Annotated in this window: 35 protein-coding genes (2 of these 35 only partly in view); 26 read left to right on the top strand and 9 right to left on the bottom strand. The window is 42.0% G+C overall.

Features of this window, described 5'->3' with window-relative positions; translation table 11 throughout:
- Positions 1 to 1283 carry the 3' portion of an acyl-CoA dehydrogenase family protein gene (locus KDU71_RS01045; RefSeq protein WP_212188036.1) on the top strand. 244 nt of this gene lie to the left of the window's left edge, so the window shows 1283 of its 1527 coding nt (coding positions 245-1527); the start codon falls outside the window, past its left edge; the stop codon is at positions 1281 to 1283.
- A 74-nt stretch (positions 1284 to 1357) separates the two neighbouring features.
- On the opposite strand, the gene KDU71_RS01040 is transcribed toward KDU71_RS01045, so the two are convergent.
- Both KDU71_RS01040 and KDU71_RS01035 read right to left on the bottom strand, forming a co-directional pair.
- Positions 1358 to 1981, bottom strand: a complete 624-nt coding sequence (locus KDU71_RS01040; RefSeq protein ID WP_212188035.1) for a hypothetical protein — start codon at positions 1979 to 1981, stop codon at positions 1358 to 1360.
- A 152-nt stretch (positions 1982 to 2133) separates the two neighbouring features.
- A complete protein-coding gene (locus KDU71_RS01035; protein ID WP_244828035.1) occupies positions 2134 to 2958 on the bottom strand; it encodes a CvfB family protein in 825 nt (274 codons plus the stop codon).
- Positions 2959 to 3252: 294 nt separating this feature from the next.
- Here KDU71_RS01035 and KDU71_RS01030 point away from each other — a divergent pair, with 294 nt between their 5' ends.
- The 5 genes from KDU71_RS01030 to KDU71_RS23380 all read left to right on the top strand — a co-directional run bounded on the left by KDU71_RS01030 (position 3253) and on the right by KDU71_RS23380 (position 9587).
- Positions 3253 to 4590 (top strand): TolC family protein, encoded by a 1338-nt coding sequence (locus tag KDU71_RS01030; protein ID WP_212188034.1) that lies wholly within the window; start codon positions 3253 to 3255, stop codon positions 4588 to 4590.
- A gap of 38 nt (positions 4591 to 4628) precedes the next feature.
- Complete coding sequence (locus tag KDU71_RS01025; RefSeq protein ID WP_212188033.1) at positions 4629 to 5705, top strand: efflux RND transporter periplasmic adaptor subunit; 1077 nt, start codon at positions 4629 to 4631, stop codon at positions 5703 to 5705.
- A gap of 27 nt (positions 5706 to 5732) precedes the next feature.
- A complete protein-coding gene (locus tag KDU71_RS01020; RefSeq protein WP_212188032.1) occupies positions 5733 to 9002 on the top strand; it encodes an efflux RND transporter permease subunit in 3270 nt (1089 codons plus the stop codon).
- Positions 9003 to 9077: 75 nt separating this feature from the next.
- Positions 9078 to 9380 (top strand): hypothetical protein, encoded by a 303-nt coding sequence (locus KDU71_RS01015; protein WP_212188031.1) that lies wholly within the window; start codon positions 9078 to 9080, stop codon positions 9378 to 9380.
- A 21-nt stretch (positions 9381 to 9401) separates the two neighbouring features.
- A complete protein-coding gene (locus KDU71_RS23380; RefSeq protein WP_212188030.1) occupies positions 9402 to 9587 on the top strand; it encodes a YgaP family membrane protein in 186 nt (61 codons plus the stop codon).
- A gap of 116 nt (positions 9588 to 9703) precedes the next feature.
- Here the strand turns inward: KDU71_RS23380 and KDU71_RS01005 are convergent, their stop codons facing one another.
- Entirely contained in the window at positions 9704 to 11488 is a 1785-nt protein-coding gene (locus tag KDU71_RS01005; protein ID WP_212188029.1) for a HAMP domain-containing methyl-accepting chemotaxis protein, read from the bottom strand.
- Between the two features lie 421 nt (positions 11489 to 11909).
- Here KDU71_RS01005 and KDU71_RS01000 point away from each other — a divergent pair, with 421 nt between their 5' ends.
- The 8 genes from KDU71_RS01000 (at position 11910) to bglX (ending at position 26008) form a co-directional block, all read left to right on the top strand.
- On the top strand, positions 11910 to 12647 hold the full coding sequence (locus tag KDU71_RS01000; RefSeq protein WP_212188028.1) for an NUDIX hydrolase: 738 nt from the start codon (positions 11910 to 11912) through the stop codon (positions 12645 to 12647).
- 9 nt (positions 12648 to 12656) lie between these two features.
- Positions 12657 to 14273, top strand: coding sequence for an MFS transporter (locus tag KDU71_RS00995; RefSeq protein WP_212188027.1), 1617 nt, complete (start codon positions 12657 to 12659; stop codon positions 14271 to 14273).
- A 110-nt stretch (positions 14274 to 14383) separates the two neighbouring features.
- Positions 14384 to 16819, top strand: a complete 2436-nt coding sequence (locus KDU71_RS00990) for a GH36-type glycosyl hydrolase domain-containing protein (protein ID WP_212188026.1) — start codon at positions 14384 to 14386, stop codon at positions 16817 to 16819.
- 108 nt (positions 16820 to 16927) lie between these two features.
- Positions 16928 to 17494 (top strand): RNA polymerase sigma factor, encoded by a 567-nt coding sequence (locus KDU71_RS00985; RefSeq protein ID WP_212188025.1) that lies wholly within the window; start codon positions 16928 to 16930, stop codon positions 17492 to 17494.
- Positions 17495 to 17642: 148 nt separating this feature from the next.
- Positions 17643 to 18659 (top strand): FecR family protein, encoded by a 1017-nt coding sequence (locus tag KDU71_RS00980; RefSeq protein WP_212188024.1) that lies wholly within the window; start codon positions 17643 to 17645, stop codon positions 18657 to 18659.
- Positions 18660 to 18741: 82 nt separating this feature from the next.
- On the top strand, positions 18742 to 22068 hold the full coding sequence (locus KDU71_RS00975; protein WP_212188023.1) for a TonB-dependent receptor: 3327 nt from the start codon (positions 18742 to 18744) through the stop codon (positions 22066 to 22068).
- A gap of 17 nt (positions 22069 to 22085) precedes the next feature.
- Complete coding sequence (locus KDU71_RS00970; RefSeq protein ID WP_212188022.1) at positions 22086 to 23639, top strand: RagB/SusD family nutrient uptake outer membrane protein; 1554 nt, start codon at positions 22086 to 22088, stop codon at positions 23637 to 23639.
- Between the two features lie 89 nt (positions 23640 to 23728).
- Positions 23729 to 26008, top strand: coding sequence for a beta-glucosidase BglX (gene bglX, locus KDU71_RS00965; RefSeq protein WP_212188021.1), 2280 nt, complete (start codon positions 23729 to 23731; stop codon positions 26006 to 26008).
- A 96-nt stretch (positions 26009 to 26104) separates the two neighbouring features.
- Here bglX and KDU71_RS00960 read toward each other — a convergent pair whose 3' ends face one another.
- The 3 genes from KDU71_RS00960 to KDU71_RS00950 form a co-directional block, all read right to left on the bottom strand.
- Positions 26105 to 27229 (bottom strand): Sb-PDE family phosphodiesterase, encoded by a 1125-nt coding sequence (locus tag KDU71_RS00960; RefSeq protein WP_212188020.1) that lies wholly within the window; start codon positions 27227 to 27229, stop codon positions 26105 to 26107.
- A gap of 134 nt (positions 27230 to 27363) precedes the next feature.
- Complete coding sequence (gene nudC, locus KDU71_RS00955; protein ID WP_212188019.1) at positions 27364 to 28197, bottom strand: NAD(+) diphosphatase; 834 nt, start codon at positions 28195 to 28197, stop codon at positions 27364 to 27366.
- Positions 28198 to 28283: 86 nt separating this feature from the next.
- Positions 28284 to 29912, bottom strand: a complete 1629-nt coding sequence (locus KDU71_RS00950; RefSeq protein WP_212188018.1) for a tetratricopeptide repeat protein — start codon at positions 29910 to 29912, stop codon at positions 28284 to 28286.
- 377 nt (positions 29913 to 30289) lie between these two features.
- Here KDU71_RS00950 and KDU71_RS00945 point away from each other — a divergent pair, with 377 nt between their 5' ends.
- The 10 genes from KDU71_RS00945 (at position 30290) to KDU71_RS00900 (ending at position 49372) form a co-directional block, all read left to right on the top strand.
- Positions 30290 to 38044, top strand: coding sequence for a S8 family serine peptidase (locus KDU71_RS00945; RefSeq protein ID WP_212188017.1), 7755 nt, complete (start codon positions 30290 to 30292; stop codon positions 38042 to 38044).
- 145 nt (positions 38045 to 38189) lie between these two features.
- Complete coding sequence (locus KDU71_RS00940; protein WP_212188016.1) at positions 38190 to 41306, top strand: SusC/RagA family TonB-linked outer membrane protein; 3117 nt, start codon at positions 38190 to 38192, stop codon at positions 41304 to 41306.
- 9 nt (positions 41307 to 41315) lie between these two features.
- Positions 41316 to 42845: a RagB/SusD family nutrient uptake outer membrane protein gene (locus tag KDU71_RS00935; RefSeq protein ID WP_212188015.1), complete on the top strand. Its 1530-nt coding sequence runs from the start codon at positions 41316 to 41318 to the stop codon at positions 42843 to 42845.
- Positions 42846 to 42863: 18 nt separating this feature from the next.
- Entirely contained in the window at positions 42864 to 43724 is an 861-nt protein-coding gene (locus tag KDU71_RS00930) for a hypothetical protein (RefSeq protein ID WP_212188014.1), read from the top strand.
- Positions 43724 to 44164 (top strand): DUF4625 domain-containing protein, encoded by a 441-nt coding sequence (locus KDU71_RS00925; RefSeq protein ID WP_212188013.1) that lies wholly within the window; start codon positions 43724 to 43726, stop codon positions 44162 to 44164. The genes KDU71_RS00930 and KDU71_RS00925 overlap by 1 nt, the downstream gene beginning before the upstream one ends.
- Positions 44165 to 44398: 234 nt before the next feature.
- Complete coding sequence (locus tag KDU71_RS00920) at positions 44399 to 45001, top strand: MarC family protein (protein WP_212188012.1); 603 nt, start codon at positions 44399 to 44401, stop codon at positions 44999 to 45001.
- Position 45002: 1 nt separating this feature from the next.
- Entirely contained in the window at positions 45003 to 46133 is a 1131-nt protein-coding gene (locus tag KDU71_RS00915; protein ID WP_212188011.1) for a M14 family metallopeptidase, read from the top strand.
- Between the two features lie 248 nt (positions 46134 to 46381).
- A complete protein-coding gene (locus tag KDU71_RS00910) occupies positions 46382 to 47350 on the top strand; it encodes a TRM11 family SAM-dependent methyltransferase (RefSeq protein WP_212188010.1) in 969 nt (322 codons plus the stop codon).
- Between the two features lie 148 nt (positions 47351 to 47498).
- Positions 47499 to 48773 carry a DEAD/DEAH box helicase gene (locus tag KDU71_RS00905; protein ID WP_212188009.1) on the top strand — a complete coding sequence of 425 codons (1275 nt, stop codon included), beginning with the start codon at positions 47499 to 47501 and terminating at the stop codon, positions 48771 to 48773.
- Between the two features lie 95 nt (positions 48774 to 48868).
- Positions 48869 to 49372, top strand: a complete 504-nt coding sequence (locus KDU71_RS00900) for a DUF6252 family protein (RefSeq protein ID WP_212188008.1) — start codon at positions 48869 to 48871, stop codon at positions 49370 to 49372.
- Between the two features lie 373 nt (positions 49373 to 49745).
- Here the strand turns inward: KDU71_RS00900 and KDU71_RS00895 are convergent, their stop codons facing one another.
- From KDU71_RS00895 to KDU71_RS00885, 3 genes are all read right to left on the bottom strand, one after another.
- The gene (locus KDU71_RS00895; protein ID WP_212188007.1) at positions 49746 to 51026 is read right to left on the bottom strand and encodes an L-cysteine desulfidase family protein; all 1281 of its coding nucleotides are present in this window, start codon (positions 51024 to 51026) and stop codon (positions 49746 to 49748) included.
- Between the two features lie 183 nt (positions 51027 to 51209).
- A complete protein-coding gene (locus KDU71_RS00890; protein WP_212188006.1) occupies positions 51210 to 54482 on the bottom strand; it encodes a S41 family peptidase in 3273 nt (1090 codons plus the stop codon).
- A gap of 189 nt (positions 54483 to 54671) precedes the next feature.
- A complete protein-coding gene (locus KDU71_RS00885; protein WP_212188005.1) occupies positions 54672 to 55889 on the bottom strand; it encodes an IS4 family transposase in 1218 nt (405 codons plus the stop codon).
- 209 nt (positions 55890 to 56098) lie between these two features.
- Between KDU71_RS00885 and KDU71_RS00880 the strand changes: the two genes are divergently transcribed.
- Together KDU71_RS00880 and KDU71_RS00875 are read left to right on the top strand one after the other, a co-directional pair.
- Complete coding sequence (locus tag KDU71_RS00880; RefSeq protein WP_212188004.1) at positions 56099 to 56884, top strand: ABC transporter ATP-binding protein; 786 nt, start codon at positions 56099 to 56101, stop codon at positions 56882 to 56884.
- 3 nt (positions 56885 to 56887) lie between these two features.
- Positions 56888 to 57671: the beginning of a hypothetical protein gene (locus tag KDU71_RS00875; protein ID WP_212188003.1), read on the top strand. 866 nt of this gene lie beyond the right edge of the window; the window shows 784 of its 1650 coding nt (coding positions 1-784); the start codon lies at positions 56888 to 56890; its stop codon lies beyond the right edge, outside the window.

Below are 57671 nucleotides of genomic sequence, written 5' to 3'. Positions count from 1 at the left end.
TAATGGCGGCTGCCTCCTACGAATCATTGGCTTTGTCCCTAACCTTTGGTATTAATATGGCTCTATTTCTGCAGCCCGTCATAAAAGCAGGTCAACCAGAGGCCAAAGTGGAAGTGCTGAAGCGTTTTATAGAGCAACAAAATATGGGTGGATTAATGATTACGGAGCCTGACTTTGGTAGTGATGCATTAAATATGCAGACATCTTATACTGAGTCTGGCAATTCAGCCAAACTTAAAGGTACAAAGCATTGGGCTGGCTTAACGGGTTGGGCCGATTTCTGGCTGTTAACCGCTCGTAAAGATATGGGTGGTAAAAGCCTGGCACGTGATCTTGATTTCTTTATTTGTGATGTAACACAACCTAAGCAGGGCATTGTTGTTGAAGAACGTTTTAATAACCTGGGTTTGTATCAAATACCATACGGACGTAATCGTATTGATGTGGAGATTCCTGGTGTACAGAAGTTAGTGCCGGAAAAATCAGGTGTTAAACTCATGCTAGACTTATTGCACCGAAGCCGAATGTCATTTCCGGGTATGGCCATCGGATTTATTCAACGTATGCTTGATGAGGCTATACAGCATTGTCAGCAGCGCTTTGTTGGCGGTAAAAGTCTTTTGTCCTATGATCAGGTGCAGCAGCGCATTAGTCAGCTGCAGGCTTACTTCACTACAGTATCAGCTTTTTGTGTCAATAGTAGTGCAAAGGCAGGACTGAAAAATGACTTATCTACTATAGGAATAGAAGCCAATGCAGTTAAAAGCATTGCTACAGATATGATGCAGGCCGCTTCGCAAACATTATTGCAGTTGGTAGGTGCCAAAGGCTATAAACTCAATCATATTGCCGGGCGCTCAACGGTTGATAGTCGTCCCTTTCAGATTTTTGAAGGCTCTAACGATATGCTATATTCGCAGGTGGCAGAAAGTATTATTAAGCTGATGCGTAAAGCCAGGCATACCAATGTGCTTGATTTCATTAATGGTTTTGAGCTAACGGCAAATGCAGGAAATGTTGTGAAGGATTTATTCAATTTTAAATTGAAAGACTCTATTCCGCAGCGTAAATTGGTTGAATTTGGTCAGATTTTCAGTCGTCTAATCTCCCTGGAAAAAGTATTAAAGCTGGGTGACAAAGGCTTTGCAGCAGAGTTGATTGATGGGGCGGTTGTTCATTTGCGCCAGGATATTCAGCAACTGTTGGCAGCTTATAATGCAGATAACCAAACGCAGGTAATCGAGGATTATCGTTCTCAATCTAATTGGCTCTCTTTTGTTTAAAAGGTTGTGACTTCCATATAATACAACAAAACCGGATTTTACGTCCGGTTTTGTTGTATTATATTTGTACTGAATTATTTTCTTCGCCACAGTGTTTTCTGAAAGATAATACCATAATAGGCATCTCCAGTATCACTCATGATGCAATATTCAGCTCCTATCTGAATTCCACCAAAAGCTTTGATGTTATAATAGGCATCTACCCAAAATGAGTTGTTTGTGTAACCATCTTTATTGAAGTTGGTGGTAGTACCAACAGCAAAGTCAAAACGTCCACCATAGGAGTAGTACAAGCCATTTACCAATGCTCGGTTTTTCCAGGTCTCTACATCCTGATTATAGGTAGTGTAAGGTAAAAAGAGGTGGTTGTCAGCATATAATTCATATCCATAACCAATACCAACGCTGAAATATTCGCCTTCAAAGCGGTTATGACTAAGGCGTAAGTTGACGTTGTGCTTCGAGTTTTTGCTGACTGATGCCCAAAAACTCGCTTCCAGATCAGAATAACCCGCTGTATTAAATAATTGTATACCTAACGAATTGAATACATGTGCAGACTTTTCGTCTGATTTTTCATTATAAAACTGATTGTCTTCCACTGCAACACTCTCAAAACCTGAGTTACTGTTAAAATCTTGCGCATTGATATTGGCAAGGCAACACACCCCAACAATCACTGAGAAAATAAACTTCATATTTAATCCTTTACATTTTACTGAGCCTTAATACAGGCTTTGGTGGTAATTAATGCGGGTAACCAGCAATAACTTTACCAATCTTGTTTTGCAAGTTTAGAATTAGGAATATTTAAGACTTAGGATAGAACCTGTTTAATAACGTTAAGCCATTAAAGTAAGGAAATGCCATTATTGTCTATTTTTATAAGACGTTGCTTATACAATGCACCAATGGCTTTTTTAAAGTTTTTCTTACTGGTTCCAAATACTTTGTAGATTAGTTCAGCGGGGCTCTTGTCAGAGATGTCCATGTGACCATCTTTTGCTTTAAGCTTTTCAATGATGTCAGCAGCCAGACCATCAATCTTTTCGTAACCTGGTTTTTCCAGGCTAATATCCAGCTTGTCGTCTTCCCTTACTTTTTTGATATACCCTTTACAGCTGTCCCCAATTTTTATGGGTTTAAACAACTCATTATGATAGAGCATGCCTGAGTGTGTGTTATTCACAGCCACCTTATAACCTAAATCGGTTTTACCTATCACCATGATGTCCACTTCTTCACCTTCCTCATATTCTGGCATCAGGTTATCTAAAACTGAATTGAGTTTTGATGTAGCGACAATACGCCTGCTTTCATCGTCAAGGTATACATACACTACATACCGCTCACCTTCTTTCATGCGTTCGGCCTGCTCACGATAAGGAACCAATAGATCTTTCATCAGACCCCAATCAAGAAAAGCGCCTGTTTTGTTGACAGAAACAACTTTCAAATATGCAAACTCACCTACTATAGCATGTGGTTCTTCTGTTGTAGCTATAATGCGGTCTTCAGAGTCCAGGTAAATAAATACTTCGATGTCATCGTCGACTTTTAGTCCGGGTGGTACATACCTAATTGGTAACAGTATTTCGCCCAATTCGCCCCCATCCAGATAAACGCCAAAGTCAACAGTCTTAATAACTTTTAATGTATTGTATTTCCCTATCATCCTGATATTTTTAACAAGGTGCAAAGATAAGTAAATGTATGGCATTATTTGCTATTCATTATTTAAGAACTTCATTTATTTCTTGCGATGATTTTGGGTAGTGTTATAGGCATTTTGAGGCGTATTGAAATTAAAAGATAAATTGGTACTAATTTTAAGTATCAGCAAATCAGTGCCATAAAATAAAGTTTACATATACAAACATCTAGAAAGTTGTATATGTAGAAAAATAGATATATGTTTGTCCCTGAAATTTTACTTCGGTAAATGAATATGGAAAAACAAACAAAACATATGAACAGAAATTTTTTAAATGGGATTCTAATAGCCTGCATATCATTGGCAGGCTTGGCATCTCAGGCTCAGGAAAACATGGGCAATGAGATGTTTTCGTTGGATGAGGCATTGCAGTTGGCGTCAGAAAATAACAGAGAAATTCAGAAGGCGCTGGCTGATGTTAATGCTGCAAAGGGGGCAAATCAGCAGGCTAATGCTGCATTTCTGCCTTCAGTTGAGTTGTCAAGTGGCTATATGACTTCAAATGATCCACTTTATGCTTTTGGATTTAAGCTGCAGCAGCAGGGAGTGACTATGGCTGATTTTGATCCGTCAGTGATTAATGCGCCAGGACAAACCAATCATTTTGCTACACAGGTAATGGTTGAACAGCCATTGATTAATGTGGATGCCTGGATGGGGAAAGGAGCTGCCGGCAAGCAAGTAAAAGCCATGGAGCATCAGACAGAGTACACACGCGAGTATGTGCAGTTTTTGGTGAAGCAAACATATTATGCTTTGCAATTAGCACAAAATCGTGTAGAAGTCATGAAAAAGGCTCAGGCCACCACCAACTCCTACTTGAAAATGGCTGAGGATAATTTGCAACAAGGATACCTGAAAGAAGCAGACGTGATGGCTATTAAAGTGCGTCAGTATGAGCAGGTGGCTATGGTGCAGGAGGCCGAAAACCAGGTAAAGAGTGTGAGCGAAACATTAAACTTTCTAATGGGTCGGGCAATTCATCTGCCTGTGCAGGTGACCGATTCAATTTCGCAGGTGACCTTTTCATTTAATAATGCTACTTCTATTTTCAATCGTTCTGATGTGGTGGCCATGCAATATGGCCTGGAGGCACAAAAGAAGATGGAGAAGAGCGATCTAATGAAGTTTGCTCCACGCATCAACGCTTTTGGTTCTTATAATCTTTATGATGCTGATTTTGGTGGTTTTGGTGCCGATAGTTACATGGTAGGTATTAAGCTGCAGTGGCGCATTTTCAATGGCGGACGAAATATAGGAAAGTACAACCAGACCAAGGCTAATTATCAAAAAGCACAGGTGTCTTACCAAGATTATGTGGAGAAAGAAAATATGGAACTGTCTAAAGCTACCAGAGCTATAGCAGTTGCTGAGAGTCAATTGGCAACTTACAACCTGGCTGCTGAGGAGGCAAACGAATCATTGCGTATCAGAACCAATCGCTATAATCAGGGTATGGAGAGTACCTCAGATTTGCTGATGGCCGAAACCAAGGCAGAAGAGAGTGTTCTCAAAAAGCTGAATGCCATCTACAACTACAATGTGGCTGTGTTCAAATATCAAATGCTGGCATCGGAAACTAACCAGCAATAATTCATTACATCATTCGAAAAACAAAAAATAGTATAAATATGAAATCTGTAAACTTATTAATGGCTGCAGCTGCTTTTGCCTTTTTAACGCAAGCATGCGGCAGTAGTAACGAGGATAATGCAAAAGCTAAACCAGCTGTAAAAGCGAAAGTTGAGACGGTTGAATTAACTACAGTACCAAAGAAGTTTCATTATACAGGAACAGTCTCTTCGGTGAACCAATCAACGCTAAGCACCCGCATAATGGGGCAGATAAGCCAAGTGTTAGTACGCGAAGGCGATATGGTTAAGAAAGGCCAGTTGTTGGTGTCAATCCGCAGTAACGATATTCAGGCCAAAGAGCAGCAGGTTGAAGCTAATATTATACAGGCCAAAGCTGCCTACAAGCACGCCAAAGATGATTATGAACGTATTCAGGCCTTATTCAACAGTAAAAGTGCCACGCAAAAAGAGTTGGATGATATTACAGTACATCTGAAGATGACTAAAGCTCAGCTTGCTGCTGCGCAAAAGGCTAAGGATGAGGTCGTAGAAATGCTCTCATACGCTGATATTCGTGCGCCTTACGATGGCGTTATTACCCAAAAATTTGTGGATGGTGGTGATATGGCCAATCCAGGCATGCCTTTGCTGGCCATTGAAGCACCAGGCCTGTTTGAGGTGATAGCTAAAATTCCGGAATCTGAAATATACAAGGTGGAAAAGGGAGATGTGGTTGAAGTGCATATTGATGCTTGTAAAGAGATGATTAGTGGCAGTATTGCACATGTTAGTCCGTCCAGTCGTTTTTCAGGTTCGCAGTTTGATGCACGCATCAGTCTCTTGCCTACAGAGGAACAGAAGCAAGCCATTAGAAGTGGCGTCTTTGCTCATGTAAACCATCTGAAAGGAGAGGAACAGAAGCTGTTAGTGCCTGCGGATATGATTGTTGAGCGCGGCCAGCTTAAAGGTGTCTGGACAGTCAGTCAGGCTAACAAAGCATTACTCCGTTGGGTACGACTGGGTAAGCTATATGGCGACAAAATAGAAGTGCTGTCTGGCTTAAGCGACGGCAGCCAGTTAGTCGTTGCTTCTGAAGGCCGCCTGTTTGATGGAGCCGAATTGCAATTAAACTAATGTTCCTAACCTTTAATTTTTAGAAGAATGAAAACAGGATTTGCCGGGACATTAGCCCGCATGTTTATAAAATCAAAACTGACACCGCTATTGATGGTCGCTTTCATGATTATCGGCGTGTACAGTTCATACCTTACACCTCGTGAAGAGGAACCGCAGATTGATGTTCCCATAGCCGATATTTTCATCGGCTACCCGGGAGCCAGCCCTAAGGAGATTGAGTCGAAGATAGTAACGCCAATTGAGAAGATTGTATCTAATGTAAAAGGCGTTGAATATGTTTACTCACAGTCATTATCAGAGCAAGCTATGCTGATTGTGCAGTTTTATGTTGGCGAAGATATCGAACGAAGCCTCGTGAAATTGTACAACGAGATAATGAAGAACATGGATAAGATGCCTGCTGGTGTCACCATGCCTTTAGTTAAAACCCGCTCGATTGACGATGTGCCCGTTATGGGGTTAACGCTGTGGAGCGAAAACTACGATGATTACCAGTTGAGGCGCGTGGCCCAGGAGCTTTCTTCGGAGATTGAGAAGATTACTGATATCTCTGAAACCAAAGTTATAGGCGGGCGTAACCGTGAAATTCAAGTGGTCTTAGATCGCGATAAAATGGCAGCTTTTCAGGTGGATCCATTGATTATTACCCAGCAGTTGCAGGCCGCTAATCAGCAGGTGTCGGCTGGTAGTTTTAGCAGCAATAACACTGAGTATGCCGTCAGGACTGGCGAGTTTTTTACGAATGCAGATGAAGTGGCCAATGTAGTGGTGGGGATTTATCAAAACTCGCCTGTGTACCTGCATCAGGTTGCGCATGTTGAAGATGGAGCAGCTTTGCCTAGTTCATATGTGGCTTTTGGCTATGGTCAGGCCAGCGAAAGCAAGCAGGTTTACCAGAGTGAATATCCGGCCGTAACTATTTCGGTGGCTAAGCGCCGCGGAGCTGATGCCATGCGCTTAGCTGATCGTATTACTGAAAAAATTGAAGTATTGCGCGAAGAGCTCATACCAGCTGATATAAATGTGGAGGTGACTCGTAATTATGGCGAGACCGCTTCTGATAAAGTAGGAGAGCTGCTGATGCACCTGCTGGGAGCAATTATTGCCGTTACTTTGGTGGTGATGCTGGCCATGGGATGGCGCGGTGGTTTGGTGGTGTTTATCTCGGTACCCATCACCTTTGCTCTAACGATGTTTAGTTATTACTTCCTAGATTATACGCTTAACCGTATCACTCTGTTTGCTCTGGTATTTGTAACAGGTATTGTGGTAGATGACTCCATTATTATTGCCGAGAATATGCATCGCCATTTCAAGATGAAGCAATTGCCTTTCTGGCAGGCGGCCTTGCGTTCCATTGATGAGGTGGGTAATCCAACCATTTTGGCCACATTCACCGTGATTGCAGCCGTAATACCTATGGTGTTTGTATCTGGTATGATGGGACCATACATGAGTCCGATGCCAATTGGTGCGTCAATTGCTATGATTTTCTCTTTGTTTGTGGCACTTATGATAACGCCGTGGCTGGCTTACCGCCTGCTGAAGCACGATGATGATGATGACAAGGAGAAGGATTACTCGTTGGAGAAAACTTTAATCTACAGATTATATAATAAAACCATGCGCCCAATGATTGAAAGTCCGATGAAACGTTGGGTATTCATCATAGGCGTTACGGTTTTATTAATTGGATCGGCTAGTTTGTTCCTGTTCAAAGTAGTAACCGTTAAAATTTTGCCATTTGACAACAAGAATGAGTTTCAGGTGGTGGTGGATATGCCCGAAGGCAGCACCTTAGAGGAGACAGCCAATGTAACCAAGGAGCTGGCCGCCTATTTACGCAACCACGAGTTGGTGACCAACTACCAGACTTATGTGGGGGCTTCAGCACCTATCAATTTTAACGGATTAGTACGCCATTACGATTTACGCCGTGGTTCTAATGTGGCCGATATACAGGTTAACCTGGTGTCGAAAAAAGAGCGAGACCTGCAATCGCATGATATTGCTAAGGAATTGCGTCCTGGATTGCAGGAAATAGGGGCCAGGTTTAATGCCAATGTGAAGGTGGTTGAAGTACCACCGGGACCTCCGGTAATGTCAACTTTGGTGGCAGAAATTTATGGCCCTGATTATGAGTCGCAGAAAGAAGTGGCTCAACAAGTGAAGGAGCTCTTCGCAACTACCGAAAGTGTGGTGGATATCGACTGGATGATGGAGGATGATCAGACAGAATATACCTTTGATGTTGATAAAGAAAAAGCCATGCTGGCGGGTATTGCGCCACAGCAAATTATTCAGGCCATGAACATGGCGCTGCGCGGAGCCAATGTGTCATACCTGTATGCCGAAAATGATCACCGTCAGGTGGGCATAAAACTACGACTCGATGAAAGCAATCGCACTGGGATTGAGGATTTGAAAAAGATAACGTTAAAATCGCAGCTGGGGGATATGGTGGCCATTGGCGACCTGGTTAATATCAACACTCAGCAAAAAGAGAAGAGTATCTACCGGAAGAATCAAAAACAGGTTGTGTATGTGACGGCTGATGTGGCCGGAAGGCTCGAAAGTCCGGTGTATGCTATTCTTGATATGAGTGAACGCATGGATGAGATTCAGTTGCCTGACGGTTATAACATTGAAGAGTTTTATAACGGTCAACCTTTTGTGGAGAATAACTACGGCCTTAAGTGGGATGGCGAATGGCAAATCACATATGAAGTATTTCGCGACCTGGGAACGGCTTTTGCAGTTGTGTTGGTAATAATCTATATGCTGATTGTAGGTTGGTTCCAAAACCTGAAAGTGCCGTTTGTAATGATGGTAGCTATTCCTCTGTCGTTGGTGGGTATTGTACTGGGGCACTTTATGATGAATGCCTTCTTTACAGCAACTTCAATGATTGGTATGATTGCCCTGGCGGGTATCATGGTGCGGAATTCCATTCTGCTCATCGATTTTGTTAATATCCGGCTGAATGAAGGAGTGGCCTTGCGTGAAGCTGTCATAGAAGCTGGTGCTGTGCGTACAACCCCTATCTTACTAACTGCCGGAACAGTGGTGATTGGTGCAGTAGTGATTCTTTTCGATCCTATTTTCCAGGGGCTGGCTATTTCATTGATGGGAGGTACAATTGCATCAACTGTATTAACTCTGTTGATTGTACCGCTGATATACTACATGACTGAGCGCAAGAGATATGAAGGTAAAGCAGCTGTAGATATGCCTTCTGAGGTGAAATCGAATCACTCAGAAGTGCTTGAAGAAGTTGTTGAATCAAGCAATTAATTAAACATGATGTGAAGTGTGCAAATTTAAGTCGAATGTGTGTTGCACACTTTGCATCATTTATACAGAGTAACTATGAAACTATTAATAGCCATAGCGGTAGCTGAATACAGAGAACGCCTTCAGGAGTTTTTTAGTGAGCATCAGGTATCGTATTATAATGAAATTGAAATGATGGGGATGCGCAAGTTGCAAAAGCAGCATCGCCTTGGTAATTGGTTTGGGCAAAAGTCGATGGGAGTGGATAATATAGCTTTTATCTCCTTTGTGGGTAATGAGCAGGCCGACAGTTTGCTGGAGAACCTGTTGCAATGTAAGGCCGAGATGCCCCATTGTAATATAAATGCTTTTGTTGTTGATGTTGAAAAAGGAGTTTAAGAATATCTAATATTTAAAATTATGCAAGAAAGAATTGTTAGAGCAATCGCCGGAACGCTTATTCTGCTGAGTATTTTACTAGCCATATATGTTCATGTAAACTGGCTTTTTTTGGCAGGATTTGTTGCTGTTAATCTAATTCAGTCGTCAATTACCAAGTGGTGCCTGTTGAATGATATTTTAACAAAGCTTGGAGTACCAAAATAGTTGTGAGTTCACGCTTTACCTAATGGTGAAGTGTGCGTTAGGTTTCCATATTTTTTGTTTGTGAATGAGAAAGGCCTTGGTTGCGTGGAGCAATCGAGGCCTTTCGTTATGCATAATTAGTTGTTTAGCTTGAAATAGTTAATAAGTGCATTCAACTGTGTTGCTTGTGAATTAAGTTCTTCGGCATTGGCCGCAATTTCTTCACTGCTCGAAGCGTTGAGCTGAGTTGTATGATTCAGCTGCTGAATAGAAGCGTTTATCTGCTGTACAGCATCGCGTTGCTCACTGGTGGCAGCCGATATTTCTTTAATTAAGCTATATGAGCTGTCAAGTGTTGGCAGCATGTTGTTGAGTTGTTGGTTGGAGTTGGACGAGAGATTGTTGCTTTCCTCTGCATATTTTACAATCTCAGCAGCTGCATCCTGGCTGCGTTCTGCCAGCTTACGCACTTCACCAGCAACTACAGAAAATCCGCGGCCATGCTCGCCAGCCCTGGCTGCTTCAACCGATGCATTCAAGGCCAATATATTTGTTTGCATGGCTATCTCTTCAATAATCGATATTTTATCAGTAATGAGTTTGTTGGCCTGGCTGGCTTTAGCCGATTCGTGTGCGGTTAATCTGATTCCTTCAAGAGCCTGGCTTGAATGCGATTCAGTAGTGCCGGCATTGGCATTGCTTTGTTCAATATTTGCCACCATCTCCTCCATGGTCGTGGAAACCTCTTCGAGCGATGCAGCTTGTTCACTGGCACCTTGTGTTAACTCCTGAGAGCTTTGGTTGAGCTGTTCGCTTGCCAGGTTTAGTTGCTCGGCACCATTCATTATTTCAGCAACTACTTCCTGCAATTTGTTATTCATTTGTTTCATGGCTTGCAACAAGCGACTGATTTCATCGTTACCAGTTGTTTCAAAAGAGTGAAACAGCTCACCCTTTGCCAGTGATTCGGCCAGGTGAAGCCCTTTGTTAACAGGTTTGATGATACTTACCGATGTTATGCGGCTGATGATGATAGCGATTAGTATTGCAACAATTAGTATGGAACTGCCCCACAACGATGCAGAACGCATTACATCTTGCTCTTCTGTGTGGATTTTGTCAACAATTGAATCGCTCAATTGCGCTACCTGGGCACCGGCTATCTGCATTGCCTTAATCTGCAAACCTTGTTCTTTGTTTTCACTGACAAATGATTCAAAAGCTTTCTCATATTCTCTGTAGCTGTCATAAATCTTATTCAGCGATGCAATGGTTTTATCGTTGTGGTTTAGTTTGGCAGCGTCCAAAACAGAGTAAAACTTATTTAAGCGGCCTTTTACCTTTGTTACCAGATTATCATTGATATCACCATTTGCATCAAGCGGGTTTGACACAAATTCCCAGGCAGCCATTCTAACCTGGCTATGTGCGTATAGCACATCTTTTGATAGCTTGCTGAATTTGTTGAGTTGTTGGTCGTAGCTAATAATCGCCCCGACTTTTGTGCCGGTTTTAGACCAGTTGGCCTTGGTTGTTTGTTTATTATTTTCAACCGTAACGTAATGGTTAAATGCTTTCAGATAGCTACTGATGGCCTGTCTAAGCGAGTCTGTATTTAAATCTTTAACAGTGTTTAGGCCGTCTGTTGATTCAATTTCCAATAATGCATTGTTTAGATTGTTAATGGTTGATTCAACTTTGGTTTCATCGGTAAATTTCATAAAGTAGAGGACGCCTATTCGGGCATTCATCAGGTGGGTTTGTGCAAGTTTAAGATGGTTTGCCAGTTTAACAACTTTGCTGGTTTTATTGATGCTATTACGCCCTATCAAACCTACCAGTGCTACGCAGATAATCATAATGGTGAAACCCATCATTAATCGATATCGAATAGATAGGTTTCTAATGTTAGAGATTTTCATTATTTGTTTTTTTGGTCTTTAGATGTACTTGTGTGCTGAGGGGCAAAAATAATTTTCTGATTGGTATGTTTAAAAAGTTGGAAAAATGCCTAATGTGCATTAGTACAGGAGAGTGAGGTGTTTGGCTATTGTGAATCATGTAAAATATTCCATCAATCGGTTGAAATAATTGACGAAATAATTCAGTAATTAAGTGCATATAAGGCATCTTTCTTGTTCATCAGGTTTTGTGTTACTGCAGAGCCTTAAGTGGATGTTAATTGCTTTATAATACTTCCATGTTATGTTTTGTCTATGTGTTTACCGGTTGATTATCAGTGTAAAAGTCTTCGGGTCAAATAGAGGTTTTATAGTTGTTTTTGGATTTTAATTAAAAACATATACATTTGTCAAAATCAAAAGTGTAAAAACAACACTAAGTATGACAAGACAAATTTCTCAATATTTATCAGTTGACTGTGTTTTATTTGGTTATAATGGTTTAGAATTAGAAGTGTTAATTGTTGACCGGACACTTAATGATACTGATTCGGGTGAGTTAATTATTAATGATTGTACACTTACTGGTAATCATGTGTATGAAGACGAGCCCATTGAAGATGCTGCCAATCGTGTATTGTTTGATTTAACGGGATTAGATAATGTATTTCTTGAACAGTTTAAAACATTTGCACATCCCAATCGCCTTAAAAAGCCCAACGATCAGCTTTGGTTAAAAAGTACAGGGCGAGATCCTGAGGCGCGAATTATTACTGTAGGCTTCTATTCGTTAGTGGCGACAGATAAGGTTAAGTTGCAGTGGAAAGGGCGTAATGTAAGGTGGGTGCCTGTATCCGAAGTTGGGGAATTGGCCTTTGATCATAACCTGATTCTGGAAGAGGCGCTCAGGACTTTGCAGACGCGTATTAAGTATGAACCAATCACTTTTGAACTACTGCCCGATAAATTTACCCTCACACAATTGCAAAATGTATATGAAGCTATTTGGGGCATTGAGCTCGATAAGCGCAACTTCAGGAAAAAGGTCGCACGCATGAAATACCTCATTCAGCTGGATGAGAAACAGACCGGCGTAGCTCATAAGCCAGCTCGCTTATATGTTTTCAGCCGCGATGTGTATGACAAAACCAAGAAAGAACTATTTGACTTCACTATCTAAATCAGGAAAATGCTAAATCAGGAAAAGATCTCAATTAAAGAAAAGATAGGATATGCATTGGGAGATGGCGCTGCCAATATTGCATGGCGAGGTGTGGCCACCTTTTTACTTATCTTTTATACAGATGTGTTTGGAATAGCACCAGCCGCAGCAGGTGTTCTGTTGCTTGTGGCTCGTTCAAGCGATGGCATTAGTGATGTTGTAATGGGGGTCATTGGCGATCGAACAAAATCGAAGTACGGCAATTTTCGCCCTTGGATATTATGGACCGCTATACCTTTGGCTGTTATTTTGTCTTTGCTTTTTACTACTCCTGATTTAGGACCGACAGGGAAAACGATTTATGCCTATGTAACCTACATTCTTTTTACACTGATATATACAGCCAATAATATTCCATATGGAGCTTTAATGGCTGTAATGACGGGGGATGATAAGGTGCGAACCAGTTTGGGATCGTACCGTATGGTAGGTGCGTTTGGTGGAGGAATGCTGGTGCAAGGTGCCTTATTATACCTGGTTGCTTATTTCGGAAATGTGGATCCGCAAATTCATTTATCACAGCTTAACGCAGATAAGTATGAAGTGACTGTTTCGTCACCACACGAGGTGCCCAATGCAAATATCAAAACAGAGAATGGTATCGCTACTTTTTCCTGGAAAGATGAATTGTCTGGTGATAAACCCACCAAGGACAAAAGTTTTGCTATGGAGCAGGATAGCCAATACACATTTGTGGTGGAGGGTGAAGGTGATTTGAAAGCAGAAAGTTTTAGAGTCATTAATCAGAAGAAAGGATATAGCTATTCAATTTATCTGTTGTCGGTGTTTTTAGCTGGTTTTATGTTTCTGACCTTTTTAACTACGAAAGAGCGTATAAAACCTTCGGCCAAGCAGAAAGATAACCTTTGGAAGGATTTAAAGGATTTATTAAAAAATAAGCCTTGGTTGATTTTACTGATTGTTGGTCTGTTGTTTAATGTATATAATGCTACTAAACAAGGTATTACTGTTATTTATTTTAAACATTACCTGCATGACGAGTTGATGGCAGCTTCTTATTTGGTTGCTTTAATGATTATTTCAATTGGCGGAGCAATGGCCACGGCACCTTTAGCACGGATGGTTGGGAAGCGCATGCTGTTTATATATGCACTTATCTTTTCCGGGCTTATCAATGCGCTCATTGTTTTCTGCGGACCCGATAATACTGTCGCCATCTTTACTTTGGGGATCGCATCTGAATTTGCTGCAGCCATTTTTCCAACCTTGTTTTTTGCGATGCTGGGGGATGCAGCCGATTATTCGGAATGGAAGAACGGTCGAAGAGCAACTGGTTTAATATATTCAGCTGGTTCATTTGCTACAAAGTTTGGGGGTGGTATTGCAGGAGCTATTATTGGATTTGTGTTGGCCATCTTCAAGTACAATGGGCAAGATTCAGTGGCCATTCAGGGAGCGGTGCCGGGCATCATTATGCTGATGAGCTGGATTCCGGCCATTGTGGCCATTGTTGCTGCCGGCGTAATGGTTCTATATCCTCTTAATCAAACTAAAATGACCCAAATAACACAAGAGCTTAGCGAAAAAAGAAATAACGAACTGATTTTAGAGAATCAGGGATAAAAGGATGGGATGAACAGGAGGCTAACATCTTAATAATCTGAAGGCGCGCGTGTGGATGATTAGGATGAATCAGGAGTTCCATCTGACAAATGAAGATAAAACTAAAAAGGATGAAGTACGGATATTTTGACGACGAGAGAAGAGAGTATGTGATTACCAACCCACAAACACCGTGGCCATGGATCAACTATCTAGGCAATGAGGACTTTTTTTCATTGGTATCAAACTCTGCTGGTGGCTATGCATTTTATAAAGATGCTAAGTTCAGACGACTAACGCGCTACCGGTACAATAATGTGCCAATGGATAATGGCGGGCGTTATTTTTATATCAATGATGGCGGAACCGTCTGGTCACCAGGCTGGAAACCTTGTAAAACCGAACTGGATAAGTATGAGTGTCGCCACGGTATGAGCTACACACAAATAACAGGTGCTAAAAATGGCATTGAAGCTGAAACATTGTTCTTTATTCCACTAAAAACGTGGGCCGAAGTGCAAAAGGTGAAGTTGACCAATACCACCTCCGATGTTAAAAAGATTAAGCTGTTCTCGTTTATGGAGTGGTGCTTATGGAATGCTGAAGATGATCAGAATAACCTGCAGCGAAACCTGTCAACGGGCGAGGTAGAAGTGAAAGGCTCAACCATCTACCATAAAACAGAGTATAAGGAAAGGCGTAACCACTATGCTTTTTACCATGTTAATACGGCCATTGATGGGTATGATACGGATCGTGAATCGTTTGTAGGTTTATACAATGAGTTCTCGGAGCCAAAAGCTGTCATCGAAGGGCGGGCAACGAATTCAGAAGCGCATGGTTGGTCGCCGGTGGCTTCTCATTACATTGAAGTGGAGCTGCAGCCCGGCGAGTCGAAGGAGTTTATATTTGTACTTGGTTACATTGAGAATAAGGAAGAGGACAAGTGGGAAACTAAAAATGTTATTAATAAGCAACCCGCTGAAGCCGTAATTGAACGATTCAATACGGTTGAGAAAGTGGAAGCAGCTCTGAATGAGTTGCGCTTGTATTGGGATACCCTTTTAGGTAAGATTGTATTGGAAAGTGGTGACGATAAGCTTAACCGGATGGTTAATATCTGGAATCAGTACCAATGTATGGTTACCTTTAATATGTCACGTTCCGCTTCATTCTTCGAAGTGGGTATTGGCCGGGGCATGGGCTTCCGTGATTCTAATCAGGATTTGATTGGCTTCGTTCACCAGGTGCCAGAGCGTGCCCGCCAGCGCATTATTGATATTGCATCTACCCAGTTTCCTGATGGGGGCTGTTACCATCAGTATCAGCCATTGACCAAACGCGGTAACGATGCCATTGGGGGTGGATTTAATGATGATCCAATGTGGTTGATCTTGGGTGTTGTTAGCTATATCAAAGAAACAGGCGATTTCAGTATTTTGGATGAAATGGTGCCATTCGATAATGATATGAGCCTTGCACAAACGCTGTACGATCATCTGACTATATCCTTTAACCATGTGGTGAATAATTTGGGACCTAACGGATTGCCGTTAATTGGTCGGGCCGACTGGAATGATTGTTTGAATCTGAACTGTTTCTCAAGCGATCCAAACGAGTCGTTTCAAACAACAGAAAACAATACAGAAGGCTCAAAGGCAGAGTCGGTGATGATAGCCGGATTGTTTGTGGTTTACGGACAGGAGTATGTGGAGCTGAGCAAGCGAATTGGCAAAGTGGATGAGGCTGAACGTGCACAAACAGAGGTGAATAAAATGATTGAGGCCGTTAAGTCAAAAGGCTGGGACGGCGAGTGGTTCTTACGTGCTTATGACTTCTACGGTAACAAGGTGGGTAGTGATGAAAACGAGGAAGGTAAAATCTTTATCGAATCTCAGGGCTGGTGTACCATGGCTGGTATTGGAAAAGAGGAAGGCTTGTGTGAAAAGGCTCTGGATTCGGTTAAAGAACGTCTGGACTGCGATTACGGTATTGTACTGAATAATCCGGCCTTTACTAAATACGTGATTGAGTATGGTGAAATATCTACTTATCCGGCCGGATATAAGGAAAACGCGGGTATTTTCTGTCATAATAATCCATGGATAATGATTGGTGAAACGGTGATTGGTCGCGGAGAGAAAGCCTGGGAATATTATAAAAAAATATGTCCGGCTTACCTTGAGGATATCAGTGACTTGCATAAAACTGAACCGTATGTATATGCACAGATGATTGCGGGTAAGGATGCTTACAAGCCCGGTGAGGCCAAAAATTCGTGGTTGACAGGTACCGCAGCCTGGAATTTTTATGCAGTTACTCAATACATTCTGGGTATTCAGCCCGATTACGATGGCTTAAAGATTGAGCCTTGTATTCCTGCCGATTGGAAAGAGTTTGCGGTAAAACGACAGTTCAGAGGAGCCGAGTACAATATTCGCGTAGTTAATTCAGCAGGCGTTAATAAAGGTATTGCAAGTCTTGAAGTTGACGGAGTGAAGCAGAAGGGAAATACAGTGCCGTTATTCGATGAAGGTACGCATGAAGTGCTTGTAACGATGGGATAATCTGCTTTGTCAGATATCCTTAAATGGGTATCTGGCATTGTTGTAGTGATTAATATTTGCTATTTAAACATATAAGTTTATACCTTTAAACATCTTTATCCATCATCAATGAAAGCAAATAAGGCATTGGTTAATAAGCTTGCCAAAGGCGATATCAGAGCATTTGATCAGCTGTTTGAGCAATACAGCCAACGATTGTATGCATTTGCTTTCAAGTACCTGAAATCGGAGGTGGAGGCAGAAGGTCTGGTGCAGGAAGTTTTCATTAAAATATGGAATAAGCGTCAACAGCTGAACGCTGATAAATCTTTCCATTCCTATTTGTTTACCATCGCTTTTAACCAGGTAAAAAAGCACTTTGAAAAAAGACAGGTAATTCATAATATGGTGGATGTGTTGGCACCTGATATTGCTGATGATTCCACCGAGAAAGGAATTCTTTATCGTTCAATTTTACACCAGGTGATTGACTTATTGAATGAGCTACCCGAGAAAAAGCGAAAAATATTTGAGATGAGTCGCTTCCAGGGATTGCCATCCAAAGAAATTGCTAAAAATATAGGTCTGGCACCTAAAACAGTAGATAATCAAATTTCGGAGGTGATTCATTACCTGAAAGAACGGGTGGACATAAGCGATATAGCAGTTGTTTTGATGATTTTTATGATGTACTAATTTACACTATTAGAGTTGTTTAAAGAAAAATATTAAAAAAATCTCCTTTTTCGAAGGGAGATTTTTTGTTTTACAGGATATAACTAATAAAGGCTGATTAATCCAATGCTAAACGAGTGGTATTACAATTAGCAATTTGAATAACAGAATGACAGAGATTAAGAAAGACATACTAAAACGATATACATCGTGTAATTGCACTGTGAAAGATGAACGCTATGTTACCAGACTGTTTAATGATGATAAGGCTGAAGTTGAATTGAAGAGTGTTTTGGAGGAAGACTGGGAAAGTAGTTCGAATGAACATTCTAATCACAGTCTGACGCATGTTCTGAAAGCGATTCATGAGCAAATAAGGCCAGTTGAGAAAGCTGGCAAGATGGTGCGTTTGTATAAAGTTTATGCACGCGTAGCTGCTATCTTACTGTTGCCATTGGCCATATTATTTGTGGTTAGAAACCTGAACAGCGACTACGTGAAATCTACCCAGACATTAACAACCATTCAGGCAATGCATGGTACAAAAGTGGCCTTTACTTTGCCCGATGGCACAAAAGGCTGGCTGAAAGGTGGCTCTGAATTAAGTTATCAGACGCTTTTTAAACAAAGGCATGTCAGCTTAAGTGGAGAAGCGTATTTTGATGTAGCACATGATAAGGAGCATCCTTTTGAGGTGATTGGCAGTGCCTCAAAAATTGTTGTGTTGGGCACGCGTTTTACTGCTGATATGTGGCCAGATAATAGCACAACCGAAGTTGTTTTGGAGAGTGGTAAAGTAAAGTTTGTGCCAAATAATAGCCAGCCAACTACTCTGAATCCTGGAGAACGACTGCTTTATCAAAAGGTAAGTCGCCGGGTGATGGTTGAAACCATCGAACCAGAGATCATACAGGATTGGGTGGACGGTGTTTTGGTGTTTAGAGGTGATAACCTTAAAAAGGTGGCTGAAAAGTTGAGTGAATGGTATCATGTGGATGTTGTATTACAAGGTGAATGTCCTGAGGATTATCTATTCCGAGCCACATTCAAAGATGAAAGCATTGAGGAGGTGTTGAAACTGATGAAATTAACAGCACCAATTAATTATCAGATAACGGAACCGAAGCAGAAAAAACTAAATGGCAGAAATAAAATGAAGGTAACCCTAACAGTCAATAAGCAATGAATAGATAAAAAGATAGGAGAGTCAGAAGCACCACCTTACTAACTCTCCTAAAAAAGTTTGTTTCACTAAACATTTCAAATTTATGAAAAAAAATCCATTTGAGGTATGGGATTCCTATGCCTTACAAAAAATCTACAGACGTATGAGAATATTGGCTATTCTTTTACTGGTTGGAGCATCACAAATGTGGGCAACCAACTCCTACTCACAAGGTTCTACGCTTTCTTTACGAAAGAATAATGCATCAATAGAACAGGTGATTGATGCAATTGAACAACAAACAGGCTACACCTTTCTATACAACCAACAGTTAATTGAGGGCATCAGCAATGTGTCAGTTAATTTAAGCAATGAAGATTTATTTGATGCATTGGATAAGCTTTTTGCATCAACTGATGTGAATTATCGGGTGATTGATAAGCAAATTGTTTTAACCAAAAAGCAGGAAGCGATAACGTTAATGCAACAAGAGCATACAGTAAAAGGTGTTGTAACCGATGTTAATGGCGACCCGATTCCTGGAGTAACTGTGGTTGAGCAAACCAATCCAAGTAACGGAACTATCACAGCAATTGACGGTACCTATACACTTTCGCTTGGTTCGCCTGATGCAACCATTAGTTTTTCTTTTGTAGGATTTGAACCTCAAATCATACAGGTGGCCAGTAAGCCAACGGTTGACATTACCATGGTGGAGGAAGCCATTGATATGGATGAAGTAGTTGTGGTGGGTTATGGTGTGCAACGCAAAAGTGTTGTGACAGCTGCTATTTCATCGGTTAAAGCCGAGGAACTCGAAAAAGTATCGAACGGTCGTGTTGAGCATGCTATACAGGGGCGTACAGCAGGTGTGGCCGTATTACCAACATCGGGTGCACCAGGAGCCGGCGTGAAAATACGTATACGTGGTACCGGTTCCAATGGTAACAGTAATCCGTTATACATTGTAGATGGGATGAAAACCGGTGGTATTGATGATCTGGACCCGAATGATATTGCCTCCATGGAAATCCTAAAGGATGCTGCTTCAGCCGCTATTTATGGTACAGAAGGTGCTAATGGTGTGGTATTAATCACCACCAAAAGCGGTACCAAAGGAAAATCGCGTATTGAGTATAACTTCCAGTATGGTATACAAACTTTATCGACCAATGCCGAGATGATGAACGCTGCTCAATACAAGCAGTTTATGGAAGAAGCGGGTGAGACTATTACCCCACCTGCAGGCGAAAATTATGATACCGATTGGTTGGACGAAATTTCTGAGGCTGCTCCAATGCAACGTCATAGTATTAGCTTCTCCGGGGGTAATGAAAAATCAACTTATCTGCTATCAGGTTCATATCTTAAGCAGGATGGTGCCATTGGTGGCGAGGATGCGCGTTTTGAACGCTATACTTTTCGTATTAATACTAAAAACGAGATGGCCGATTGGTTAGAGGTGGGTAATAACCTGAACTTCTCTCACTCCAATAGGAAAATTTTGCCTGAAGATGATGAGTACCGCTCAATTGTCAACAGTGCTTTACTGCTTGATCCTTATACGCCGGTCATAGAATCGGATATGAGCCGTATCGATGCCATTATTGCAGATGGCAATACACCATTGCAAAATTCAAATGGTGATTATTACGGAATGAATCGTTTTGTAACCGGTGAAACTGCCAACCCGGTTGCTTTTATGGAAAATACCCATAATGAGCAGATTATGGATAAGTTGCTGGCCTCGTTCTATGGTACTTTAAAACCACTGAAAGGCTTGAATATTACTTCACGTATTGGATTGGAGCTAACTTATATTACTCGCAAAGAATGGTCACCAAAATACTACTTCTCATCGGAGCGATCTAACAGTCTTAATGTTGCGCAGGACTGGGTAGATAAGTATTACAAAGCCCTTTGGGAAAACTTCGCCTCATACAATAAGAAGATCAATAAGCATGATTTCACTCTATTAGCTGGTATGTCATATGAAGATTATACACATCCTAATTATTACCTGAAATCGGAAATGCCAAAAGAAGGCTCTCAATATGCCTATCATGATTATTATGCAGATCGAGATAATAACATGGTGGGTGGTAACATGGAAGAGAATACGAAAGTATCTTATTTCGGACGTCTAAGCTACAATTATGCTGGCAAATACATGTTAGAAGGTTCGCTTCGTCGTGATGGAGCCAGTGTATTGCCAACTGATAATCGCTGGGCTTCATTTGCTGCTGTGTCTGCCGGTTGGTTGATTTCGCAGGAGGACTTCTGGAATGTGGAAGCCATTGATTACCTGAAGATACGTGCCAGCTGGGGACAGAATGGTAGCATCTTTAATGTGGTGCCTTTTGCCGACAGAGCTTTCTGGACATCACAAAACATTAATTACCCCAATGAGGATGAAGTACTATCAGGTGGTTCGCGCAGTCCGCGCCCAACAAACCCTGCTTTAGGGTGGGAAACGTCTGAACAAACCAACGTTGGATTAGATTTAAGAGTGTTTAATAGCAAGCTTAACTTTTCGGTTGATTACTACGAAAAATTGACCGATGGACTCATCAAACCTAATAAGATGGCTCCTTCAGCTGGTTTCGGAGAAGATGTGTCAGCTAACCTGGGTACGGTTAAAAACTCTGGCTTTGAATTCGAATTAGGTTGGAGAAATACAACATCATTTGGTTTAAAATATGGAGTAAATCTGAACCTGAGTACACTTAAGAATGAAGTAACTGAAGTAAAGGATGACACACCTCAGCCTGGTGCCAATGTGCGTGGTTATAACATGACCTGGTTTGAAGAGGGGTATCCGATTTATTACTTCAAAGGATACAAAACGGCAGGGATTGATCCAGAAACAGGCGCGCCAATTGTTGTTGATGTAAATGATGATGGTGAAATCACCGCATCGGATCAAACAAATATTGGTAGTCCTCATCCGGATCTGTTATATGGTGCCACTTTTAACATGGAGTATAAAAACTTCGATTTCAACCTGTTTATGCAAGGTATGTCGGGCAATGATGTGTTTATGGCCTGGTTCCGCACCGACCGAAAATTGAGTAACAAACCTTCCTTCTTCTTTACTGACCGATGGACAGGACCTGGCGATAATGCCAGCATGCCTAAACCCGATAATACCAGCGACTATATTTACCGTAGTGATTTGGTGGTTCAGGATGCGTCATATATGCGCATCAAGCAAATTCAGCTGGGTTATACATTACCAAAATCATTGTCGGAAAAAATCAAGCTGCAACGTGTCAGAGCTTTCGTATCTCTCGATGATTTCTTCACATTTACAAAATATGAGGGAATGGATCCTGAAGCTGGTTCTAGCGAAGATAACCGTCAGGGTATTGATAAAGGTCTGTATCCAACGACCAAGAAAGTGATGTTTGGTTTAAATGTTAATTTCTAATCCAAAAACAAAAAGCAATGAAAAAACTAATATATAGCATATATACTTTACTGCTGGTACTTGCTTTTGGAGCATGCGCTGACAGTGTATTGGATAAAACACCAATAGGAAAGTTCAACAGTGATGATTACCTCACAACTGAAGAAGAGGCTGAAGCAGCCATTATCGGAGTGTATGATTATCTGCAAATAGGTTACAATAACTATGGCGACTGGTCAAGTATTTTCTTTGTGAAAGGCTTACAGGGCGATGATCTGAATCCTGGAGGAGGCTCTTCGGCTGACCAGCCTAAGCTGCAGCAGCTAAGTAATTTTACTTATGAGTACGATAATCCGGCTATTAAGGATGTATGGCACTCGTTTTATAAAATAGTGAATGCCTCAAATGCCATATTAAATACCTTGTCTCCTGAACTGAGCAATGCAGAGCAAGTAGCTGCTGAGGCGAAATTTTTTAGGGCTTATGCCTATTTTGAGTTGGTAACCATGTGGGGCGATGTGCCTTTTTATTTGGAGAATACCACAGAAATTAGCGTAAACAATCCGCGTGAGAGTAAGGCGACTATTTACACTCAGATTCACAAGGATTTGGATGAGGCGATTGCAGTATTGCCCGTGAAAAGTAACCTTGCGGACGGCATGAAGTTCAGAATTTCAAAGGGTGCTGCCCAGGCGCTTAAGGGTAAAGTGTTTTTGTATCAGAAAGACTATGCCAATGCTCATCAGATGCTTCAAAATGTATTGGATGACGATAGCTATGAGTTGGTAGAAGACTATAGTACTATTTGGCTAAGAGAAGAACGTGCAGGCTCTGAATCAATATTTGAAGTATTGTATTCAAGTAAGAATGCTCACGACTGGGGTGGACCATGGGATGGAACAGCCGAGTCTAATTTTATAGTTCAGCTTTGCGGTCCACGTGGTGATAATTCTTTCAATAATATGGATGCGATTGGCTATACCAATGGCTGGGGCTTTAATGTGCCAACTCAAAAAATTGGTGATTTGCTAAGAACAGAAGCTGGTGATGAGCGCTATAGTACCTCTGCCATCTCTGAAGCCGAATTTGTAGCCGCCGGAGGCGAGGTGAACCGGGCAGGAAATAACAACTGGGATGCTTACGAAGGGTATATCCGTTTGAAGTATTCCACCATTCCTTCTGAAACATCTGAGGGGGGAGTGACAGAAGTGAATTGGAACACGCCATTTAAACTAATTCGCTTATCTGATGTAATGTTAATGGCTGCAGAAGCATACAATCGCGATAATAAGGATGCACAAGCAGTTGCATTGATTAAAGAGGTACGCGAACGTGCTGGTTTTGCTGATCATTCTTCTTGGGAAGGTTTAGCTGGTGATGCACTTTTTGAAATTATCAAGAAAGAACGCTCACTTGAGTTAGCCTTTGAAGGACATCGCTTCTGGGATCTGGTTCGCTGGGGAGATGCTGCAACAGAGTTAGCGTCACGTGGTTTTCAATCTGGTAAAAATGAGATATTCCCTATTCCACAGGAAGAAATTGATTTGAATGCAGGTATATCTATGGAAGATCAGAACCCAGGGTATAATTAATATTACATTATTGGACTTTTTAACATCAAAGGCTGCCATAGGTGGCCTTTGATTTGTATTTTGCACATTATTTACACAAACAATTTAAGATGAGAAACCTTAATTTACTTGCGCTTATTACCATGTTACTATTGGCTTCCTGTGCTGGCAATCAAAAGCCGCTGAGCGAGGAAGACCAATTTGTGGAAGATCTTTTAATGAAGATGACACTTGCCGAAAAAGTGGGGCAGTTGAATCAATACACCAGCCTGTGGGAGATGACCGGGCCTGCTCCTGCCGGTAATGCAGGGGCCGAAGCACTGCTGGAGCAACTAAAGAGTGGCATGGTGGGTTCCATGCTGAATGTGAATGGTGCCGAAGCTACCCGTAAAGCTCAGCAAACTGTGGTGGAGAATACCCGTTTGGGAATTCCGCTCATTTTTGGTTATGATGTCATTCATGGTTACAAAACCATGTTTCCAATTCCGTTGGCAGAGGCGGCCTCCTGGAATCCTGAATTAGCCAGACTGTCATCTGAGGTAGCTGCCAAAGAAGCGGCTGTTTCAGGTCTTCACTGGACCTTTGCTCCAATGGTGGATGTGGGTCGCGATGCCCGCTGGGGCCGGGTGATGGAAGGAGCCGGCGAAGATCCTTATCTTGGAAGTGCTTTTGCACGCGCCCGTGTGCATGGTTTCCAGGGGGATGATTTGAGCAATGAATATACCATAGCTGCCTGTGCCAAGCATTTTGCTGGTTATGCTTTTTCAGAGTCGGGGCGTGACTACAACTCGGTGGAGATAGGTAATGAAACACTGCACAATATTGTATTACCACCTTTTAAAGCCGCAGCTGAAGCTGGCGTGGCTACATTTATGAATGGCTTTAATACCATTAATGGATTACCGGTTACAGCCGACAGCTATCTGCAACGTGACTTATTAAAGGGCGCATGGCAATTCGATGGCTTTGTTGTATCGGACTGGAACAGTATTGGAGAAATTGAAATACACGGGGCAGCAGCTAATCTTAAAGAAAGTGCTGAACGAGCGATTAAAGGAGGCTCCGATATGGATATGGAAGGCCGGGCCTATATCTCACATCTTGAGGAACTGGTGGCAGAAAGTAAAGTGGATGAAAAGCTGATAACAGATGCTGCACGTCGTGTGTTACGCATCAAATATCGTTTAGGATTATTTGATGATCCTTACAAATATTGCAATGAAGAGAATGAGCAGCAGATGATTCTGACAGATGAGCACCGTACTGCCTCCCGTAAAGTGGCTCGTGAATCGATGGTGTTGCTTAAGAATGACAAACAAATCCTTCCATTGAGTACAAATGCAAAAAGCATAGCTGTCATTGGCCCACTGGCCGATGATAAGGATTCGCCGCTGGGCAACTGGCGGGCACAGGCTGAGAGCAACTCGGCTGTTTCATTACTGGAAGGTGTTAAGGCTGCTATTCAAGCAACTGTGAAGCTGAATTATGCCCAAGGATGTGCACTTTCTATTGGTACTCGAAATTTTAGTGACAGAATGACTTTTAATGAAACGGATCGTTCTGGTTTTGGAAAGGCGATTGCTGCAGCACGTCAATCAGAGGTGGTGCTGTTGGCCATTGGTGAGGATTGCTACCAAAGTGGCGAAGGACGCAGCATGACAGATATCAAGCTGAAAGGGCTTCAGCAGGAACTGTTTGATGAAATCTATAAGGTGAACAAAAATATTGTGGTGGTACTGATGAATGGCCGTCCGTTAGCTATCCCTGAAATAGCAGATAAAGCCATGGCTATACTGGAGACCTGGCATTCTGGCACAGAAGGTGGTCATGCCATTGCCGATGTGCTGTTTGGTAAATACAACCCATCGGGTAAACTGCCTGTTTCTTTCCCACGCAATGTGGGACAGTGTCCGCTTTTCTACAACTATAAAAATACCGGCCGGCCTGTTGGTCAAACACCTGAATGGGTGCTGTATTCATGCTATAACGATGCGCCTAATTCGCCCCAGTTTCCATTTGGGTATGGCTTGAGTTACACCAACTTTAGTTATTCGGATATGACACTTGATAAGGAAACGATTACTAAAGATGGGCTGTTAAGAGTAAGTGTTTCGGTAACCAATGCCGGTAAAGTGGATGGAGAAGAAGTGGTACAGCTTTACATTCAGGATATTGCGGCTACCTATGCCCGTCCTGTTAAAGAGCTCAAAGGCTTTGAGAAAGTACTGTTGAAAGCAGGTGAAACAAAAGAGGTTACCTTTACACTGACAGAAAAGGAGCTTGGTTATTACTTCCCTAATGGCGACTACGTGGTGGAGGCCGGACAGTTTAATGTGTATGTAGGAACCAATTCTGAGGAAGTGCAAAAAGCCACATTCTCGATTCAATAGCTGGCATATTTGAATCAGTAACTTATCCAATAAAAGGGTCACATTATTATTGCAAGTAAATAATAATGTGACCCTTTTATTGTTTTCAGATTTACGCTACAGGGATGGAATATTAATTTCCAGACGGCGCTCAGAGCCGATGAATGCATTCATCACTTTGTAGTTTAAAGCAGCAGTCTTTTTGTCAAACTTTACTATGACACTGCTAAGTGGTTTCAGTACAATTTCATTACCATCCTTATCCTGCAATACAAATGGTATATCCGAAGTGTTATTTAGCTCAGCATAGCACCATGTATTGCCTTTCTTTTTGGTTTCTCTAAAAGCTGTTTTTAGTTCGATAGAAGCACTAACCAACTCACTAAGCAACGACTCTTTCCCGGCTATTATATTGCCATACCAGGCGATGGTTCGACCCTCAAAAAGTGCTTCTTTCACACTTTGCATCGATTTATCCCTGGCAAAAATTAAGGTGATAGGGCGGTGTGCATGCCGATTGCTCAGATCGTATTTCAGGTTGATAGGAGCATGAATATCTGAGTTGCCAAATACCGTAAGTTCTTTATCAATGCACCAGTCCAGTGCAACTGGGTACCATTCATTGGAATTGGCAACCTCAATGCCATGTAGCATGTTTTTAGATTTTAAAGTTGTGTAATAATCCCACCATTTTGTAGTATCAGGTTGTTGACGTTTCCAGCCCGGATGGTTCCATATTATAAAAGCCCCTTGCTTCACTGCTGCTTCAATCGAGAGGCTGGCATCCTTGTTTTCAATAGGATTGGCATCGTCTATGAATAAGGCATTGAAATGACCGGGAGGCACTTCGCCTTTTGTTATTTCAGTCCCTTTAACCAATATCACATTCATCTCTTCTGCTTTTCGTTGTGCTAGTTGATAAGCAGTATTATGGTCTGAAACCGTGTAATCTTTGTGGGGCTGGTACTCGAGGTGATCGGTAATCGCAATCACATCCAGTCCTTCGCGCCAGGCTTCCTCAACGCGGACATTTGGCCATACTGAGCCGTCGGAAAAAATCGTGTGAATGTGAAAGTCGCCCTTCAAGGTTTTATACCCCGATATATCGGGTATCAGTATCTGCTGGCGCACCTGGGGTTTAATAAACAGGTTATTGGTCTGGTGGTTGAGGTCAAACTGCCCATGAGCTACTGAAAATAGCAGTAGCAATAGAGCGGTTAAAAGGCTTTGTTTGTAGATCATTGTGTCAAGTATTTGAAGTTGTAAGGTATGTTTACCAGTACAAATTAGTAGTTTTTATTAATGTGGCAATAGTAAGAAGTATGTATATCAAGCTTATGATACCATTATAAAACAGTGCTTAGGCATAAATTTGCCTATAACTCACCTTTTCTGAATTTGTCAATCATCTCACCTGAAATACTGATGTTAGCTGAATAATGATCCGGAATATTATCGCGGCTGAACCAGGCAGCCTCTGCAATCTCGTGGTGATCAATCTCGATAGCTTGTTGGTCATCCGCCTCAGCTATAAAACCCACCATTAGTGAGCCGGACAAAGGCCATGGATGATTCTTGTAATAGCGTATGTTGTTGACATCCAGGCCTACTTCTTCTTTTACCTCGCGGATAACCGTTTCTTCAAGTGTTTCACCCACATCAACATAACCAGCTACCAGCGAGTAACGGCCCGGCGGGAAATGATTACCCCTTGCCAACAGAATTTTATCTTTGCAAGTGATAGCCACAATAATAGCTGGTGATATAGTGGGATAAGCAGTTGTGTCGCATGCTTTACAAATAATAGCTCTTTCTTTTAAGCCTGGCTCAGTAGCCGCTCCACATCGTCCGCAGTATTTATTGCTTAGGTACCAATTGTAAATCTGGAAGCCCAGAATAGTTATCCAGCCAAGTTCCTGGGGCATTGTTCTGAAGATGTCAATGCTATGGTAGTGTTGTCCGTTCGGGAGTGCGCTTATTGCCTGTTTGTGTAAGAAACAATTGGTGCCATTTAGACAAAACAAGTAGATGAGGTTTTTCTGGTTAAGGTGCATCGACAAATCTTCCCATTGCGGAATGTTAGCTAAGCTGTCATTACCCTTCAATAGGATAGAACGTTCAGAATAGATGAGTATATAAGCCTTATCATCAACGGTTTTACTACTGTCGTATAGAAGATCAAGTTTATGTGGGTGAATCTCGTTAATCATAGTGCTGCTGGTTAAGATTACAAAACGAAGATAGCAGATTTACCTGTTATAAGAAGGCATATGAGAGGAGACGTTACTATTGGCTCCTAAAATGTTTCCAGATAGCAATTTAGTCCAATGTCTTTACCTGTTAACCCAAGGCGTTTTCTTAAGCGGCTTCTCGCCACTTCAACTCCTCTTAATGTCTGATGGGTTATGGCCGCTATTTCTTTCGATGTCATATTTAACCGGAGTAGCGCGCATAGGCGTTTTTCAGAGGAGGTTAGGGTTGGATGTTTTTTAAGCAATCGTGTATAAAACTCATTGTGTACTTTATTAAACCGCATTTCAAACTCCTGCCATATTTCTCTGTTAGTTTGCGATTGCAGGTTTAATATAACCCGATGTAAAGTTTTTTGCGATTGTTTATTAATTTCTTCTTTAAGCATTAGTAATTGCTTGACTACATCGTTAATCAATTGATTCTTTTGAATCAGTTGCATCACGTTGGTGGTTAATTCCCGATTACGTGTATCAATGTCGAGCTCAAGTTTTGAGTACTCCAGTTTTAGTCTCTTCTTTTGTGTTTGATACAACCGGCCTATTAGAAAAAATATGATGACCAAAGACGACAGGAGTAGAATAAATATAGTATGGCGATGCTTTAATTCTGCTATTTTATTTGTGTTTTCAGTCTCTATTTTGCCAACTTCCTGCGCAATCTCCAGCTGGTTGAGACGGTTCATCTTTTGATGATTAAAGATGCTATCATTGATCTGGTTATAACTGATATAAGCATCAAGTGCCTTGTTGAGTAATTCTTGCTTTTGAAATATCTCGAAAAGCAGGAAATAGGACGAGCGTTGTAATTGTAGTAAGCTGCGGGAGTTAGCTATGGAAAGCGTTTTTTGTGTAGTAGCAACTGCACTGTCAAGTTGGTTGTTAAGGTAATAATAGCGTGATAATAAGTAATATGAATTAGCTAAGCCAATAATTTCGTCATCTTCCTTTCGTATTGTAATAGCTTTATCAATATAACTTCTTGCGTTGTTATAAGCACCTTGCTCCATTTCTATAATACCAAGGTTGGTATAAATGGACCCCAATATGTACCTGAAATCGATTTCAATGGCTTTATCGAGTGCCAATTGATAATACTCTAAAGCCCTTTCTGTTTGATTCAGTTTGTTATACGCGCTGGCAATATTATTATAGTGTTGAGGCAGAAACTGGCTGTAATTTTCCTTTATTTCATTGTCAAGCTGCTGATATTCATTGTAAGCATGTTGATAATATTCAATGGCTTTGTCATATTTCTCAATGCGATCGTAAATCATACCAGTATTGTTATAACATTTGAGCATGTTTAAGCCATCGCCAAGTTCCTGGTATATATTGGTGGCACTTATGTATTTTGCCAGCGCTTTGTCATATGCCGATATATAATAATGAGTAATCGCACTTTCAAATTGAAATTTAGCTCGCCATTTTAGGTTACTGTTATTGTTTGCCAATAGTTCGCCCTGTGTAGCATATAAGGCCGATTTCTTATAGTCATATTGTCGTGTATGCGAAATAAGTTTATTCAGTAACTCATAACGTTCTTTGTCTGTTTTAGCATTACTCAATGCAAATACCAAATTATCTTCTTTTGAGGTAGCAGTTGTATTTATAAATACAGATGATAGAATAAAAATAAGGATACATTCTTTAAAAGAATAGTGACAATGAATCATAAGTACGAATTGGTTTTTGGTGCATAGGTTTGTTTACCCAAAAGTACTAGAACATGACCAATTGTTCTTAGGGAACTCATTTTTATTAACAGCAGGGCATATTTCAAGGTAAGTCAAAAATGAGAGGTTGATGTATCCTAATAATCAATGTAATAAAATTTGGGTAGAGAGGTTGTTTTGAATTTGATAATAAGATATGCTGAGGTTTTATTGAAGCTTTGTGAGGTTCTCCTATGGTCTGTTTCTTTGGTTTCCCCTCCCATTAAGCCTCTTTTGTAGCTAGCTATTCGAGGTACTTTAAGCGTATCCGATTAGTGTCAAAACTATTTGGGAATCGAATCTATACTTAATCAACGTTTATTCAAAATTATGCAAAAATGAGCAAAATTCTAAAGTACTATTTAGTAGGACTTATCTTTTTAATCACTGCTTTAGCTACTAACGCACAGCAGTTATTTAAAGAGGGGCACCTGCAAGGAACTTTTCGGGTAAAAGTCAAACCCGAGGTTGAGCTGGTAATGCTAAAATCAGCCTCCACATCAGGTGATACACCTAAGGTGGGTATTGTTGAAATGGATAATGCACTAACACACTATCGCGCCACGAAAATGCGTCGTGTGTTTCCTTACAGTGAGCAACATGATGCTAAGCATCGCAAGCACGGTTTACACCTGTGGTATGAAATTGATTATTCATCGGAAGCAGAATTAAATGAGGTTGTTAGCTCATTTGCCAGCTTGGCAGTGATTGAAAGCGCCGAGAAGATAAGAGAGAAAAGTCTGCACACATATAAGTTTGTGCCATATGAGACAGGTAAATCCAGTTCAAAACTAAAGGCAACAAACAATGAGTTTATATTTGATGATCCTTATTTGGAGCAATGTTACCACTATGCACCAACCGGTTTATTAGATCGTTTCGATCTGGCACATATTAACTTATTTGAGGCCTGGAAGAAGAATACAGGTGACCGCTCGGTTGTTGTCTCAGTTCATGATCAGGGAATTGATATCAGGCACCCTGATTTGGAAGCTAATATCTGGAGAAACGAGTCGGAAATAAATGGTACAGAAGGAAAGGACAGTGATTTTAATGGTTATGTCGACGATAAATACGGTTATAACTTTGCATCTAACACAGGCTATATCAGTGGTGGCAACCATGGCACTCACGTAGCCGGAACCATTGGGGCAGTCAATAACAACGGGGTTGGTATAGCTGGTATTGCTGGTGGTTCGGGTAGTGACGATGGTGTACGTTTGATGAGTTGCCAGATTTTTGATGGAAATAGCCAGGGTGGAATTGCCAACTCATTTGTATATGCAGCCGATAATGGAGCTGTTATTTCTCAAAATAGTTGGGGGTATCCTAATCCAGGTGTTAGAGAAGAAGCTGTAGAAGCAGGTATTCGCTATTTTATTGAGGAAGCTGGGGGATATGCTGGTAGTCCATTAAAGGGAGGAATTGTCATCTTTGCAGCAGGTAATTCTAATATGGATGATGAGCTGTATCCGGGATATCTATCTGAGGTGTTAACAGTAGCTGCCATTCATTATAAAGAAGAGAAAGCTGGCTACTCCAATTATGGTAACTGGATCAATATTTCTGCTCCTGGTGGGGATATGGATAATGATGAGTTACTAACGCCGGAGGAAGAAGAGTATCCGATGCACCATGGAATTTTTAGTACTGTTGTTGATTCATACGGTTGGCTCGAAGGTACGAGTATGGCTACGCCTCATGTTTCAGGAGTAGCGGCATTGGTGGTTTCGCACATGAAAAATAAAGGCCTGACCAATAAAGAGCTATTTTCGATTCTGGAAGGTTCGGTAGATAATATCTATGGGGAATTTCCAGAAGACCATAAGCATTATAATAAGTTAGGTAAAGGTTTGATTAATGCACTTTATGCACTTGATGAAAAAACGAATGCCGGTCCTGCAGCTATTACTAATTTAGCTATTAATGTAGCCAGTCAGGATTTGTTCATGCTTGAGTTTTCAGTGCCTGCTACAGGCTATGGGCGTGCTCCGCAATCATATGAGATCTATTATTCCGAGCAGCCATTCTCTGATAGTAACTTAGGGATGGTTTCGAGAAAAACAATTGCAGCTAAACAAGATGTGGTAGATGAACTAGCCACATATGAATTAGATAACCTGCAGCCATTAACTCACTATTACGTGGGCGTGGTGTCGGTTGATAAGTGGGGAAACAAATCCCTTTTGTCAAATTTAGTTGATGGACAAACAACCGCCGGACCGGAGGCTGTATTAGAGGTGGATTATACATATCCTGATCAGCATACGGTTGAGCATATGATTGACGCAAATGTGTCAGCAAAGGCATCAGGACAATTTAAATTATATAACAAGGGCGAAGGCATCCTTAACTGGCTGACTAATATCGATTTTACAACAGATAAGGAGTGGAGTGAACCATTACCAGGGTTAAAAGGAGCCACAGTCTTCAGCTCAGGCACTAAACCTTCAGTATTTGCGGCATCACCATACCAAACTGTTGTTGAATATAATCAAGTGCCCGATACGGCTCTATTTAAAGGGTATTTAAATGCATCCTCATATTATTATATTGGCGAAGCTTCTCCTGAAGATCCCAGCTCTTCGGCAACACGCTACCGCGTGCAGACAGGTACTAATACAGAACCTGGTTATGGTTTTAACCTGACGCATATAGCTACCCGCCTTAATGTTGAGTTAGATGCGAACGAGGAGATTCTATTGGAGATATTTGAGGGGCGTGATATTCACTCGGCAAAGCTACGTCATCGTCAGGCATTAAAAGAGAATACATTAAACCATACCTATAAGCATGCTTTAAATACACAATTGTTTTTTGAAGAGGGCAGTTACTTCTGGGTAGTAATTCATCCGCCAACCGGACATAAATATCCATTAGCTATTGCTTTTGAGAAAGACAAAGGATGGGGAAGAGAGAATTGCTACTACAGTTCAAATCGCGGACAATCATGGAATTCTCTGGCTGATGTGTATATGGACGGTTTTTCCTTTATGGTAGAGGCCATTAGCTATCTGTCACCTGCCAACACCTTTGTTACTCTGCAACAGGATGAAGGACGCATATTGGCAGATGGAGATGAAACTATAATGTATGATATTGACGCCAGTAACATTATTAATGGAACCTACCATTTTAATATTAATACGACTACAAATGATCATAACAATGAGTTGCTGAGTTACCGAATGACGACAATCATTGATGGTCATCAACCTGTAATTTCAGGTACTACGTTAATTGATTTTGGAAGGGTAGTTATTGGTAAAGAGAAGCATATTGAAGCATACATTACCAATACCGGACTAGGTAATTTTGTTTTAAATCGTAGCGAGCGAGGTGGCAACACTAAGGAGATATTATTTAATGGGAGCTCAAGCTCGTATTCGTCCCCTAAAACAATTGAAGCATTATCTTCTGTTTACTTTAATTTAGGCTATAAGCCAAGTACACCTGGTGTTTTTGATAACTACATTCGTTTTTACAATAGTAATGGCACAGAAGAATATACGATTAAAGTAACCGGTTATGCGATTAATCCTCCGGTAGGCACATTATTGCCCGAGTCTGAGACTTTTGATAATGTGACCATTGGTGACGAGTTAAGTGGAACATTCACCATTCAGAATGATGGAGATTACCCATTGCACTATTACATGCCTAAGTTTGCCAATAAACCTGGTGACTTTGAAGATGTGGAAGCCAATGTTAGTCAGTTTGGCTATTTCAGTGAGGAGAAATCTTGGGGTGACTGGGATGAAATATCAACAACGGGTAGTGTAGCTCCGGATCTGACCGGGCATCATAATGATGTTAGACGTGTTCATGAGGTGGAGCTAAGCTTCGGATTTCCATTCTTCGGAAAAACTGAACGCAAAGTGTATATCTCACCTTTTGGCTTGCTGGCCTTCACAAAGGATGGTGCGTTTAACCAGTTTCCAATGGCTCCTTTGAATGAATATAGTCCAACACGCGCATTTTGTGGTCTTGGCGAACCATTTATGTTTGACCCGAATATTAATAGTACCATCTACTATCAGGATTTTGGCGATCGCTTTGTGGTACAATACCAGGATATGCCAATGGGCAGCTTAAATGAGGAAGACTTAACGATTAATCAGCATAAACTTGTTTTCCAGCTGGTATTATTCCGCAATGGTAACATGGAAGTTCGTTACCATGATTTGGATGGTTTTACAAATACAAAATGGTGGTCAGTTTGGGCGCACGATAATGAGCAGAACGATGCCATTATTGGGAATTATTTTCAAGCAAGACAAACTACCATTAACCAAGGCACTGTCATCAAGTTTATTAACCCAGGCTTAGGATTGTTTAAATCGGTAAGCGAGCCGGCTGGGGTATTACTTAAAGGCGAATCGGTTGATATTAACTACACCATGTCAACCGATATTCTGAATGAAGAAATGTACACTGAATACTTGCCTGTGTTAACTAATGAACCCGGTAAGCCATTCTTTAATTTCAGAGCCGATATCAATGTGACAGCAGGGGGTGAGCCTGACCTGAAAACAGATGCTACTTCTTTCGATTTTGGAGAGAATTATCAGTTGAGTACCCTCATGCAGAACCTATTAATTAGAAATGATGGGCGTGCACCAGGTATGATAACAGATATTGTTATCGCTGGCACAAATGCCGATAAGTTTGAACTAATTACGGAACAAACTTTCCCATACGAGTTAAAACCTGAGGTGATTGAAACATTTGTAGTGAAGGCTGTATCTGATCTAGTTGGTACATACGAAGCAGAGTTGCAAATAACGTTTAATGATACGGAAGTGATTACAATACCGTTGACAAGTACAATAATTGATGCACCACTTATCTCGACAGATAAAACAAGTGTTGATGTTAATGTGATGTCGGGTGAAAAAGCATCTGCCTCATTAACAGTAACCAACAGTGGTCTAAATGTATTGGAGTACGGTATTAAAGGCACAAGCTTGGTGCATTTGGATGAGCCTGCACTTAAGTCAGGCACAACTATTAAGGATTTTCAGTATCAGGCGTTTCATCAGAAAAGTAATCCAAATGTGCATTACGAGTGGTTCGATATTTCTACTACCGGAACCAAGCTCAAATCAATGGATTTAGCTACCCAGAATGACTTCTGGAATACTGTTGAGTTACCTTGGACCTTTAACTATTATGGTAATGACTATAATACTATGCATGTCGGTTATTGTGGTGTGATATCATTTACCGAATATGAAGAGGCTTATACCAGAGGTGGCATTATGGTACCATCTGAAGACGGTCCCAACAACCTGATTGCACCAATGTTTGGTTTTGTATACAATGATTTGTACAATGATAAAAATGCGGGTGTTTATTACCAGGCTTTTGATGAAGAATTTGTAGTTCAATATCAAGGTTTTACTGATGGATTTGGTATGTCAACAGGACCTATATCATGGCAGGTTATTTTCCGTCAGGATGGTTCATTTAAGTTCCAGTATAACTTTAATGATGAGCTCTTCTCAATGGCACCGGGTGTATCAGCTATTGGTATTGAAAATGAAACAGGAACAGATGGTATAACAGTAGCATTCAATTCGACTTATATCAATGATGATACGGCTATTGAATTCTATCCGTTTGAGAAGAAAATTCTTAATCCGGGTGAAAGTGCGACACATAATTTCGTAGCGGATGCGACCAATATTTATGCAGGAGAGTATACCGAAACGGTAACGATCATAAACAATACAGTGGCCAATGGTCTTTACGAAGTACCATTTAACCTGTATGTAGATGGTAATATCGATTTAGATATTCCGGAAACAGTTGATATGGGTGAGATATTTGTTGTAGACTACGAAAAAATTAATAGCCCACATGATCCAGATGATGAAAGCTGGGTGCTGGATTTTGAATTCATTAACAATGGTACTAAGGCTTTTAGAATTGGAAAAATTTTCGCTAATGGATTGGGGCAAGGTGATGATCTGAGGGTAAACTTTAATGCTTTGGTATCAGGGCGAATGGGTGACTTCGATTATGTCTACACTGACGTACAATTTCTTCCTCATATTTATTGGGGGCCAACAGGTCAGGAAGAAATGCCATTGTTGATTCCCGCCAAAGGAAAACTGGATGGCTGGGTTTATTTGTTCAATTCACCAACAATCATCAAGGACCTGTCTGGTGAAATTGTGTTGGTAGATTTTGAGGCTGTTAAAGACCTCACAATTGCTGAGAAAGACGCCCTGCTGGAGTCAGATATAGCCGAGGAACATAAGATACGAATCGCCTTTAAAGCCTCACAGGTTGAAGCACCTGATATGAAACTGGACAAGGATGCTATTACAGCTTATGCACTTGATGATTCATTTATTGGTAACGAAACGCTTAATATCAGCAATGTAGATGGAAAATACGACTTGCGTTTTTCTTTGGACATTAACTATGAGTACATTTATTTGTCATTGTCAGATACTTATGCAACTGATAATGTAAGTACTTATTCTGATAATTCAGCAGAATATAATGCACAGCTGGAAACTGCCGGTAAATTAAAGTCTAAGCGACTCAAAGCCAGCAATGAGAGCCGGGTTTTAACGCAGCTGCTTGATGATGAAGTGTTACATACCTTTGGCTGGGGAACACCTGATGCCGAAGTGCATACTGTTACCCGACTGGTGGCACCCGAGGATGGCTTCTGTTTTAGTCAGCTGGAGCATTACTATACATACCGTAATACGTTGGAGAGCTACTATACCGTACAGGTGTTTGCCGGAGATGATGATTTCCTGAAGACAGGTCTGATTTACAGCCAGCGCATTAACTATAGCTACGACAAACCACTTTACAACAACCAAACAGTTAAAGAACTAGTAGAACTGGAGAAGCCAGTTATGATTCATGGGGGAGAAACCTTCTATATCCGTATCATATATGCTCAGGAGATGATATCGCCTGCAGCACTTGGACGTATTGCTCCTGAAGATGAGGAAGGTAACCTGTTTGGTTCGAAGGGTGTTATATACAGGGGTGTTTCAGAACTGGGAGTACCAGAAATTGGCTGGATGATCAAAGCCATTGAAACAGAAAAAATCAGTCCTGAATGGTTAGTGCCATCAGTATGGGAAGGTACAGTTGCTCCTGGAGAGTCGATGGATATTGATTTCGAGCTGTTTGGCTCAAGGGTATTCAATACCACCAACAAAGCAAAGGTTTACATTCAATCCAACGATCCCAAAAACAAGCAGGCGCGAGTTGCCGCTGAGTTGATTAAGAACAACGGACCAACGTATGGCATCGATCAGAATTTTGTTATTGAGCTGGACGAGAACGAAACCTTTGATTTCATCTTATACGCTTCTCACTTAGGTGGACTGGAGTACACCTTGCGTTTGGCAGATGACTATCCGTTTGTGAGCGGTGAATTCGATGGGCAGAATATGAAGCTGCATTTTGCACCTGACTATAATAGTGCAGGGCTATACCGTGTGGTGGTTGAAGGAGAGGATTCTAAAGGGCTTATTAATAAGTACACCTTTATTGTTCGTATTAATAATGTGAACAGGGCTCCTGTTGAAATACAGGATTTGTATTTCAGATATGAGGTGGATAAGCACTTGCAGTACACTATTGATTTATCCGAGTACATTGCTGACCCTGATGGTGAGGCCGTAACGTATACTGTTACTAAGGATAATGATAAAGTTGAGATGTACCATAGCGGTAATGGTTTAATCATTAAGCCACTGGAATTAGGAGTAACAACGCTTACAATTCTTTCAGAAGATCCGCATGGTGCCCGCCTGGTGTCTGAGGCAACCATTGATCTGGTAGTACGCGTTGGTATTGATGATGTGGAAGATGCACAAATAGGTATTTATCCAAACCCGGTAAGCGATGTACTCACTATCAATTCAAACATGGTACTGTCAGAAGAGCTTAACTACAGAATTTTGTCAGTGACTGGTGAGTCTGTTAAGAATGGTATCATTCGTGCTGGTAGTCTGAATACTAACATTGAAGTGTCTTCATTGAGAAAAGGGCTTTATATGCTGGAGTTATCTTCAGACGAACTGTCAGTTATCAAAAAGTTTACAAAACTATAGCGATCTAAAATATGCATCCCGCAAGGGATGCATATTTATAATCTATGGCAGTATAAATAACTATGTCTCTTTACTCATTTGTAGAGATGCAGATGCTTAAGATGCATCGACGTTTCTTCTGACCATAGACGATAAATATAAACAGATGAAAAAGATATTAATATTATTTTGGGTATTCACTACCTTCTGTATAGCTGTTGGCTTTGCGCAGGAACGAACCATTACCGGTAATGTGTTTGAGCAAGGATCCGACTTTGGAATGCCAGGGGTAACAGTGGTGGTACCTGGTACAACCACGGGAACCGTTACCGATATGAACGGGGCATTTACCTTATCCATCGGGACCGATGTGAGCAGTATTCAGGTGAGCTTTATCGGTATGCAAACACAAATCATTACACTTGGTCAAGCCAATCATTATACTATTTACCTCGAAAATGAGATGATTGGGTTGGATGAGGTGATAGCTGTGGCCTATGGAACCACCAAGAAGAGTTCGTTTACCGGAGCCGCCAGTACGGTTAAAGGCGAAAGTTTGACAAAAATGCAATCGGCCAACCTCGCCAAGTCACTCGAAGGAAGCCTGGCAGGTGTGCAGATTACGCAAAGCTCTGGTCAGCCAGGGGCAGGTGGGCAGATTATTGTGCGTGGTTTAGGTTCTATTTCAGCATCAAAGGAGCCACTTATAATATTGGATGGTGTACCATATGAAGGATCATTGAATTCAATACCTTCTCAGGATATTGATAACCTGTCGGTACTAAAAGACGCAGCAGCTAACTCTATGTATGGTGCTCGTGGAGCTAATGGTGTAATTTTAATTACTACTAAAAAAGGTAAAGCAGGCGACTTCCGGATTAACTTCGATTCGCGTTATGGGGTTAATACGCGCGGTGTGCCTAATTACGATATTGTTACCAATCCGGCTGAGTATTACGAGTTAAGCTGGGAAGGCTTGCGCAATAGTTACCTGGGGCATCTGGGCTATGCACAGGCAGGGATTACTGCTTCTAATGATTTAATCGCCAATAGTTTAAGATACAACGTCTATCGCGGTGTAGCTGATAACGAATTGATTGACCCTTTCACCGGGCGCATTAATCCGGCAGCTACCGATAAAAAATGGGGCAATGAGTGGGAAACAGAACCTTTTAACTCGGGTATTCGTGAAGAGTATAACCTGAGCTTTAGTGGTGGTACCGAGCGCTCAACTTATTACGCCTCATTTGGCTACCTGTCTGATAAAGGCATTGTTGACGGATCGGAGTTTGACCGCCTAAATGCACGTTTGCAGGTGGATCAGCGTTTTAATAAGTGGCTCAAATTATCAGGTAATGTGGCTTATACCGGAACCATACAGAACTCTGTTTCGGCCAGTGGAGCCAGCCAGGGTAATGTTTTTATGTTTACACAGATGGTTGCACCTATCTATCCGGTGTATATGTACGATTTAAATACCGGCGAAAAACAGCTGGACCACAATGGCAATCCTGTTTATGATTATGGTGAACAAACAGGGCGTCCGTTTGGAACCATGGCTAACCCGGTGGCTACAACTAAAGCCAATATCAACGATAATAAAGCCGATAATTTTAATTTACGTGGCTCGGTAGACTTTAACATTATTGAGGGTTTAACCTTAACCGTAAACGGGGCGTATGACTTGTATTTTAATACTTATTCCAGCTTTTTAACGCCGCTTGGAGGCGATGCAGCAGCTGCTGGCGGTTTGGGTTATAAAACATCACAACGTTACACAGCCACCAACTTTAACCAGTTGTTGAACTACAGCAAGTCTTTTGGCGCTCATACCATTAAAGCCTTATTAGGGCACGAAACCAAGACCAATAAAAACAACAACCTGTCGGGTAATATGGCTAACTTTTTCGATCCATCGAATCCTGAGTTTGCCAACGCATCATCATACCGAAGCCTGACATCGGGTTATAGCGAGTATGCATTGGAAGGGTACCTGAGTCGTGTAGAGTATGATTTGTCAGATAAGTATTATCTGTCGGCCAGCTTCCGTCGCGATGGCTCGTCTGTTTTCCACCCGGATAGTCGCTGGGGTAATTTCTGGTCGGCAGGTGCGTCGTGGCGCATCTCTGAAGAGGACTTTATGAAAGGTATTTCTTTTGTCAATAATCTGAAATTGAGAACCAGTTACGGTACGCAAGGTAACGATAACATTGGTACCTGGTATGGTTACGACGACCAGTATGTGGTAAGAGATGTAGGTGGTCAGGCAGCAGTTGTGTTTAGCTCACGTGGTAATCCTGACTTAACCTGGGAAAAGAGTAACAACTTTAACGTGGGTATTGAGTCATACCTGTTCGACCGTGTTAATCTGTCATTCGACTTCTTTATGAAAGACACCAAAGACCTGCTGTTCCAATACCAGTTGCCACTTTCCGAAGGGTTGCCAAGCTATCAGTGGCGTAATCATTTAGATATGCGCAATACCGGTGTGGAGCTGGATATGAATGTGTATGTGCTGAAAAAGCAGGACATAAGCCTGAGTGTTAATATGAATGCGCTTCATTATAAAAATGAGTTGCTGAAACTGCCAAGTTCGAAAGATCAGAATGGCTACGCAGAAGGTGTATTTTGGCGTGAGCTGGGAGGTTCTATCTACGACTTTTATGATTTCCAATATGCAGGGGTAGATCAAGTAACTGGTCGCGCACTGTATTACCGATATGAATACGATCATTATGGTAATGCCACTATCACAACAACAGATGATATTACAGAAGCCACGATGCAGAAAACAGGTAAGAGCTCTATTCCTGACTTAACAGGCGGATTAGGTTCAACGTTTACCTACAAAAACTTTGATGCATCCTTCCAGACTGCTTTTCAGATTGGAGGAACTGTAATGGATAGTAACTACCAGTCGCTGATGGGCAGCAGACCGGGCACCAATTATCACCGTGATATGTTGAAGCGATGGACACCAAATAATACCGATACCGATGTGCCGATTCTTGAAAACGATTACCAGTCGAATATGACCACCGATCGATTCTACACCTCGGCATCATATTTCAGCCTGCGTAACGTTACATTTGGTTACACCTTGCCGATTAATGTGCTGGAACGAGCCAATATCAAGAGTTGCAGGGTGTATCTCACAGGTGATAACCTGTGGCTGAAATCGGCCCGCAAAGGTCTTGATCCGCGTCAAAGCCTGAATGGTGCTGTTGGGTTTAACTATTCGGCATTGCGTACAGTTTCATTTGGTATCTCACTACAATTATAATTAGTAAGCATGAGTTTGAAGAATTTTAAAATAGGAGCCTTCATCCTGATGATGTCACTGGCATCATGTTCCAACGAGCTGGACACGGACTACACAACGGGGCAGGGCGGAGACAACCTTAAGGATCTAATAAGGGAATATCCCTATAAGTTAAAATCACTTGTTGATGGACTTTATCTTTTTATGGTGAGTTACCAGGGTGATCACGACTCTTTTAACTACACCATGACCTTGCATGCCACGGATATGATGGCACAGGATATCTCACAACCTACCAGTCATTATTTTTCGTGGGATTATTTGCACCGTTATCGGTCGGCACCCAATGTGCGTACGGCCTATATCTGGAATACTTTTTACACGGCTATTGCCAATGGTAACCGTTTGTTGGATATGGCCGATGAGCTTTCTGAATACATTATCGGTTACGATGAGGATTTTTACAACAGTTGTCTGGCTGAGACCTATGCAGTTAGAGGAATGTCGTACCTGTATCTGATTCAATTGTACCAGGAAGTAATCACGAAGGAAATAGTTAACCTCCAGGCACCGGGTGTGCCCTTGTATTTTTCAACGCTTGATGGTGTTGCTGAGGAAGAGGCAGAAGCGCTTAAGGGTCGCAATACGGTAGCACGTGTGTTTGAACAGATTGAGCATGATCTGACTTTGGCTTTACAACTGTCTGCCAACTATGACAGGCAAGATGATAAACGCTCTATTGATAGCCATGTTATTCATGGTTTGCTGGCGCGCTATTATATGCTGTCGCAGCAGTGGCAAAAGGCAGCTGATCATGCTAAGAGTGCTTATTCAGGTTATTCACTGATGGATGTTGAGCAACTGAAGAGTGGCTTTATGGATGCCACGAATCCTGAGTGGATTTGGGGTTACCGTCATACCATTGAGACGCAGACAACGCTTGTTTCGTGGTTCTCACATATATCAAATAACAGCCCGGGCTATGCCGGTATCTTATCACCGCGTTTAATTGATTATGAGCTCTACCACAGCATACCCGATGAAGATGTGCGTAAGCAATTGTTTAATGGCCCAGAAGGTATCTCTCAAGAAGACTATCAGCGCTTTAAAGTGGATATTCAAACGGCGCCCAATATTCAAAACCCATATGCCAGCCTGAAGTTTGGTCGAAAGGATGACTGGACCCAGGATTACCCGTATATGCGGGCTGCCGAAATGATTCTGATCGAAGCAGAGGCCTATGCACACATGGGTAATACAGTAATGGCAGCAGAAGTTGTAAGGCTTTTGATGGAAAACCGTCAGCCAGGCTGGGATATGAGCGAGGTTGATGTGGAATACATCTACCATCAGCGCCGTATTGAACTATGGGGTGAAGGTTTTTCGTATTTCGATCTGAAGCGATTGTATAAAGGCATCAATCGGGCATATGACAATTCAAATCACAGCATACCCGGTCAGTTTGAAGTAGCAGCCGGTGCCAATAACTGGGTGTTCCAGATTCCAAGACGTGAGATACAGGACAACCCGCAGATTGATGAGAGCGAACAAAACGATTGATAGTATAAATTGTATATTATGAAGCTAAATATAATTAGATATTGCATGTTGTTATTGGGGGCTATGCTTATGCTGGTGTCCTGTAATGAAAGTGTCGATGCCGATAAATACAACAGGGTGTCAAAAGAGTTGCTGCCAACATTCGCTACTCAAAGCGATAGTTTGTCGTTCGACAGGGTGAAGCTGAAAGCAACCATTACCTTGAATGGGGATGAAAACATTATGGAGAGTGGGTTTTTTGTGTCAGCCAACGATGAATTTCCCGAGGTTGCTACTTCAATTATTAATGCCGAACAGCATGACCTGGAGATAGAGAAATGGGTAGATAAGCTGGTGGGTAGCACTACCTACTATTATAAAGCATACACCTACTCAGAAAATGGCTTTGCCTTTAGCGAGGTTAAAAGCATCACCACCGATGAGCCACCTGTATTTGAAGATACCTACTTGTTTGGTACTTACAACCAGATAGACTACAGTATCCGTTATGGCACCATTAATGGTGAAGAGAGTGGTTATTGGGATGAGTATGGATACATGACTATTAAGCAGGTAGAGAATACCTATAACCAGATAGAGGTATACAACTATTGGGGATATGGACGTATTATTATTGGTGTGGTAGATTTTGAAAGTAAGACCATTGAGTTTATGCCACAAGAAATTGCTGCCTCTGAAGGATATGGTTCTATTAAAATCTACAAATGGTCGATGCTGGATGGTAATATGCAGATTCACCTTGAAGAACCAGTGGTCGCGACCTATTCCGAAGATGGCGTTATTGAAGTAGATATGTGGGGAGCTTTTGCCTACTACAATAATGGCTATATGCCATTTGATGCCTGTTCAACAACCGAATTAATTAAAAAAGAAGAGTAATGAAGAATTTGAAATACATATTGGGTCTGCTGTTAATAGCGTTAACAATGGCCTGCAGCAAAGACGATGGTGATAAAAAATCACCCCACGTAACAATAATTGCACCTGTTGAAAATCAAGAGTTTGCACGTGGAGGTATCATGAAGCTGGATGCGGTATTTGAAGATGATGTGGCACTGAAAGAGTGTCGCGTTAACCTCGAATTTGTGGAAGCATTGCCAGTGGCACAGGGGGCTTCTTTAAAAGGAATTGATACGCCCTGGGAACCTGAAGAGATGGTGATTCCCTTGTCGGAAACGGTGCAGGAGGTGAAAGAGCTGGTGTTGTTTGGTGGTAATATTCCGTATAACATTCAGTCGGGCTACTACCGTTTGAAGTTTGATATTTATGATTTAGCGAAAAATCCGGCCAGGGCAGAGCTTATTATAATAATAGAATAGTGATAAACGCAATTTTGGTGTTGATATACAAATGTTTTTAACACCGGATTGGATTGATAAATGAAAGCTTAGGTTGAGGGCTGTTCATCTGACAAGGTGAGCAGCCTTTTTTATTTGAGAACTTGATCTTGTGTAACAGATTTTACCAGGGATGTCGTAAAACATGTGGGTTGTATTCAACTAAACCCGATGCTTCCTGTTATTTTGCTATATATTTGCTCAAAACCTCGTTCTATGGACATTAATTATCTACAAATTGTTTCAGCCTTTATCGTATTATTTGCGGTGATTGACATTCTTGGGTCAATACCTATTATTCTGGATCTTCAGAAGAAGAGCGGACCCATCAAAGCTTTTCAGGCCACATCGGTTGCCTTTACAATCCTTATTGTCTTTTTGTTTGTGGGTGAAGCGCTCCTGAGTTTGTTTGGGGTCGATATCTCATCATTTGCCATTGCAGGTTCGTTTGTGCTGCTTGTTATGGCCTTTGAGATGATACTGGGTGTTGAAATATTTAAGCACGATTCGCCATCGGGAGCCTCTATTGTGCCCATTGCTTTTCCGCTGATTGCAGGGGCCGGTTCGTTTACTACATTGCTATCCTTGAGGGCCGAGTTCGATACGATTAACATCATTATTGCCTTGCTACTGAACATCATTGTTGTGTATGGTGTGCTTAAGGGAACCAAGCTGGTTGAACGCGTCATTGGACAAGGTGGTATTTATGTACTTAAGAAGTTCTTTGGTATTATCCTCCTGGCGATGGCCATTAAACTGTTTATGACCAACTTTGGCAATATAGTGCTTGATTTTATTAAGAAGTTAAACGTTTTATAATATGCAAATAACAATCTCCTCAACCTTTGATGCCGGTAATGTAGAAGTCATCAAAGCCGACAACCCCAAAGACATACAATTAAATATCAGAAAAGACAGCGGGTCCGATTTCCTGCAGTGGTTCTATTTTCGTGTGCAGGGAGCCAAAGACACGGCCTGTAAGCTCAATCTGCTCAATGCCGGCGATGCGGCCTACCCCGAAGGCTGGGATAATTACCAGGCCCGCGCTTCCTACGATCGTATCACCTGGTTTCAAATACCCACGCAGTACGATGGACAGATTTTAAGCATGGAGCTGACACCTGAGCACGACTCGGTATATATCGCCTACTTTGCACCCTTCTCGTATGAGCAACACCTCGACATGATCAATGAGGCACAGTTATCGCCTAAATGTGCGCTGGAGTGTATCGGTCATACCACACAGGGGCGCCCCATCGACTTCCTGAAGATTGGTGACGACAACGACTCGAAGAAAAAATTGTGGGTGATAGCCCGCCAGCACCCCGGCGAAACAATGGCTGAGTGGTTTATGCTGGGCTTAATTGAGCGCCTCTTGGATGAAGAGGATGCCACAGCCCTTACCCTGCTTCAGAAGGCTAATTTCTACCTGGTGCCCAACATGAATATTGATGGCAGCATATTGGGCAACCTGCGGGTCAATGCCAAAGGTGTTAACCTAAATCGCGAATGGGCCGAGCCAAGTATCGAAAACAGTCCGGAGGTGTACTATGTGAAAGAGAAAATGCGAGAAACAGGTATGGACTTTGTGCTTGATGTGCATGGCGATGAAGGCCTGCCATATAACTTTATTTCGGGTATCGAAGGTATCCCTTCATTCGACGACAAGCTGAAGCAACTAACCGATAGTTTTATAGGTAACTGGATGGCCATTAATCCAGATATGCAGAAGGAATATGGCTACCCAAAGAATGAGCCGGGTAAAGCTAACCTGCAGATTGGTTCTAAAAATCTGGGCGAGGAGTTTCACTGTTTGTCGCAAACCCTGGAAATGCCATTTAAGCAAAACGCCAATATCCCTGACGCAGAGCTGGGCTGGTCGCCCGAACGCTCCATTAAACTGGGCAAATCGCTGGTGCCCGTGCTGTTGAGCATTGTTGATAATTTATAGAGCTTAGCTATTGATAATATTTGACAACGCAGATGATTCACTTGAATTATTTGCGTTTGTTTTATATTAGTGGGATTATTGGATGAAATAATTGATGGTTAGGAGCAGTTCTATCTGAATTAATGATGTTTCAGATATCTTTAATCGTCAGATTTTGCAGTCTTACACAGCTAAGATACCTTTGTGCCAGGCATAACAGCCAGATATATATAAGCGAGTAAAACAACTCAAAATACATTACACTTATTATGCGCCAATACAACCACATCTATACATTTAAGTACGACACGCATAATAGCGAGTTATGTCAGTTGGAAGCCCGGCAACTTTTTGGGGAGGAAGTCCGGCAAAAGCTCTTATTTACCAATATTAAAATAGACCCGTCAATCAGTCCTTTTGTTAAAAACAGGCTGGATATTATGGCCATGGCCAATGATTACGACCAGCTGATTGATTGCATCCGTCAGAAAAACATTTGCACTGATGGCTTCAAGGCAGAATACCTGTTGCTCGAAGGGGATGCAACCAGCTATAACGAGCGCCTTGGTAAGCTAAAGGATGTGGGTTATTGCATTGAAGGTGAACCCGATTATGTGACGCCCACCATCATCTATTCAATCGCCTGCTACCAAAATACCTGGTACTTTGGGGAGCTGGTGAAGCACAATACCGACTGGTTTAAGCACAAGAATAAGCCGGTGTCATTCAGCAGTGCCATCAACATGGATATTGCCAAAACCCTTGTGAGCATTGCCTCCCAAGGTGATAAAAACAAACGGCTGTTAGATGCCGGTTGTGGGGTGGGCACTGTTATGCTCGAAGCCTGCATCTCAGGCCTTCACATTGAGGGCTGCGACATACATTGGAAAGCTTGTGTGTCAACGCGCAAAAATCTGGCTCATTACAACTATACGGCCAATGTGTACCGCACCGACTTAAAGGACCATAGCACACAGTATGATGCTGCCATTATTGACTTGCCATACAATTTATTCAGCCATTCCGATGATGATAACTCTTTACACATCATCCGTTCGGCGGCCGAGTTGGCCACACGCTTAATTATTGTATCAACTTCGGATATTGAAGTGATTATTAACCAGGCAGGGCTTAAGGTGGCTGATGTTTGTCAGGTGGAGAAAAAGGGTAAAAAGTTTGCCCGAAATATATGGGTGTGTGAAAAGGAGGAAGTGGCAATTGAAACAGAACTTGTTTGAGCCATAAGCATGGACCTTAAAATTAAAATCGGCTGTTAACCTTTAAAGTAGTATCTTTGCAAAATAATACACAACGGCGTAGCGGTTTGATAGCAATGAGCTCGTAATTCACCACTATTAGTATGCGAGCCGTTATTAACAGCAAAATATGCAAGTGAAATTTGAAGATTTAAATTTACATCCTGCCATTCTCAAGGCATTAAGGGATGAAAACTATACACACCCAACCGCCATTCAGGCCGAAGCTATTCCTTTTATTCTTAAGCGTGAAGATGTACTGGGCAGTGCACAAACCGGCACTGGTAAAACAGCTGCCTTTGCCATCCCCATCATTCAACATGCCATGCAGGATATCGATGGTCAGCGCGGAAGAAGGAAGATGCTGGCTCTGATAGTAACACCAACCAGGGAGCTTGCTATTCAAATAGGCGAAAGCTTTAAAACCTATGGTAAGTACACTAAGCTAAGAAGCGCCGTTATTTTTGGCGGTGTGCCACAAGGTCCGCAGGTTCGAACGCTCAGGCAAGGGGTGGATGTGCTGATAGCCACACCAGGGCGTCTGCTCGACTTAAAGGAGCAAGGCATTATTTCTTTCCGTGATATTAAGTATTTTGTGCTGGATGAGGCCGATCGCATGCTGGATATGGGCTTTATTCATGATATCAAAAAACTGCTGGTGATGCTGCCCCAGGAACGTCAATCGCTGTTCTTTTCGGCAACCATGCCACCTAAGATCCTCAAACTGTCGCAGCAAATATTGGTGAAGCCACAAAAGGTAACGGTAAACCCGGTATCCTCAACTGCCGAAACCATTCAACAGCATGTATATACCACCAATAAGGAAAGTAAGAAGAACCTGCTGCTACACATTCTGAAGGACGAGGACATGGAACAGGTATTGCTGTTCTCGCGCACCAAGCACGGTGCCGATCGCATCGTACGTAACCTGCGTCAGAAAAAAATTAGCAGTGCTGCCATACATGGCGAGAAGAGTCAGAATCAACGACAGAAAGCTCTGAAGCAATTTAAGGCAGGCGAAATACGCGTATTGGTGGCGACCGATATTGCAGCTCGTGGTATTGATATTGATAAGCTACGCTACGTTATCAACTATGACATCCCCAACGAGTCAGAAACCTATGTACACCGTATTGGACGCTGTGGCCGGGCTGGAGAAGAGGGTGTGGCCATCTCCCTGTGCGAGCCTGAAGAGAATGCCTATATAAGAGCCATTGAGAACCTGATCAAGCAAAAGATTGAGGTGGTGCGCGATCATCCTTTCCCGCAGACCGACAAACCAATGAATGCTGAAGAAAAGAAGGAATTTGAGAAGGAAAAGCAGCGCAGGAAACAAGAGTATTTTGCTAACCGGAATAAAAAGCGGGGGGCTCAAAATCCGGATTTTAGAAGGAAAAAGAGATAGGAGTTCTAAGGTATGGGTGTGTTTCTTAAATTGATAACGCAACCATTCTGTTGGTATCGACATCTTAAGGAAATTAACCAATAAATAGCCTTGATATGAGATACTTGAATTTTATTGCAGTTGTAATAGTCAGCTTCGTCATCTGCTCATGTGAGAATAACACGAATGATCCTGAAGTAGCAGATTTTGTTTTTAAGGCTGAAAAGGATAATGAAACCTGGTTAGCTACCCGCAGCTGGAGTTACCTAAATGAGAAGTTTGATGAGTTGTCGATCTCTGCAGCAGTAGAGGATCCGGATTACTATCAGGAAGAAGCAATGACTATTAAAATTAATAAGGCAAGCATTGAGCCTGACAAAAAGCTGTTGGATTTTGACGCCAGTTTAGCATTCATTATTGGTGGTGATGGTGTGGCATGGCGTTATGAGAGTATTAAAAGCGAGCAGACTTACCTTATTATACATCAGATTGATGAGGAGAATAAGCGAGTTAGTGGAGAGTTTCAAATTAAGTTTACAGATTCCACAACTGATGGCGAGCCAATTATAATGACTGATGGTGTATTTAATGTCGCCTACGAGCATACTAATACCTACTAACAAACCTGCCGACCTGCTTTAATACGTTTATGCCTTTCATGCAATTTTTACGAAGGAGTGTTAGCTCTGTAAGAGCGATGTGGACCAGAACAGGCTTTAGCCTGTTTCCATGCCAGTGAGCTAAATACAGGGCTGAAGGCCCGATGTGTTTGTTTGAATAACTGCCTGGTTATCCAAGCGGAATTTCAAAATAATGCCCCGCTACGATGTTTTTACAGTTGCAGCAGGGCATTCGAATATGTGTCAGTAGGTATTTTTTGTGCTTAGCGCAATATCCAATTCATTGACGTGATATCCATGGGAAATTTAAGCGCCATGGAAATAGCTAAAGTCTAGACCCTAGAAGCTAGTGGCTTTTATCTCCAGGTAAAATCTATTCACCCAGCATCATGCGGATGATCTCTTTGTCGGTTTCGCGCATGCCCACACTCCCCAGGCGACCAATGTTTTTGATGGTATTTTCAACACCTTTTACCACAATGCCATCGCCACCATAAAATTGCTGGCCATTTTTATACATGTGATAGCCTAAAATGCCTGCTTCCACTGCTGAAGCTATTTTGCCAGCACACGACGGTTTGGCGCCATCGCACACAATGCCCGAAACAATGGCCAGGGCATTCACAATGGTATGTGCCACCTCTTTGTATCGTCCGCCATACAGGAAGGTGATGCCTGCCCCGGCACCAACTCCAGCTGAAACAGCACCGCAAAAAGCTGATAGACGCCCAATGCTTGTTTTCTGGTGGATAGTGACCAGGTTGGCTACAATCAATGCGCGCAGCAAACTGTCTTCATCAGCTTTTAGCTCTTTGGCATATTCAATCACCGGTACAGACGTGGCCAGTCCCTGATTGCCACTGCCCGAAACAATCATCACCGGTAGCTCGCAGCCACTCATTCGTGCGTCGGACCCAGCCGCTGCCATAGCTTTAGCACGTACTTTAATATCATCACCCCAGCTATTCAGTAGTACCGAGCCTACATTGGCACCCCAGTTACCATTGATGCCCTCCTGGGCAATGGCTGTGTTATGTGCTATTTGCAGTTTCAATACGTCTCTCACTTCGTTAACATCCACCGATTCGGCAAACTCAACGATATCTTCCACACTCATTATGCTACGGTCGGTTTTGTGCTTGTTGCTCACGTCATCGCAATGGTGGGTATAGACAGTTGCCTCACCATCTTTTACGATTCGAACAATGTTAGTATGATAATGTGATATCTGCACCGAGGCATGTGACTTACCGGCATACACATTCACAACTAAATCGAAAATAACACCACTCCTGGAAGCCACCACTTTTACCTCTTTGTTTTGAAGAAAGTGGGCCATTTCGCTGCGCTGTTCATCATTCACCACCGATATCACCTGCAATACCTTATCTGCATCGCCAGCGATTATACCGGCTATTGCAGCCGCTTCAATGCCTTTCAGATTGCCGGTATTGGGCACCACCACGCTCTTTACATTTTTAATGATGTTATCACTGGCTTCCACCAATACACGATCGGGCATCTGGCCCATTATCTTGCGGGCCATTGCGGCAGCATAGGCTATGGCAATAGGCTCTGTGCAGCCCATGGCCGGCATTAGCTCTTCGTGCAATATATTAATGTAAGCGGTGTATCTAGTATCGGCTTTATTCATGACTGTATTTACATTAAATCAGACTGTCTGTACGTAATTTCGCACCGAAAATAACAGGAATATCGGGTATAGAATATGATTATTAGCATTCATGAATTTTGTCATGATTTTTAGCGCATTGCCTTTAGTCCAAACAAAAAGCCGCTCGGTGATGAGCGGCTCTTGTATCATATACTTAGGTGATTATTTCTTAACTGCAGGAGTGGAGAACGAAGGCGGTGTAATTACCTTCTTTTCCTTGATGCGAGATAGAGCTTCTTTAACTGCTCTTTCTAATTGAGGATCGGTATCCTTTTCCATTGATTGAGCATCCATACGTACATCGATGGTTGGAGTGATACCAACGTTTTCACCTACCCATTCGTTGTTAATAGGATCAAATACAGCATTATCAGGAGCGGTAAGCGCGCCACCATCTACCAGACGATAATGCACCGAAGATTTAACCAATCCGCCCCAGGTGCGGGCACCAACTACCGGACCTATCTTTTGCTGCTTAAAGGCCCATGGGAAGAAATCGCCACCAGAGCCTGCCATTTCGTTAATGATAAGCACCTTTGGCCCTTTAATACCTGCTGGTAACAGAATTGGCGAACCATTAGGAACTTCATTGGTCAAGGCTGCCCGCAGGTCTCGCTTCATCAGGTCAACCATGTAATCATCCAGCAAGCCACCACCATTGAAACGCTCATCAATAACAGCACCCTGCTTATCCTGCTGTGCAAAATAGTAACGGTTAAAGGAAACGAATCCGGCACTAGACGTGTTGGGCACCCATACATAGGCCAGCTTACCATCCGATAGTTTATCAACCAGACGACGGTTGTCCTCAACCCAGGCACGCTGACGCAAAGCACGTTCACTGGCGATTGGCTTTACCGTAATGGTCCAGCTATCTTCAAAAGCAGCTTTTGAATTGATGTGCAAAACGGTTTGTACACCACGTGTGCCGTCTAGTGCCATATAAGGATCATCTGCTGTGGTTATTTCTTTTCCATTAACACCCACTAAATAATTACCCTCTTTCACTTTTAAGCCAGGGCGTTGAAGCGGGCTTGATAAGTCAGGATTCCACACTTCGGTTGTATAAATACGTTTGATTTGCCAATGTGAGGAATTGCCATTGAAGTCGGCACCTAACAGCCCCACTGATGCCTTATCCACTTCAGGCATGTCACCACCAAAAACAAAGCTATGACCTACCGATAGTTCGCCATTCATCATGTCCAACACATAGTTCAGGTCGCTGCGATGTTTGATATATGGCACAAGTGGTGCATAGCGCTCATATACTTCACCCCAGTCGCGTCCATGCATGTTCGGATCGTAGAAGAAATCGCGTTGATAGCGCCAGGCTTCTTCAAACATCTGTTGCCATTCAGCCTGTCGGTCAAGCTTCGTATTCAGGTTTGTTTTGAGTGTTTTACCGTCTTTCCCATTGGGCTTATCGGTTCCCATCACTTTCCACGATGTGCCCATCTTTGCCAGCATCTGCTTGCCATTGGCAGAGATGGAAACCGAGCGCGCATCTGTCACAAACTCTTTGGATTCACGCTCTTTTAAAGTGAATTTATGAATCGTATTGCCCTTGTCTGTTGATTCGCTGATGAAAACACTTCCTTCGGGCCCTGCCAGCGTATATTGGTATTGTCGTTTGGGCATTGGCATGGCCATTATGCGGTTTTCAATGTCTTCAAAATCGATGGTAATACCTTTATCTGTTTCCTCCTCTTTATCTTTCGACTTCTTTTTACTGTCTTTTTTATCCGCATCCTCTTTGGGTTCTTCTTCCTTCTTTACTTCCTCTTCATCACTGCGTGGTTCAAACGGGGATTTGTCAGCTTTGTTAAGATTAATAACATAAGCACTGTAACGGGCATCGTCAGGCGACATAACGCTGGTGTTTACATAGCTTGACTCCAGGCCCAGGTCGGTGCTGGCCAAAAAGTACAGCTGTTTGCCGTTGCGATCCCACGCCGGCGAAAAAGCATCGGCCATGGCGTTGGTAACCGGCTTCACACTGTTATCTGCCGATGACCAGATGTGGATGCGACGGAAATGGTTGGCTCCAGCCTTGGCATAGGCCAGGTATTTTGAATCCTTAGACCATGTAATACCCATGTCACCACGTTCAAAGTTGTTACCGGCCACATCAATGGTTTTGATACTCTTGGTACTGATGTCAAGTACTCTGATACGTACGTCATCATCCACAAAAGCAATGTATTTGCCATCGGGCGACCAGCAAGGCTCCCATATCATCTTCGATTCGCCAATACCAATGCTTTCAACATCACCCAGACCATCCTGTGTGGTCAGCATCAGCTCATATTTTCCATTCTTATCAGAAAACCAGGCAATTTTGTCACCTTTGGGCGACCAAAGTGGTTTGCGTTCAGCAGCGTGCGAATTGTTGGTGATGTTACGTACATTTCCATGCTCAACCGGCACCGTAAACACTTCGCCACGTGCTCCCATAATAGCACGTTTGCCGCTTGGCGAGAGTTGGGCAAAGTCAATTTTTTTGCTCACATCTTCCCATTTCGTATCAGCCCAGGGGAAGTCACCCACTACATTGATGCTTAGTTGTTTGCTGCTTTGTGTGTCGGTATTGAACAGGTGAATGTAACCGTCCTGCTCATAAACCAGCTCCGTGTTGCGACCAGCTAAATATTTGATGTCTGTTTTCTCGAAGTTTGTAACTTGTTTTAGCTCTTTGCTGGTGGTGTTGTAAGTCCATATATTGCTTACCCAATCACGATCGGAGAGAAAGTAAATTTCCTCTCCCAACCACACGGGTTGAATATCTGTTGTGCGTTCATTAGGTAGCAGCTCTTCCTCCCAGGTTTCGAGGTTAAGAATGATCAATGGTGTATTTTGTCCACCCCGGTAAGCGCGCCATTCGACATCCCACCGGCGCATCTTGTCAAGTGCCAGGTATTTGCCATCGGCTGAAAAGGAAGCTTTCGTACCCCATTGTTTGGTTAATAATTTCGACGGGCCACCATCTTTACTAACTGTCCATAAGCGGTGGTATGAGCTAGGTGCTGTTTCCCTGTCCGAAGCATACAGGATAGACTGTCCGTCTGGCGTCCAGCCTCTCACTTGTGATGCTGCCGGATACCACGTCAGGCGTGTTGCAGCTCCGCCTTCTACCGGCATAGTATAAACCGCATCTGTGCCCGAACGATTTGATGTAAAAGCAATGGTTTGTCCATCGGGCGAGAAGTAAGGATCTTTTTCTACCGCCGGTGTACTGGTCAAGCGAATGGCATCGCCTCCTGTCTTGCCTACCAGCCATAAATCACCGCCATAGGTAAATACCACGTGGTTATCGCTTATGTCGGGTTGGCGCAACAGGCGTGTGCCTTCAGCTTGTGCATGAGCTGTTATAATAATACTGAGCAATAGGCCTAACAGTATTAAGCATGTTGATTTGGTACGTTGTTGAATCATGTTAAAAATTTGAGGTTTAGATAAGTTTTCAAGGTTGATGAATAAATAGGAACAGTTTTCCTGAGAAAGGAAGTTCTAAAATATGCATTTTAAATCATTGTTGTCCGGTAAACCGGAATAGTTTTAATTTTATCAATATAAGTGCCTGATATACAAGTCAGGCATTTTCAGGTTTCAAAAGCAAGCCCACTAAATTTCTGGGAATAGCGAATTTTGATAATTGTTTTTATTCTCTTTAATCAGTACAAGCCAGCTTTTCTCGGGATTCTCTAAGAAGGCATATATATTGATGTAATTCATTAACTGCTGCCTAATTATAGAAACCATATTCGAGAACGCCCAATTACGCTTCAACTTACTTTTTACAAGGGTAATAAGCAGGTTTGCTAACATTGCCGCCCATATCTGGATTTCAATTGCGTTTTCATTGTCACCAAGAAAGTATTTCAACGGAAAATTTTGCTTGAGTTGCTTAAATAACAGCTCTATCTGCCAACGCTTCTTGTAGATATAAGCAATCGTTGCTGCAGCTAGTTCCATGTTATTTGTAATAAACTCAAACACTCGTGCATTTTCATTATCCCAGTATGCAATGCGTCTTGCTTTATGTTCCTTTGTTTTGTTAGTACCATAAAGAAGGACTATCTCTTCATCTTTTAGGACACCAGAATCAGCATCGTCAGGTATATCAAACTCTTGCCTGGCTTTATACAGTGCATTATCTTTCAAGCGGGTGACATACCAAATCGACTTGTCAGTAAACGCTTGATACCGGGCATAATCAACATAGCCTTTGTCAAAAGTTATGATTGAACCGGACGGCAAGTTCATGGCTTCTTGTAAGAACATATGGTCGTGTTTGGAAGCTTCACTATATCTGATTAAACAAGGTACGTTTTCATCTGCCTTGATAAGCGTATGTGCTTTGATGCCGCCTTTCTTTTTGCCATTTTTAGGATTGCGCCCAACTCCTTTCAAAATATCCTTGAACAACGAGATGGTTGATGAATCCATGATGTACAAACGCTTGAGTTCTTTCTCCTTTAGCCGGCTGTCCGCTAAACTTGAAGCATGTTTTCTGTATACAGACATGTAAATGTCTTCGAATACTTTGCTACTGCGGCGTTTGTTGGCTTCTGAAAAAGTACTGCGTTTTACCAGATAGCTTAATCCTAAATGGGATAATTTATGTGCATTAGCAAGTAAACCTAGAATAACCTCGCGTATCGAGTGGTAACCTTCTAATGAAACAAATAACATCACAACCAAATGATTATAGGTCGTAAACTTCTTTACATACCGTTCACTATCGTGTTGTTTCGCTATTTTTCTAATCTCACTCTTGTCAATGAACGTTAACAGCTGATTAAATATAGGCTGTCCGCTAAAAATTGTACTTTTACCCATGTCTTACTTTTTTGTTGTGGTAAACTAAAAGTAGACATATCGGGCAGTTCTTTAAAATGTTCTGCCCGGTAACTTTTTACCGGACACTAGTGATTTTAAATCTCTGTTACAAGGATATTTATACAAGTGAATTATTATTTTTGTTAAACGGAAGAAAGGCAAAGTGCTGTTTCTTCTGAAATACTCAACTTTTATTTAAACCTGACTTAATGAAACAGACAAGCATAAACATAAGAGGACTTCGTAAAAGCTTTGGCAAAGGGGCTGATGTAAAAGAAGTACTGAAGGGTATTGACCTGAGTATAGAAAGCGGGCAAATAATTGGCTATATAGGACCCAATGGTGCAGGGAAGAGCACGACAGTCAAGATTCTTTGTGGTATTCTAACCAGTTTCGATGGAGATATTGAAGTGATGGGCATTCCTTTGCGTAACAATGCCATTGAAGTCAAACGGAAAATAGGCTATGTACCCGAAAATGGTGCGCTTTACGAAGCACTGACGCCTGTTGAATACCTTCATCTGGTAGGGACGCTGTTTGATATGTCACCTTTGTTGATAGAAGAAAGAACCAACTCATTGCTTAAGTACTTTGAGATGTCACAACACGCCAATCAGCGCATGGATACCTTCTCTAAAGGAATGAAGCAGAAGATATTGATTATTGCCGGCCTGATTAATAACCCGGATATACTGTTTCTGGACGAGCCATTATCTGGTCTGGATGCCAATTCGGTGATATTGGTAAAGGATATGCTGACCCGTCTGGCCAAACAAGGCAAAACCATCTTTTACAGTTCGCACCTGATGGATGTGGTTGAGAAAATATCGGACCGCATTATCCTGATTGATAACGGACAGGTAATCGCCGACGGTACGTTTGAAGAGCTGCAACAAGATAGCAAGGCGTCACTTGAACAGGTGTTTGCCAAGCTCACAGGAGGTGAGGAGCGAGTAGGTGAATCTGGTATTTTGGATGAGGTTTTTAAAAATTAGGCGATGAGTGTTATTCAACGTATTTTATCGGCACCGCTTAGTGTTTTTTTAAGCCTGTTAGGCGTGAATGAACGTCACTTTAAAGTATTGCTGGCAGCTAAGCTAAAAATGGATTTTCGTCGTCCACCCAATAGTTTTCAGTCGGCTGGCAAAAAGCAAACGCTCCTGAAGCAGTTATTTATCTACACGTTTTTAGGAGCCATTATGCTGCTTAGCTTGTATCGTATACCTGACTTAATGCTGCAGTTATCAGTATTCTATGCTTTTCTGATTGTGTTTGCTGGTACCATAATGCTCACCGAATTTACATCGGTGCTGTTTGATGAGAATGAGAACCATGTGCTATTGCCAAGGCCTGTTTCGTCGCGGACATTATTAATTGTGCGCTTGGTTCACGTATTGGTATACATTGGTAATATTACCTTATCCTTGAGCCTGCCATTTAGTATTTACCTGGCCATCAAATATGGTTTTATCGCTTTAGCTTTTTTATTAGGTGTGTTTTTATGCGCCTGGTTCATCTTATTGTTGGCGGTAGGCTTTTATATGAGCCTTTCGCGATTGGTTAGTGCCAGCCGTTTTAAGGATGTGCTCAACTATCTCCAAATAGGTTTGGCGATAATCATCATGGCAAGTTATCAGTTGGTACCCAATTTTATTGAAGATGCCAATATGGAGCAGCTCACTTTTACACATGCTTGGTGGACTCAGTTGGTGCCTTCGGTATGGTTTGCCGGTTTTGTACGCTTTTTATCTGGTATGGGTAAAGGTAATGATGTGGTGTTAT

Origin of the sequence: Carboxylicivirga sediminis (assembly GCF_018156225.1) — a bacterium.
Classification (GTDB): Bacteria; Bacteroidota; Bacteroidia; order Bacteroidales; family Marinilabiliaceae; genus Carboxylicivirga; species Carboxylicivirga sediminis.
Note: the sequence above shows the minus strand (reverse complement) of the source record. Positions and strands in the feature narration are given on the sequence as shown.

Coding starts and splice junctions, on each gene's coding strand:
- KDU71_RS01040 (WP_212188035.1), bottom strand. CDS start 1,981: ATGAAGTTTATTTTCTCAGTGATTGTTGGGGTGTGTTGCCTTGCCAAT.
- KDU71_RS01035 (WP_244828035.1), bottom strand. CDS start 2,958: ATGATAGGGAAATACAATACATTAAAAGTTATTAAGACTGTTGACTTT.
- KDU71_RS01030 (WP_212188034.1), top strand. CDS start 3,253: ATGAACAGAAATTTTTTAAATGGGATTCTAATAGCCTGCATATCATTG.
- KDU71_RS01025 (WP_212188033.1), top strand. CDS start 4,629: ATGAAATCTGTAAACTTATTAATGGCTGCAGCTGCTTTTGCCTTTTTA.
- KDU71_RS01020 (WP_212188032.1), top strand. CDS start 5,733: ATGAAAACAGGATTTGCCGGGACATTAGCCCGCATGTTTATAAAATCA.
- KDU71_RS01015 (WP_212188031.1), top strand. CDS start 9,078: ATGAAACTATTAATAGCCATAGCGGTAGCTGAATACAGAGAACGCCTT.
- KDU71_RS23380 (WP_212188030.1), top strand. CDS start 9,402: ATGCAAGAAAGAATTGTTAGAGCAATCGCCGGAACGCTTATTCTGCTG.
- KDU71_RS01005 (WP_212188029.1), bottom strand. CDS start 11,488: ATGAAAATCTCTAACATTAGAAACCTATCTATTCGATATCGATTAATG.
- KDU71_RS01000 (WP_212188028.1), top strand. CDS start 11,910: ATGACAAGACAAATTTCTCAATATTTATCAGTTGACTGTGTTTTATTT.
- KDU71_RS00995 (WP_212188027.1), top strand. CDS start 12,657: ATGCTAAATCAGGAAAAGATCTCAATTAAAGAAAAGATAGGATATGCA.
- KDU71_RS00990 (WP_212188026.1), top strand. CDS start 14,384: ATGAAGTACGGATATTTTGACGACGAGAGAAGAGAGTATGTGATTACC.
- KDU71_RS00985 (WP_212188025.1), top strand. CDS start 16,928: ATGAAAGCAAATAAGGCATTGGTTAATAAGCTTGCCAAAGGCGATATC.
- KDU71_RS00980 (WP_212188024.1), top strand. CDS start 17,643: ATGACAGAGATTAAGAAAGACATACTAAAACGATATACATCGTGTAAT.
- KDU71_RS00975 (WP_212188023.1), top strand. CDS start 18,742: ATGAAAAAAAATCCATTTGAGGTATGGGATTCCTATGCCTTACAAAAA.
- KDU71_RS00970 (WP_212188022.1), top strand. CDS start 22,086: ATGAAAAAACTAATATATAGCATATATACTTTACTGCTGGTACTTGCT.
- bglX (WP_212188021.1), top strand. CDS start 23,729: ATGAGAAACCTTAATTTACTTGCGCTTATTACCATGTTACTATTGGCT.
- KDU71_RS00960 (WP_212188020.1), bottom strand. CDS start 27,229: ATGATCTACAAACAAAGCCTTTTAACCGCTCTATTGCTACTGCTATTT.
- nudC (WP_212188019.1), bottom strand. CDS start 28,197: ATGATTAACGAGATTCACCCACATAAACTTGATCTTCTATACGACAGT.
- KDU71_RS00950 (WP_212188018.1), bottom strand. CDS start 29,912: ATGATTCATTGTCACTATTCTTTTAAAGAATGTATCCTTATTTTTATT.
- KDU71_RS00945 (WP_212188017.1), top strand. CDS start 30,290: ATGAGCAAAATTCTAAAGTACTATTTAGTAGGACTTATCTTTTTAATC.
- KDU71_RS00940 (WP_212188016.1), top strand. CDS start 38,190: ATGAAAAAGATATTAATATTATTTTGGGTATTCACTACCTTCTGTATA.
- KDU71_RS00935 (WP_212188015.1), top strand. CDS start 41,316: ATGAGTTTGAAGAATTTTAAAATAGGAGCCTTCATCCTGATGATGTCA.
- KDU71_RS00930 (WP_212188014.1), top strand. CDS start 42,864: ATGAAGCTAAATATAATTAGATATTGCATGTTGTTATTGGGGGCTATG.
- KDU71_RS00925 (WP_212188013.1), top strand. CDS start 43,724: ATGAAGAATTTGAAATACATATTGGGTCTGCTGTTAATAGCGTTAACA.
- KDU71_RS00920 (WP_212188012.1), top strand. CDS start 44,399: ATGGACATTAATTATCTACAAATTGTTTCAGCCTTTATCGTATTATTT.
- KDU71_RS00915 (WP_212188011.1), top strand. CDS start 45,003: ATGCAAATAACAATCTCCTCAACCTTTGATGCCGGTAATGTAGAAGTC.
- KDU71_RS00910 (WP_212188010.1), top strand. CDS start 46,382: ATGCGCCAATACAACCACATCTATACATTTAAGTACGACACGCATAAT.
- KDU71_RS00905 (WP_212188009.1), top strand. CDS start 47,499: ATGCAAGTGAAATTTGAAGATTTAAATTTACATCCTGCCATTCTCAAG.
- KDU71_RS00900 (WP_212188008.1), top strand. CDS start 48,869: ATGAGATACTTGAATTTTATTGCAGTTGTAATAGTCAGCTTCGTCATC.
- KDU71_RS00895 (WP_212188007.1), bottom strand. CDS start 51,026: ATGAATAAAGCCGATACTAGATACACCGCTTACATTAATATATTGCAC.
- KDU71_RS00890 (WP_212188006.1), bottom strand. CDS start 54,482: ATGATTCAACAACGTACCAAATCAACATGCTTAATACTGTTAGGCCTA.
- KDU71_RS00885 (WP_212188005.1), bottom strand. CDS start 55,889: ATGGGTAAAAGTACAATTTTTAGCGGACAGCCTATATTTAATCAGCTG.
- KDU71_RS00880 (WP_212188004.1), top strand. CDS start 56,099: ATGAAACAGACAAGCATAAACATAAGAGGACTTCGTAAAAGCTTTGGC.